The sequence below is a fragment of the Aquibacillus koreensis genome (genome assembly GCF_025154055.1).
Taxonomy (GTDB): domain Bacteria; phylum Bacillota; class Bacilli; order Bacillales; family Amphibacillaceae; genus Aquibacillus_C; species Aquibacillus_C koreensis.
In genome coordinates, this window is sequence record NZ_JAOALK010000049.1 from 1 (window position 1) to 57,671 (window position 57,671).

The window sequence follows — 57,671 nt, forward strand, 5'->3', positions numbered from 1 at the left end:
AAATCTTCACTGGTATATTGTGATCCCAAGTCAGAGTGAAACACTACTCCATCATTGGGTTGTTGTGTGATATAAGCATTGTCCAAAGCCTTTAATACTAATTCTGTTGTCATCGAGCGTGAGAAAGCATAACCAATAATCTTCTTCGTGTGTAAATCCATCACAGAAGCTAAGTAACACCAACCATCTCTTAACGTGTTAATGTACGTAATGTCTCCAACCCACTTTTGATTTATATTTGTGGTGTTAAAGTCTTGTTTTAATATATTGTCTCTTTCAATTACTGTTTCTTTGCTTGGTGTAGGTCTAAATTTCTTAACAATGATAGAACGGATACCAGCCTTTTTCATTAGGCGCTGTACACGCTTGATACTTACGTTATAGCCTTCTTTTTTTAGAGATTCATAGATTTTATGTGCTCCATAACGCTGTTTACTTTCTGCATGAATATCCTTTATACGCTCAGTTATTTCTCTATTTTCACGATCACGATTAGACTCCACATGCTTTTTCGTTTGATAGTACGTGCTTTTGGACACACCTAAAACATCACACATTTGTTTAACAGAGTGATCATCTTTATGAGCATCGATGACAGTGGTTAGTTCAGCAAGTGTTACTTCTTCGCGAATATGGCCATAGCCTTTTTTAAAATGTCATTCTCCTCCTGCAGCTTAAGCATTTGCTTTTTCATCTTAGCAATTTCATCAGCTGTAACAGTGTCACCATCTTCTGTTTTAATCGGAGAGAACTTCTTAATCCATGCATAAATAGTTACTTCAGATACGCCATATTCGCTGCTTAAGTCTTTAGCTGAACTTCCAGAATTATAAAGATCTACTATCATTTTTTTAAAATCTTCATTATATTTTTTGCCTGTATTTTTGTTTCCCATACGGACACAACCTTTCTTCTATATAGTGTAACAAATCTATAGAAACTTAACTAAGGTGTGTCCATGAAACTATACTAGCATCAAATAAACAACTTACTAATGTCAAAGTTGAAGTAAATAATGAAACATTTATTCATAACTACCTCTTTATTTTTAATTAATCCTCTCGAAGAAGTGCCCTTACTAGAAGATATTTATTAATCATTCGTCTTCACTGGAATGAACACTGATTGTCTCTTGGGCTTGTGTCGAACCATCACTTCCAATCGCCTGTACAGTAATATGATCATGAAACACTCTCTCACCAAACTCCCATGTAAAAGACCACCCATCACTCTCATCTATGTCATAACCAATAAGGGTGCGTTCATCCCAAGTCCCTGTCCCTGTTGGGGCTATCCAAAATAGAACAGTTTCAATATTTTTGGCTTCTACAGAAATAGTCATGGTACTCACGTCTTTTGAAACCATCCACCAACCAGCTTCTTTTTCTAAATCTGTATCAACACTTATTATTTGAGATTCTGTATCACTAGCCGAAACGATTGCAAATTCGTCTTTAGGTGTTGTTTCTTCTACATTACTACAAGCGGAAAATAGTAGTATAAACAATAAAAAGTGAGGTACCTTTAAGAGTCTTTGCATATTGATTCCCCTTTGTTCTATGTCCAATTTTTAATAATATTTCAGTGTATGTAGAAATTGCTTATCAACATTTTCAGGTAATGTCAATTATCCTATTCTTGTGTGCTTATTAAAACGATAACGTTTAAAATTTAATTATTATATCTACATAACAATCAAAGAAACAAGTGCCCAAGGTGCAATGCATTAATGATACTAATTTAATCTATCGTTTTTCAGCAATAAAAATGCTTACATTCAATTTTAACATAAAATCCCAAAAAAACCTCTTTAAAAAGAAGCGTTTTGAATATATACTTCTAACGATAAATCATTAACACCACACCTTTTAGTAAATTTAAAATATAAGATGGTTTAACTTCATCACAACTCTATTGAAACATCGATTCGCTCACTAAACTTCTCTATTATATTAAACGACTCACAACCATAAGAGGTCCCAAATTTTTAATGATCATAATAAAAGTTCACAATAGTTACATGTTTTAAAAAATAACCTATCCTCAATAAAGTTATTTGATTCAAAAGTAAAAGGATCGTCAAATGACGATCCTTTTATTCTAATAGGGTGAAGCCTATGAATCACTAATCTTTTCTCATCTCTTAGGAATAATATATATCCAACGGTCATTTATTTTCGTTACATAGAGACTTGCTTCGTAACTTCCACCTGAAAGGTATTCTTGCCACACAGTGTACATATAATAGTCATCTCTTATTTTTTCCTCGTTTAATATTTCATAATCAACGATTCGATCTCCCTCTGTAACAAAGTCCGATAGAATTTCTATTCTTTTCTCTTGTGAATTAACAATTTCGTCAATACTTCTTTTCACAAAATCTTCAATTTTACGATCTATAAGGGAGTTTAATGCTTTTGTAATTGCGTCTTTAGGTGTTGACTCAAATATCATTGATTCTCTAAATTCATCATATTCATCCAGAGGCTTTTCGAAAATTCTCAATACCCAAGATCCTTTGTGCTTAACTGAAAATAACGGGTATTGTGACATACTTCCGGCACTAGATTCGAGGACAACCGTATATTTGTACATATTGTCATCAACTTTTTCTTCATTTATAATTTCATAGTTAATTATCGTAGCACTATATTTTTTGTGGGTTTCTATTGCTTCTTCTTTTGTTTCAAAGCGATCATCAATGATAACATTTATATATTTCTCATAATCACGATTAATTCGCGCTAATAAAGCAGTATCTATAGCGTCTTTTGGTGATGTAATATCATTTTCAGAAAGAGAGAGTGTTTCTGTGCTTGCTATCATGGTAGGTACTATACCTGTTTTTTCCTGTTCCGATACATCTCCCTCGATCAATGTAATGTCTTCTTCCTCCATAAAGATAGGGTGAAAAAGATATGTGTTCATTATATCTTCATCCAGATTTTTAAATTGACCTTGCTTTACAACCCAGTAGGTATAATCACTTCCACTCGGAGTAGTAAATCCTGAATATCCAGAAATTGTATTATGCAGCGATATGGTTGGAGTCAGTTTTACTATTGAAAATAAGTTATCATCGTAATAAAGACCATATGCACTGTATTGATGATTATCATTTCTTACAATTAATACATCATCACCATCTTTTGTTTGTACATATTCGATATCTGATCTTGGATTAGATTTTATGAAATGTTGGATCGCTTCCTCTTTTTCTGGAAAAGTTTCTGCACCTTTGCCCCTTGCCTCCTGCCAATATTGTTCATTAAATTGGACATCGGATTCGTTTGAGAAAAAACGATTAAAATAGTCACCTTGTAATGAAATTATTAATAATACGATTATTGCTGCTGAAACAATATGAGCAGCAATATAAAGAATAGAATGGTTTTTATTTTTATTGTGTTTTATACTATTCATATATTTTCTTTTTAGATCGGAATCAAAAGGGTTATCCTTGAAAGTATTATGGTCTAACTTTCTTTTTAAGTTTGACAAATCCTTATTACTCACTACTTCCACCCTTTCTGTTGTGTTGATTTTTTAATAAATCCCTACCTCTTACTAGTCTAGTTCTTACTGTTGATTGACTAACTTGTAAAAGTTCAGCAATTTCTGGTGTCGGTAGTTCCTTATAATAATAAAGAAAGATAATTTCACGATATTTTATGGGTAAGTCTAGTACCAGTTCTTCAATACTATTTGCCTCTTCTTTATTTATTAATTCGTCTTCAACTTCAACAGGAACTTGAGAACTTTTGAAGAGTTTTTCTATCAAATTAGTAAATAGACGCTTTCTACTTGCTTCTTTTCTTAAGTAGTCTTTACACGTATTTGCACTAATGCTATATAGCCAGGTTTTTGATTGTTGTAGATCCTTCAGATTATGCATTTTTTTGTAAGCTTTAATCAATGTATCTTGTACGAGGTCTTCTGCAGTTCCCCAATCTTTTACATAGGTATAGCAAAAATTAATTAATGATTTAGCATGATCATCTATGAGTTGTTCGATAAAGACTTCTTTATTTTGATATAAATCACTCGCTATATCATGATTTATTTTTGTTTCGTCACTTATCAAGATTTATACCCCACGCTTCCTTTAATTTTGATATCAATAATAAGACGAATCCCTTATCAATAACGTCCCAGATTTTTCAAGTCTTTTCACAAAAAATAGGTCGCCACGAATGACGACATAATATTCACTATATATCCTTTTAACAATTAGTTCCCCCATACTTATCCGCATCAAAATGCAAAGATTGGTTATATGGTGCATCACCATCGCCACCACCGTGACCAAAGTTTCCATTTTCACCTTCTTCATTAAATACTTCAAAAACGTTAAAAAGGTAATTAGCAATAATGCCAGAATAAACATTACGAGTAATTTTTAAAATCTTATTTCGAATATTGGCTTATTCGTAGGATCTCAAAGAAAGTTCGGAATGCCGGATTTATTGTGCAAAAGGGCTCTGACCCGTTCCGTTAGAATTACCGGCTTCCACCACTTGGATAGGTGTGACGAAGGAATGAGAGGGCATTGACCCGTTGAGACATGGAAGCGAAAACCTCCAAGTTAAACCCCCAATAGTTTTAAGCCAAAGCTCCTTTAGTTTAGTATTAATTTCTTTTTTGTTTACAAAGAAAAGTGTATCCCTTGTTGCAGGAATTAGAAGTTTAACAAGGAGAAGAGGAATATTATTTAATTAATTGTTCTATGTACGGTTCTATATAACTTTGTTATTCTTCTGTTAAAGCATCTGGTAATTCATTAAGATTAAAATATTGGAGATCAAAAGATTCTTTTTTATCTATTTCAATATTTCCATTTATATCCTTTGAGACATACACCGCTGTTACAGAATAAAGTTCATCTCCGTTAGATACCTTAACATAGTAATCTTGACCTGAAAAGATGCCTAAAAGTTTTAATTCTCCTATATTAAGTCCTGTTTCTTCTTTCACTTCTCTTCTTGCAGTATCCTATAAGCTTTCACCTTATTTCATAAGACCACCAGGCAATCCCCATCCACCATCAGTTCTATGTTGTAATAACAACTCATTAATCTCATTTAGTAATAAGACCACCGAACCTGTTAATATTAAAGGTCTATTACCAACTAAATTTCTTAAATCCTTAACATAATCCATATTTTCTGGAAAACCCCTTATCATTTGTTATTTGTTCTTCTACATTACTGCTCTTTAACACAAGAAGGGCTGTATCACTTGTTTCAGATAAGCTCCCTTTAATGGAATAAGCAATTTACTCATGGACAAATAACTTTTCAGCAATTTCTTTATCATCATCTGTGTCTTTAACCCAAACTTTTACGTCATCATTTATACTTAATTCATCAAACTTCTCTTTACTTCCTTCTATACTGGTATTTTTATTAATATATATCTCATAAACTGGATAAGAAGCCTCGTCGATAGCATGTGGGGCAATAACGATAATACTTTCCTTTATGTCCACAATAAACATATTACGATAGTCTGGATTTGCTTCTTTTTCCGTTTTTTCTTTTACCATTTTAGTTGGGTTAGAATCAGTCTCAGCATTATCTACTTCCTGACTACTACAACCGAATAAAGATATAAGAGAAAGCATTAAAATTAAAAAAATCTTCATTTATCCACCCTCCTCTTATTACACAAACCTGGCATGTTAGTGCATCAAGCACTACTTCGTTAATGGCATAATTATGTATTTAGATTTTTCGTGAGTATCGATAATGAAAAGCAAACAGTGGTTTCATCATCCTTAATACCATCATACACATTCTTCCATAAAAAATGGAAGTCCTTAACTGGTAAATAGTGTTTCATTTTATCAAGCAAAAATTGAAGTAGCATCTTTTTCAAGCGGTCACACCGTTCATATCAGCTATTGTTATTGTGCTGTTTTTGGTTGCTAATTCAAGTGTTTAGTATACAGTAATAATTGATATAGAAGGAAAAACAACAGACCAAATCACATTGATATGCAGTTTTGTCTCAAAATAGTCGTATATTACGGATGTTTCTCCACAACTTAATATAATTGGCCTGATTTAAGGGCTAATTTCAATATTAATCTTAATAGAACAATTAATGAAAATTGCTATAAACTAAAATTCTCCAAACTCTGATCAACAATATCCTGGTTTATACCAATATATCTAAGCGTAATATCCGGAGATGTATGATTAAATATATCTTGCAATAATGCTACATTCTTGTTAATGGTATAATGCCAAAAACCAAACGTTTTCCTCAAACTGTGTGTGCCAAACTCTGTTATACCAATATTATTCGCTGCTTTATTGAGGATTTTATATGCTTGCACCCTCTGCAAGGGTAAGTCTGTTTTGTGCGATGGGAAAAGGTAATCTTCGTCATCTTTCCCTTCAATATAATCAGCAATGATCTTTCTCAGTTCTGCATTAATTAAAAATCGTTTACTCTTTCTTGTTTTCGTTTCTTTTAGGATGATATGAGTTTTATTCCGAACATCACTCACCTTCAGTGGCAGCAAGTCGCTAATTCGTAACCCTGTGTTAATCCCCATGACAAATAAAAAGTAATTTCGGTATGAGGTCTGCTTTAATTCTTCTTTCATCGCGTGAATTTGATAACGATCTCGTATTGGTTGAACTGTTTGCATTCCTTTACTGATGATTGCGTGATAATCAGATCTTATCATTTCTTTTCTTTTTACATCTCTAACTTTCGAACGGTTTAATTCTTCCATTCTACGTTTAAGTTCATATTCACCATATTTATCTAACAGATACATATATTGCCCTTCTGTTAACCACACATGATCTGAAAACTGTAACTTTTCCAATTCTGTTCACTCCTACTCCTATAGAACAAATTTAGACTTGTCCTATGATTCTATCTCTCGTTCGATTTTCTGTTCCAGTTTATCTAGAAACAATTCCAATATATGTCATGCAGAGAAACGCTCTCAGACGAAATTAAATACTTTTCCCCTAATGGTTATCAATCTAAATTCACCAGAGACGATTTGTATTTCTAAGGCTAAATAGTACACTTTTTACATATTTTTCATGAACGTACACAATCGATATGTATCATCCCTTTATTTTACAACAAACTATGGTTACTGGATACCTTAATATGACGTGTTTTCATATTTTTTCATAATGAAACATAATACATATTTTGTTTCTTTCAAAAAAATGGGTTTTAATTTGCGGATTTTGATTCGAGACTTTTGAGTATGTTAAAAACATAAGAGTTGATAGACGACATATTTTTGTAATAAAAAAAACACATGAAGTAATTTCCAGTAATCCTTCATGTGTTTCTTCTGTATAGTTTTTTTAAAAGACGAAATCTAGTTTACAAGCTTACCTTCCCAATCCATGACTCCACCATCAACACTTACTATTTTTTCGTAGCCTAATTCATTTAGGATTTTTGCAGCTTCCATACTTCGTTTACCACTCCTACAAATAAGAACAAGCTCTTTTTCTGTCGGTAATGCAGCATGGTCATCTTTTAATGCGCTTAGAGGAAAATTAATCATAGCCTCTATGTGACCTGATTCGTATTCGTCCGGTTCACGTACATCAACAAATACCACATCGTTAGAACCTTCACTTTCTTGCATTTTATCAGCTAATTCTGTTGTAGAAATCGTTTTGATACCTTGATTATCATATAGCATGTACCCTACAAATAAAACTATTACTATAAGTACCAATATAGATATTATATTTTTCAAGTTTCGTCCCTACTCTCTTATATTGGACATCAGGCTTGAGAAATCACTAACAGTGAAATGAGAAAGCCTGAGTATCCTACAACTATTTATTTCAATCTTTTTTAGGCAGTTTCCTAGTCCTCCCAATAAAAAATAGCATCCATTACTAAATAAGCTCTAGGATCACGAAAAATTGTTGGGATTTTTGTTTGAAAATTCAAAGATTGATTCAACTTTTCCGTTTCTAATAATTCAATATCAAATTCTATTAGTGCCAGTTTCAATTGCTCGGCAATTCTATGGTACTTTTCGTCCAAGTCTAATAGTCTGTAACGACCAAGTAAAGAACCGTATGCCCCACCAACTACTTCGTTTGATTCGATATGAATAGTTTCATACCTCTCATCTTCCCCCATCATTGCTACAGGGGCTAGACGACATACATCTAGTATAATACCAGTTTTCTTTATCTCTCTATGGCCATATTTTTCTTCAACAACTATTAGATCTTCTTTTCGATAACAAAAGAATTCAACATAGGAGGCGTATCCACTGCCAAAGTGATCCCACTCAGCCTCACATATTAAATTCGGGATACGATTTATACGATGATATAACCGTCGGATGTGTGCTTCAATTTCTCGCTCATCATTTGTATCATAAGGGAACCGACCTCCTATGATTTTACCTTCAATTAATTGTTGTAATTGAACATTTGAAAACACGTATAAACCCTCTCCCTTTTCTTCACTAGCTCCTTTTATTATAGTCTAATCTTGCTATTCGTAGTAAGTCTAAACGCGTTTTAAACCTTTAAATGCACCATTAATGGGCTTTGTCGTTTTCATCCCGGCAAATTGAATATAATAGGTATTCTTCTTCACATCAATCTCTTTTACAATCCCTTCACCGAATACTGGATGTTTTACTTTCGTTCCGATGTCCATTGTCGATTCACTCTCTTTTAACGGTATATCTCCTGTTCCTAACATAAAATTCGACCCCTCCACAAAGCGAACAGATTCTTGATAAAATTCTTCTTCTAGCATTCCAATCCGATTAACGAGGTTTTGTTTAATTTCAAAAATGAAACGTGAAGGATACTTTTTTGACCCTCTTCTCGAAAGGCCCTCCGATTCAGTAATATACATTTCCTTTTCGGCTCTCGTAATTGCGACATAGGTTAATCTTCGTTCTTCCTCTAAAGCTGCCACTTTTCGTTCTTCTAGTGACCTGCTGCTTGGCAGAATTCCGTCTGTCATCCCACATAAGAATACGTACTTAAACTCTAACCCTTTTGCGGTATGAATAGTCATTAACTTTACACTGTCTCTTTTATCTTCTTTGTCTGAATCCGTAAAAAGAGTTATTTGTTGTAAGTATTCATCCAACAATAGTTCTTCTCCAATCGATTGTTCATACGTGACAATAGAATGAAAAAATTCCGATAGGTTATCGATACGGTTTTGATCCCCGTCTTCACGCAGATATTGGTCATATCCTGATTCAAGAAGAAGCTTCTGCAATAGTTCTGATACAGTTAACTTCGCATATTCACGCTTGTACTTTTCAATTAATGCAAGAAATTCAAGCGCCTTTGTTGAGTTGAATAAAGAGTCCCCTGCATACTTCTTTAATGTATCATAGTAGGTTAGGTTTTCTCTGTCCGCTTTTTCTTTAATAAACTGAATGCGTTTCTTACCTATGTTTCGTTTAGGGGTGTTCACTACTCTCAGAAAGGATAAATCATCCCCGGAAATTATTAATCGTAAATAGGCTAATGCATCCTTAATTTCTTTCCGTTGAAAAAATTTCATCCCACCATAAATGGTGTAATCTATATTTTCACGTATTAATCCTTGTTCTATAAATCTAGATAGAAAGCTTGCCCGATAAAGGATTGCGATATCGCTTTTCTTCGCCTGCTTCTCTTCTATTAATTGATTTATTTTTTCCGTGACCCATTTAATCTCATCTTCTTCATGCTTTCCATGATAGTGTATTACTTTTAATCCTTTTTGATTATGGGTAAACATATCCTTTTCGATACGCAATGAATTTTTCTTAATCAGAGAATTACCAACATCTAATATTTCTGGGGTAGAACGATAATTTTGATCTAATACTATGGTTTGGCAGGTTGGATGCGCCTTATCGAAGTTCACAAAATACTCGGGTCTTGCGCCACGCCATTCGTAAATCGTTTGATCCGGATCACCAACGACAAACAGATTTTCATTTGTATCACTGAGCATATTTATTAATTTGAATTGTCTAAGACTACTATCCTGAAATTCGTCCACTTGGATGTAGTGCAGTCGTGTTTGCCATTTATCTAATACTTGTCCGAAATCTTCAAATAGAATAAAAGTAAAGTTAATTAAATCGTCAAAATCCAGGCCAAAGACTTTTTTCTGTTTTAGTAGATACATATTCATGATCTTTTTTTCGAGTTCCATCTCTTCACTTGTGTTAAATTTCGAATTTGGATTAGTAACAACTCTTACATACGCAGGATCCATTTTGTAAGAAGCAATTTTCTTTAGCATATTGTTAAAGGAATTATACCGAATAGTTATTCCCAACTCTTCATATATTTCACGCAAAATCGTCTTCTGGTCTTCTTCATCTAAAATGATAAATTGTTTTGGATAATGAAGATGGAATATATCTTCTCGTAAAACTCGAACGCAAAAACCATGATATGTAGTGATGAGTCCTGTATCACAACCGCTTCCGATCAATGACCTGACGCGTTTCTTCATTTCAGTAGAAGCTTTATTTGTAAATGTTACACATAGTATATTGGAAGGATCTATCCCTAAGTTCTCAACAATATAGGCATACCTATTTGTCAACGCTTTTGTTTTTCCAGAACCCGCCCCAGCTACTACACGTATATATCCTTCCGTTGTCGTAACAGCTAGTTCTTGTTTTTCATTTAGTCCTTCTAACACATATTCAGTCAAAGCTAAACCACTCCCAACAAAATGCTTTTACTAGAGTGTAGCATAATTTCTCATGAATAGGAACAAAAGTTCGCATGGGGTATTTAAAGAAAGATAATATATTTCTCACATAAAACCATGAGATGTAGCCTATAAATATAAATTAAATAAGTGAGTTTTTGTATATAGTATGCTATTTCACTTAAAGGGAACATATGTGCTATAATTGGGTAAGTAGTATATATTCGGGTGGAGCGGTTATTCCTCTGTGGAGAACGGGGGTGACCGTATGTCAGATGTACAGATCATGATTATGACAGGAATATTCATTGTTGCCTTCGTCAACTTAATCATAGTACTGATAGATAAAATGAACAAAAAATAATCCACCTGTTAAGTCTGTGCCGGACTAAGGTGGATTATTTTAATACCTATTCCCACAGCAACCGTAAAGCTACGGATACTACTGAATAGTCGAAGCGTACCAGCGCTTCGGCTTTTTTATTATATGTTATATTATCTCAATTATAAGTTAATGGAATAAACTTTGCAAAGCATACGTAAGTATAATTCCTACGAATCAGAGCCGTTATTCTAGCGCACGTACCAAAGGCCATGTGCGAACTTCAATTTTCTTTGAAAAATAGAGTATCGGATTTTCATCCGCCACTAGAATTCCCTGGTTGTATAACATTGTGTTCTGTTTGAACTCTGCCTCTGCGTTTTGCAGTTGCCACGGTTGGTGTAGGATATCGCACCGAAGTGGTACTCCCTTTTTGTTTGTGGTATATAAGCAATAGCGTTCAGACATCCATTCCTCAAAAGTCCCTTTTTTTGCATAGAACGGCTCGGATGTAGGTCTATAATTGCAAGCGAAGTTGAAATCATTCGTATTTCGTCTTTTACTTTCAAATTCAATAGTAGAATCGTTTTTTACCAAAGTCATATCAGCACGCTTGTAGGGTAAGTGATAGAATGTTTGAGCACTCCACACTGCTAACTTGTTACTAGCTTCGAGGCTAAAGAAGTAAACGCCAGGTTTACCATCCACTGATACGTACGTCCGAACATTAAGTTCTGGAAATTGATCAGTGCCTTTCACGCGTGGTAAACCTCGTAATCGAACGCCTTTCATTTCAAACGGCACTACACCAACCCACCCCATTCCATTGAAAGAATCTAAAGGCAAGACTTCGGGTACCAACCGTCTTAAATCATCAAGTTTAACAGGGTAATGGGCAAACAAAAGGTTATGCCAATTTTGTTTCATTGTCCAAGGCAAGTTTGGTAATGGCCAAGTTCGATGACTGTCGTCCCATAATTCTTTATTCGAATTTTTGTCCGCACTCACTATAAACACTCTCCATTTATTTAGATACGACTTAAAAAATCAACAAAGAACGCAAATTCCAAGATTTCTATTGATCTTTCTCAGCAAAATCTAAAATTTTTAGCATTACCTTTCGTAAATCATACATTTTTTCGTTAGATTTGATAATAGGCTTATGGGGTTCTTCGTATGGCACATAAATAATCTCGCCTATTTCCCCATTATTAATCATTATTTTCTTACCCTTATATTGGTTCATTAAGTATCTAACAAACTTAATTACTATTTCTTCGTTAAATCTGTTATCTTTCGCTTCTTGAAGCAACACACTAATTCCAAAAAAGGGAGATCTTTGTTCATGATAGCTTCGCTCAGTGCAAATAGCATCAAATGTATCAGCGATCGATAAAATTTGTATTAAAAAAGGAATATCGTCTCCTGACTTCCCGATAGGATAGCCAGAGCCATCAAGTCTTTCGTGGTGAAGAAGTGCACCCTCTGCTATTTTCTCACTCGCCATTAACTCTAATAATATTTGATAGCCAAACAACGTGTGTTTTTTTATCTCGTTAAACTCTGCGTTCGTCAATTTCCCTGTCTTATTAAGGATAGTATTATCAATTCTTACCTTACCGATGTCATGAACAATCCCCATATTAATTAACAGACTTAACTCATTTTCAGAAGCATTTAGTATTTTGCCTATTAAACCTGAGAGCAAACTGACATTCACGCTATGTTGATACGTATATCGATCTAAATCTTGAAATCCATAAATAACGTCAATAGCATTATCTAACCCTTCTATCTCGTTATACGTTTCCTTCATTCCTTCAAAAACACCAAAAAAGTCCGGTTTCTCCCCTATTTCGATTTTTTCGATGATTGAACTGTATTGGTCAATGCACTCCGTTATTAATTTTTTTACTTTTATTTGAGTACTTTCCTGTAATCTATTACTAGATTCTACTTTATTTACAGAGTCATATTTCCAATTAAAATGACTTAGCAAAGTTAAATGATTGTCTGTTAGTTGTGTCCCTTTATTAAGCAGAAGAACTCCCTTATTCGTAACAATATTATGTTCTAAGATATCACCGAATGATAAAGAATTGTTTAAGTCCGTCATATCATAAAAACTACCTTTCCCTTTTCCTTGTTTAACATATTATACTAATTTTCAACAATTTTTACCAATTGAAGGTAGTTTTCTACATAATTCAAAATGTACCCAACTTATCTAGATAGGGTAAGTAAAGAAATGGTTTAAACAACTCGGTATGGTATCCTAAGGCTAGTTCTGCCAAGCTTTACTTAATAAGCGAATACCTGATTTGATTTCAATCTCAGATAATCCACCATATCCTACTAGAATCTTAGGAAAACAATTCATTTTACCGTAATAATAGATAGAATAAGGATATACCTTAATACCAACATCCATTGCCTTATTAATTAATTCCTGTTCCTTCATTTTATTCTTTACTTCTAAAATAATATGTAGGCCAGATTTTTCACCTACTACTTGTACTTTTTCTCCTAAATAATGATCGATTGCATTTAACAAGGTTTTATGCTTTTTCCGATATAGTGTTCTCATTTTATTTAAGTGTGTTTGCCAATGTCCTTCCTTCATAAAACGATAAAGTGTTTCTTGGTGAAGTCTTGAAACTGTTTGCTTATAAATCGTGAAGTGATCCTGGTAATTCTTTAAAAGTAATGATGGTAAGACTATGTAGCTTAAACGAATCGATGGTATCAAAGACTTTGAGAATGTTCCTAAATAGATAACACTTTCGTTTGAATCGAGGCCCTGTAAGGAAGGAATTGGTTTGCCTTTATAACGATATTCCCCGTCGTAGTCATCTTCTATAATATAACTATTTGTTTCTTCCGCCCATTTCAACAATTCCATTCTTTTAGAAATCGGCAAAATCATTCCATAAGGGAATTGATGAGATGGAGTAACGTATACGACATTAGCTTTTGTGTTTCTTAATGCCTTCACACTGATCCCTTCTTCATCAAGTGGGATAGAAACCGTTTCTGCTCCTCGATGCTCCAACGTAATACGTGTTCGATGAAATCCAGGGTTTTCAATCCCGTATATCCTATCACTACCTATAATTAAATGAAGTAAGCCAATAAGTACCTGTGTACCTGCACCGATAATGATTTGGTTAGCATTACATCTCACACCACGAGAAGTATAAAGGTGAGAAGCGATTTGTTCACGAAGTAATAGCTCCCCTTGAGGGTCTCCAATATGAAGTAATTCTCCTCGATCCTCGTATAAGGATTGCATGGTTAACTTGCGCCAAATAGTGTACGGGAAGCTATCAAGATCTACCTTTCCGGAGTTAAAATCAATCTTTACTTCTTGGGTTTGGTTTTTGATGGACTCCGTGTAATTTGTAACTACTCTGTTTATATGAATGTCGTCTTCCATTTTTGTAACAAATAAACCTTTCCTAGGTTCGCTTATCACATACCCTTCGGAACTCAATTGGTCATAAGCTGATTGAACCGTATTTAAACTTATGCCTAGATGGTCAGATAACTTTCGTTTAGATGGTAACTTTTCATTTGGTTTCATGCGTCCTGTTAATATTTCTTGTTTTATATAATCTGCTAATTGTATGTATAAAGCTTTGTTACTTTTACTATCTAGTAAAGGTGTTAGTTCTATCAATATGTTCCCCTCATTTCTGGCACTCTTAAAAATAACAAATCTGGTTCTTTTGATTATACCAGAATGTGATTAAATAAAGGTAAGTGAAGAAGGAGATGATGTAATTGGTAAGTGACATATCGATAAGAGAATTAAATACGAAGGAAGAATGGAGAGAAGCCTACCCTGTAATGAAACAATTGAGAACACATTTCGATGAGTGTGAATTTATTCAATTAGTTCAAGAAGCTAGCGAAAAGGAAGAGTATAAGTTAGTCGCACTATATGAGAATGGAAAAATTGTTGCAGTGACAGGATTCATGCCTATGATCACGTTATACAATGGAAGGTCCACCTGGGTTTGTGATTTAATTACTGATTCAAACAATCGTTCAAAAGGATACGGTAAGCTACTTCTAAACTATGTGGAAGAATGGTCCAAAAACCATGACTACGATGTTGTCTCGCTCTCATCAGGATTACAGCGATTAGATGCACATCGATTTTATGAAAGTAAGGTGGATTATGACCGCGTGAGTTATGTATTTTTGAAAAAACTTTAAGTGATACCAAGAAAGGAGTTGTATAAATATAACTCCTTTCTTGGTATCACAAATTATAGGTGAAACGATGGATGCATTTATATGCAAGTTGTGTTGTCAGTTGAAGCATTCATGGCTTTCTTAAGGCTCCTATAGACTTAACCTTTGAATATTCTCATTTCAAATACTTCTTCTCAATGTAGCCTTACCGTGATCTAGATCTACTTTAGGAATAATCCAAAACTTCGATATAAATAGAAACACTAGAAAAATAAAAGTAAATATATAGGTGTTATTAACCGTGAAGAACTTTGTTTCTATGGAGCCAAAGGCAACTATAGTATGGATGACAAAAAAGGAGAAAAACCCAACGTATGTTGATAAACAAATATAATTACTGATTAACAATTTCTTATAATTACGTGAGAAGGGTTTCGTTGACATAATAATACTAATCTCTTTTATTTGACTAATGAATCCGTACAATAACAATAGAAAAATGATTAAAAGCATAAGAATTCCAACTCCTTATAAGGTAAGTACTACGTCCCCTTAATTGATATAGTACATATTTCTCCGTTTCTTCAACTTAAATAATTTCTAGCCTTTAACATATTATACCAATTAAACAAAAGAAAAGGTATTTCTTATAAAAAAAAAGCACTCTGATGAGTACTTTTTTAATCTTTCTAGGCAAACTCCTTTGTTTAATGCAGGTCGCCTTTAGCCTATCATTTAAAAATCTAGCGATATGAAGGCGAAGTAATAAGAAGTTGTAATTTTGTGATTAAAGTGAACCATAAATTACCGAACGCAGTCTCGGCTGATGATAAGCTTCAAAATTAGGAAACATCTGTTGCATATAGACAGCCGATATTTTTTCTTTAGGGTCGATCATTACCCATGTTCCAGCTAGCCCTGACCAACCAAATTCTCCGATCGAACTATTAGATCCACCTTGAGCTGGATTTATCATCGTTCTTACCCCTAGTCCATAACCATAGCCACGAAGATAATCCCAATTAAACTGTTGCATCTGTTCTTCGTTAAGGTGATTCATCGTCATAAGATTAATCGTCTTTTCTCCTAGGATACGTTGACCATTCCATTCACCACCGCTTGCCAACATGTGAGCAAACCGACTAAAGTTATTGAGTGTTGATAAAAGACCAGCTCCTCCTGATTCGTATGAAGATTCAGGTTGGAAATGTTCATCAAATGCAGTATTTCGGCTAAGCTCTCCTTCTTCACTTCTGTTATATAAGCATGCCAAACGATTCACTTTATTTTCAGGAACAATGAAAAATGTGTCATTCATATCAAGGGGTTCAAAGATATTATCTTTTATGAAATCCCCTAAGCTCTTTCCACTTATAACCTCTATAAGTGCACCAAGAACATCATGACTTAAACCGTAACGCCATTCTTTTCCAGGTTCGAATGCAAGCGGAATAGCCGCTAATGCTTTGGATAATTGGCGATTCGATAATTTGTTTTCTTTCTTTAGCTTTTCCATCGCAATACCAGCCTGACGTTCTGTCTCACTTCCATCACCAGGGTAAGTTAGCCCGGAAGTCATCGTGAATAAATCTTTTACTGTAATCGATCTTTGTGAAGCAGTCGTATATATTTCTCCTTGATTATCCTTTTTGTAAACTTGCATGTTCTTAAATTCAGGTAAATATTCCTCCAAAGGATCATGAAGCAAAAACTCACCGCGTTCATACAATATAAGCGCTGCGGTACAAGTTACTACTTTTGTAAGCGAGTGTAACCGAAAAATACTGTCTGGCGAAATAGGTGTGTTTGTCTCCATGTCTGCATAGCCTACATATTGTTCAAAGATGTTTTTTCCTTGATGCATCACTTGCATTGAGCATCCTGTTGGCCCTTTTTCTACAAAACTATTTAAAAGATTGTTTAATTTTGATGATAAAGTCATATATAACACCCTTCCTTTAATCGTACAAGCTATCCTAAATTAAATGTATATTTACTGCCCGTGTCTGTGTGAAATGAAAATAGATTCTCACCAAGTTTCCTTAATTGCACCTTTTGATTTTCTACTAATGCTTTCTGTTGTAAAGGATTTAATCTAATGATACATTCCCCGCCAAGTGTTGATATGATTGACAAATGACTCAATTGTTCATTTTCCCATTTCATTTCTATCTCGAATCCGCCTCTTGCCTTAAGGCCTTTCACGCTTCCATGTGTCCAAGCTTTTGGTAAGGATGGAAGTAAATGAATCTCCTCGGTATGACTTTGGATTAGCATTTCTGCCATTCCAGCAATTCCCCCAAAGTTTCCATCTATTTGAAACGGTGGGTGATTGTCAAACAAGTTTGGCAAGGTAGAGGATTTCAATAAATCTAGTAAATTGTTATAAGCCATTTCAGCCTCTTGCAACCTTGCCCACATATTGATGATCCATGCTCTGCTCCAACCGGTATGTCCACCACCAAATTTCAATCTTCTTTCTAACGTAATCTTTGCCGCTTTTGCTAGGTCGGGAGTTGTTCTTGGTGATATCTCTCTACCTGGGTGAAGAGCAAAAAGATGTGAGATATGGCGATGACCTGGTTCTGCTTCTTCATAATCCTTATACCATTCTTGGATTTGCCCATGTTTACCGATTTTTGGCTGTGGTAACATTTGGATGATTGTTCGTAATTTTCCTCGAAATCTTTCATCAACATTTAATCGTTCACTAGCTTGGATACAATTAGAAAAAAGTGCATATATAATTTGACTATCCATGGACGGGCCCTCACATAAAGTCCCTTTCTCACCATTTGGTAAGATATAGGTATTTTCAGGAGAGACAGATGGTGTTGTTATCCAGTCGCCATTTGGAGTTTCAACTAAATAATCAACAAAAAATAGCGCCGCTTCTTTCATTGTTCCATAGTATTCCTTTAAAAAGGCTAGATCACCTGTAAATGCATAATGATCCCACAAATGTAAACATAGCCAAGCAGCACCTAAAGGCCAAATCGTCGCAGGTATATATAAATCCTGTGGAGCTGTATCTCCCCATATATCTGTATTATGATGTGCAGTAAATCCTCGACAACCATACATCACTTCAGCAGTTTTCCTTCCAGGTCCTCTCATTTTTTCAATATGATCAAATAAAGGCTGATGGCACTCCGTTAAATTGCAAACTTCTGCTGGCCAGTAATTCATCTGTGTGTTTATGTTAATCGTGAATTTAGAACCCCATGGAGGAAGCATGTTATCATTCCAAATTCCTTGTAAATTGGCTGGAAGTGAACCGGGCCTGCTACTTGAGATGAGAAGATAACGACCAAAATGAAAATATGTAGTTAGGAAGTCTTCGTCAGACTCCCCTGTTTTTAATAATTCTAATCGTTTATTCGTTGGTAGTGAACGCTTATTATTCTGATCTCCTAGTTCTAAATCTACTCGATTAAAAAGAGATTGATAATCTTCGATATGATTTTGGAGTAATAAATTATATGACTTCTTAGAAGCTCGTATAAGCGTTTCTATACATTCTTTTTCAGGTTGATCATAACGATAAGACGTTGAAGAAGATAACAGCAACGTAACCGTATCCGCTTCTTTGACAATTAATCTATTTCCGATGGTTGACACTTGACCATTTTCTGCGATTACCTTGATACCACTACGAAAGACAATACCATTTTCTCCGCCAGTTTTTCCTCTCATCATAAGAATATCTGAATCTAATGCTACTAATTCATCTAGGTTGTAGGAATGTCCTCGTTCAAAATACATCTGGAATGAGATGGATTGCTCCATGGAAGCTGTTAACCGAATAGCAATAATTTGATCAGGATAACTAGCGAATATTTCGCGATTGTATCGTACTCCGCTGCAATTGTATTGAATATTCACTAAAGCCTTATCTAATCTTAGCTCTCGCTTATAATTGGTAATAGCTTTTGAGCTGTGTTCAAAATTCAATAATAAATCACCAAGTGGTTCATAATGCCGTTGTGAATCAGGGGTGCCAGCAAGTGCAAGTAATGCTAGTTCTTCAGCCTCTTTAACTTTTCCCATGGAAAGTAATGATCTAACCCTCGGTAAATGACTTAATGCGTCTGGATTGTTTCGGTCTCTTGGTCCCCCATACCAGACTGAATCTTCATTTAATTGAATTCGTTCATTTTCCGCTTGCCCATAGACCATTCCACCTAGCCTGCCATTACCAATAGGTAAGGCTTCATTCCAATTCATAGCATGTTGTTCGTACCAAAGTATTTTATTACTACCCTCCATTTTTGTCACCCCAAAACAGTAGTAAGTTATTTACATAGAGAACTTTAATAAAGACACCCAGAAATTAGCTGCTCCTTTATCAAACTAGTTCAAAGGAAGCCAGACTTGCTCGACCACCACCTGTATAGGTGAAATATAACGCATGTACACCATCTGGCAACTGAATATCAGCAGTATATTCTGTCCAGACATTGGTAAACTCAACTGGTATTTTGGCCAGAGCTTCTCCATTCCATGCTGTTTTCACTTCAAAAGCACCATTACAATACCCTCGAACTTTAATTTTTACAGTCTTAATTCCCTGACAATCAAAGTATTTAAATCCTGCGGTTGCAGAGTCCTGCATATTTTCGATATAACCGATTTCCTCATCGCCATCTTTACAATCTTGCGTGATTTTCGGGAACTGACTATTCATCCATAAATCACCTGTGTACATAGCTTCATCACGATGAAACAAGTTACAAGCCAGATAAGCTGGATACTCTCCTCTTCCCATTAGTGGGCCACCATTTGCACCACAAGATGTCATTTCAACTTGCGGAATCGTTCCATCACTAAGAATTTCGATTTGTTCTATGCAACCTTGTCGACTGAAGTTAGAACCATTGGTATGTCTATGATAAAAAATGTACCATTTATCTTTGATTTCAACGATACTGCCATGGTTATTACCACCATAATACATAGGCTTTTCCGCTGGTTTATAGGTATCAATATGAAGATCGTTGTTGCTTACAATCACACCTTGATATGCAAAGCCTCTTGTCGGTGATTTGCTTGTAGCGTAACAAAGTTCATGAAAAACAACCGAGGAATAGATGAGATAATACGTATCACCTATTTTTCTCATTGAAGGCGCCTCGAAAAATTCGTGACCTACAAAACTACTACCAGCACTATATGGCTCACTTGGCGATACGATAACTGGTTCTTCTAGAATAGTTAGCATATCTGGACCAAGTACTGTTGCCATTGCGCCTTTCCTAGATTTATCTCCAACTGGACAAAATCCCGTATATAAGTAAGTCTTATCTCCTTCTGTAAGTAAGCCAGGATCAAACTGTGGTTGATCTCCCTCTCTCTCTCCTAGACGGGTGCCATCGGAATAATGAACATAACCATAAAACTCATATTTACCAGCAGGTGTATCACAAACAGCAACAGATACAACAGGAACTTTATCAAGTACATAATACAAATAGTATCGTCCATCAGGACCAACCGTTACATCCGGTGCATAAAGGCACATATTTTCGGCATGATTAAGCGGATCATCCGTCTTCTTGTAGATGACACCTTCATAACGCCAGTCTCCGAGATCATCTACTGGCGCTGACCAACAAACGTAATCATTTAAACAATAGACATGTCCATTAAAGCGGTCATGAGAGCCATAAACATAGACTCTATCATTAAAAACATAAGGTTCACCGTCAGGAATATACTCCCATGAAGGAAGGTAAGGATTTAACGCTTGCTTTTTCATTATGTATCTCTCCAATTCTCTTTATAAATTTAATTGAATTATATATTATTATATCATTTTGCTTGTCCCATCTATCTAAGAAGTTGATGTTTATAAGGTGTATCCAAATCCTAAAATGGTAAAGTGCTTATCTACGTCATCTGAAGCCATCTTGATCTCAACGAAATGTTCCTTACATTCTTCTTCTTGATATAAGATCACAGCATGGCAATGCGTCCAATTAATTTCCCGAGGATCGACACACTTCATGAGTTGTCCATCAACGAATATATCCGCTTTTCCAAACGCATCACTTCCTGAATCCTTGTAAATAAGAATGAGGCTTTTACTATTAATCTTCATAGTAAAGCTATTATTTCCAGATGTAGTGGCATGCATCCAATTATTCGGGAATTGAGGTGTTGAAAATAAATTATCGTCCATTTCTACCATTTGTATATCCTCATCCGTTTCAATAAAGCTTCCCATGTCTATCATGGCCATGCTCAGGTAATTTTTCCTGTCAAGTAAACGGATGTTCTTAAACGCATCACCAATTACTGGATCTACACTGATATTTATGTCATCCTTATTGATTTGCGTTTTTTTGGTCTCAGAGAACAGGTAAGCAAGACAATCAGCCATAATTGTATGACCATCATTGGTAGGGTGGTAGATATCAGCGAAAAATTGTCGCTTCGAAATAATATTTCCTTCGTCCCTTGTTAATCGGAATTGATCTACCACAGCATCTTTAATGCTTACCATTGGGAGATCATAATGCTTCCCTACTCGTGAGAGTCTTTCTTGTAAATTCCAGTCATTTACAAACACACTAAACAATAAAACAACCGCAGGATTATTGTTTGCAGATAGTATTTGTAGACAGAGACTCTCATAACAAACTCCCTCTGTCTCGTCATCGGCATCATTTACCGCAAACTCAACAATAACAATATCCGGCTCTACGGTGCCCTCTTTTAAAATATCGCGGTGATAACGGACTACACCTAGTTCAGAGGGAGTCCCTCCTACCCCACCTTTTACAAAATGAATGTTCTCTCCTTCACCTTTTCCAAACATTTGCTTGAATCTCTTATACGTTTGATAGGCATAACAATTCGTATGAATAGGTTCTGCAACAGCTCCTTGCGTAATAGAACCACCTATAAAAGCAATGGTTACATCCTCACCATTTTCTGCTTTTTCAATTACTTCTTTTAACCTTTTATTATTCCCTTTGCTAAGTAAAGATTTCTTTATCATTGCTTTATATTCTTCCGTGTTAAATGCTACGGCTTCATTCGAAATTACTGGCACTTTATATTCCTCATGTAAGTATAATTTGACACTTACACTTGCTTTGGCACCAGGATGCTTACATTCGAATTTTAGCTTCTTAAAAAGATTAAATTGAGACCCGTGATCATCTAAATGGAAAACCTTCTCCGTCCCATCCGTCGGACATGAGAGGCTTAGTACAGTTCCTGAGGCATTCTTTCCATGTAACATAACATTTATGTGATCGTAACTTTCACTATCTATCTTTATTACGATACCTATACTATGAACTAGTTTTTGTAATCCCTTACAATTACCGAGTTGATTTAAAATCTCCTCTTGGGTGACACAGCCAGTTAGTCTTGCTCGATTTACTAAGTTTTCACCTTGCAAATCGATTTCTTGAGAAGGCTTTTCATCGTTAGAAGTAATCATCTCTATTACTTCTTCAAACATAATGAAAAAATGACTCCTTGTTTTATCGGGCTCTCCCGATGCTTCGGGTTTTACATTTCTGGGCCTAAGTGTGACGCTTTTTTCATCTGCCATCTTTTCTAATTTCTCCTTAAATGATCTGATTGCAAAAATAAGATTACCAGATTGATAGACGAAAAAGGCAGTTCTCCTCATCTGCTTGCATTTGGAGCAGTTGCCTCTTTCATTACGTATCAATCTTCTTAATTGTATTACTTACTTATTTTGTAAGGGGGTTTTTATAGACCTAAATATTCAAACCAATCAAAGTAAGCTGTGTTCTCACTGCTTGCGCCATTTGAACTAGCATATAATCCCATTTCGGCACCTACAAATCCGCCGGCAACATCTGTACTTAAAATACGACCATCCACGTTTTCCATTAGAACTTGGTAGTTTGTATTGTTTTCACCGAAATAGAAACTATAATCTTGACCGTGCGCCTCCACCTTTAGATATAATTGGGATGCATCTATTGGCATCTCTTTTAGCACTTCTTCGTTACCATCTGTTCGTTTAACTAACTTTATTACTTTTTGACCCGCTACTTTTGTATAGACAAAGCTGAAATTAAACTGATGATCTTGTTGTAAAACAATGCCAGCTTCTTCATTTTCATTATTGGGTGTGAATTCCATGACTGTAGTAGCAACAAAATCAATATGTTGTTGTCTTCGTCCTACAAAACTCGGGTTATCAAGTTCGGTTATCTTTTGTGGTCTGAGTTTTAAGGCTAAATAGCCTGGACGTTCTGTTAAACTATAGAACGTTTCTTTTGGTGTTCGAATAAAGTTCCATTTATAATCAAGCTCTTCATTTTCAAAATGTTCACAAACAGTGGAAGCTATTGATTTAACTTTTGGCAAGTTTGGCTTTTGATAAGTCATTTCTAATTTACCAGACCCAGGACTCATCACTGGCCATCCGTCTTCCCAAGTCACTGGAATTAAATAAGTTTCTCTACCAAGATTTCGGTAATATCCACCATAAATACGTGATGCTAACCCTACAGCCCACCATTCACCATTTTGGGTTTCGACAAAATCACAATGACCTACATTTACAAGTGGATAATCCCTACCAAGGTGTCTATGTGTTAAGATTGGGTTTCCTGGATTTCCTACATAAGGACCTGTGATGTTTTCACTTTTTGCTACAGAGACAGCATGATGATGGCCTGTACCAGCTTCAGAAATCGCTAAATAATAATTCCCATCTACTTTGTATATATGTGGACCTTCTGGCCATATCACGTCTCTTAATGCGCCACGCCACAAACCAACAGACTCTCCTACAAGTTGGTTCGTTTCGAGATCTAGCTCTTGTAGCCACACTTCCCAGTTTCCGCTATATTTTTCCCCTTCTGGTGCTGGTCTAGTTCCGTGATAATAGACTTTACCATCATCATCAAAAAATAAAGAAGGATCAATACCAGGAGCATTTAGATAATAAGGATCTGACCAAGGACCTGCTGGATCTGTTGCAGTTACAAAGAAATTCCCACCTTGTCCCACATTTGTTGTGATCATGTAAAACACCCCATCGTTATATCGAATGGTTGGTGCAAAGATACCTTGTGACTGCCTTTGACCATCTAATGGAAGTTGGGAAGGTCTGTCTAACACATGTCCGATTTGCTCCCAATTTACTAGATCTTTACTATGGAAAATAGGTACTCCTGGATAATATGCGAAAGAAGATGTAACTAAATAATAGTCTTCACCTACTCTACAAATTGATGGATCTGGATAAAAACCTGGAAGTATTGGATTCTCGAATGTTTTCATAATGAATTACTCCTTTTATGTCTGTTTAATTTAGTGATATCTTTTTTCAAAAACTAGAATATTAATAGTGTTATTATATACCTATTTTATTTTACAACAAACGCTTACATTTTTCTTTGGACTTGTTGCTTAAAACATTGCAAATATTGCTTTTTTTATCCCTGCGTATTAATGTAGAAGTTGAAAACTGAAATCTAGAGGCGGTTAAACATATGAGGCACATACTACAACACATTACGAATACTTTTTCGTTGGATCATACAATCATTGAATCTCCTTTTAATATCGATACACACATACATGACTGCTATGAAATATTTTATTTCATTTCTGGAGACCTCACATATTATATTGAAGGTCAAGCCTATAAATTATCTCCTCATGACATAATCATTACCAATACTAGAGAGTTACATCGGATTGTTTTTGACTCTAGTGCTTGTTATGAAAGGAAGTACATTCAATTCAAACCTGAATTTATTTCCTCGTTTCAAACGGATGATTATAATATGCTTCATTATATGGAGAACCGAAAATTAGGTAAATTTAATAAGATATCTGCAGCTGATGTTCGTGAGGCAGGTATAGATCAGTTGTGGAGCAAAATAGAAGAAAACGCTCTCGTGAAATCACCTGAGAATCAAATCTTGATGAAAACTTATTTTATTCAATTGCTTGTATCGATTAATAAGATATTTTCAAAATATAATAGCCCTGTTGTAGAACGTCCAAAGTACGATGAAAAAATCGTTCACCTGCTAGAATATATAAATAATAACTTAGACAAAAGAATTTCATTAGATTTGTTACAAGACAAATTTTTTGTGAATAAGTTCTACTTATCTCATAGTTTTAAGAAAACTACCGGATTTGCTGTGATGGAATATATAACATACAAAAGAATTATGTGGGCAATTGATTTGATAATGGATGGAACTACAGCTCTTGATGCATCTCATACTGTAGGATTTGGGGATTACTCTACTTTTTACAAAGCATTCAAAAACACAACAGGAATGTCACCCAGACAGTATTGCAAGCAATAATGTTTGGGTGACATTAATTGTTTTTAGTAATAACTCATTTATCACCAATTATGGTGGTCAAAGAGTTAATGGTTCTCCAGTCGCTATACCTGTCAATATGGAACGCCGAACCCAAAGCCCGGATTATGAAAGAATCCAAATTCTGATTATACACAAGTGAATGATTGAATTTGTTGTAAGCTTATTCCAAAATATACCCATCTAAACCCGTTCCAACGGTATCCTGAAACAGAGTTGCGTCCGACAAAAGTTGGATAGAACCAGAATTGTTGAAATCCTCTTAACCATACATACGTAAATCGAAATAGGCATCTACGAATTCCACCTGGATCCACTGCAAATGTTTCAACTTGTTGTGTTTGCAAAGGAACATTAGTTGGTGGAGGTGATGTTGGAGGTCCGGCTTGTGTTCCTTGTCCAGGTGCTGTTGGAGGTGGAGAACTCGGAAAGCCTGGTAGTGTGAAATTCCCTCCTAACCATGGAAACCCAGGTATCAATTGTCTCTCATTTAAAGACACATGAGGATAATTATAAGAATGAACCGGTACGGAATACGTATAAGTATCATATTCGGCCATATTTCCCCAATCTAATTTTTCGTTAGTAAAGTACATATTAATCACTCCCTACATGTTTTCCATACATCCTATTCAATAGTCATATGTCTATAAACTTGTACTGCTATAATTGTGCGTTTACCTATAAAGCCAATCTGTAAGATGAATAGATAGTAATTTAAAGGTCTTTAAATAGAGCCAATGAACAAATAGCAGTCGACGGAGCTTGATTTCCATCTTTCTATATCTAACACATTTTTTAATTTCATTGGTAGACAATAAAAAAAGTCTAACGTCCTAGTTCTAACTAGGAGCCTTAGACTTGCAAAAGATTTACATTTTGAATTCTATAAGACAAAATGTAATAACCTGAGTTATACCCGGGTAAAGAATATTCATAAATGTTCTCTACATCTTACTTTTTTCGATGAGCAACAGCCACTATGTCTTTTCATATGAAAGTAACAGGGATCCTTAGGAAGGCTCTTTTTATGATTATAATGACAGTGATCATACTGTTTTTTTCGATGTTTACTGTGGCGATGATGGTCGTATTTAACATGCTTTCCTTTGCAGTGATGGTGGTCATATTTATCATGTTCTTCTTCGTCATGATGATAGTCGTACTTATTTTGTTTTCCATTCTGATGATCATCCGCAAATAAGTCTTCGTATTTACTTGATTTAAAATAATCAAAAAGTTGACTTTCTTCATACATTCTTTTAAATCGTCCCATGCATTCACCACCTTTTTTAGTAAGGATAATATAGCTTATGTATATTTTCATTTATGGAAAGGTACAAGCAACCTTATTTTCAAAAAACAGGCAAACCTTTTACAACGAGATATCATATAAGAACAAGTTAGTATGGCAAAAGTATTATAAAACCACCAGTTTTTGACGTATATCTTTCGTCATTTTAAGTATCGCAACGCCTCTCTTTTCATCAATTCCAATTAATCATCTATTTTTCACAACTGGACGATCTTTTAGAAGAATATGTATTTGGATTGCGTCACAAAAAAAGTTGCTTTTTGCATATAAACAAAAAGTAACTTTTTTATTTCGTAACACAAACTTTATAGATCATTTTCATTTGAACGATGACTTCTTTCAATTTCTGCTACCGTAACGAAAATTAGCACCCTTTACAATCGTTAGCAGGCTGTAAAAACAGCTATAAACCATGCATTCCTTTTATTATTTTTGTTTTACTCTTAATAACCGTAAACTATTTAAGGTAACGAGTAATGTTGCACCCATATCGGCAAAGATAGCAATCCATAACGTTAACCATCCAGGTATAACAAGTAACAACGCTAGTGCTTTAATGCCTAAAGAAAAGGTAATATTTTGTTTAATTATACTTAGTGCCTTACGACTTAACTTGACTGTATATGGCAACTTGCTTAAGTCATCAGACATTAGTGCGATATCAGCAGTTTCTAGTGCTGTATCTGTCCCAGCACCACCCATAGCTACACCAACAGTAGAAGCTGCTAGCGCCGGTGCATCGTTCACGCCGTCTCCCACCATGGCAACACTATGATGGCTTGCTCGCAATTCTTTAATATAGTTCAGTTTATCTTCTGGCATTAAATCCGCTTGAATGTCTGAAACCCCAGCTTCTCTCCCAATCGCCTTCGCAGTTCTTTCATTATCTCCTGTTAGCATTACTGTCTTTTCAATACCATATTGATGAAGTTTTTGAATCGCTTCTTTGGATGTTTTTCTTATCGTATCGGCTACGGCAATGAGGGATAAAATCTTGCCTTGCGTCCCTAGTACCATGACGGTTTTACCATCCGTTTGCAATTGGCTAATTTCCGCTCTTGTCTCATGGTCCATTGTTAATTCCAGTTCATCAAAAAGAGTAGGACTACCAATATAATAAACGTCCTTGTTCACCGTTGCTTTTATACCTTTACCTGTAATGGATTGGAAATCTTCAACATCAACTAAGTTATAATCTATTTCCATGTCATCAGCTTTTTTCAATATAGCGGAGGCAAGCGGATGTTGTGATCCTTTTTCAATTGCTGCAGTGATCTTAAGAAGCTCTTTTTCGTTTTCACCATATGTGATAAGGTCAGTTACAACTGGAGTACCTTCCGTTAGTGTACCTGTTTTATCAAAAGCGATTACTTTTAAAGCTCCTGTTTCTTCTAGATGAATACCACCTTTTATAAGAACACCATTTCTTGCTGCATTTCCAATCGCCGTGACTACAGCAACAGGTGTAGAAACTACGAGTGCACAAGGACAACCGACTACTAATACAGCCAATCCCTGATACACCCATAACCCCCATTCACCACTTAAGAACAATGGAGGAATGACCGCAATGAGAATTGCGAGGGCAATAATCCCAGGTGTATAATATTTTGCGAATTTATCTACAAATGCCTGAGACGGAGCACGTTCTGCTTGTGCTTCTTCCACTAAGTGGATAATTTTAGATAAAGTTGTATCTTCAACGCGTTTGGTAACCTCTACTTCTAATAGACCTTCTTCATTTAATGTGCCCGCGAATACCTCTTCATCGATTGATTTGGATACAGGAACACTTTCACCAGTTATGGCAGCTTGGTTTAGGTTTGAGGTTCCTTTTACGACAACCCCATCCATTGCCAGTTTTTGACCAGGCTTTACAATCATGATATCCCCAACTTGAATATCATCTACATGAACGATCAATTCTTGCCCATTGCGACGTATGAAAGCTTCTTTTGGAGCGATATCCATGAGAGATTCTATAGAATGCCTTGCTTTATCCATAGAATATTTTTCTAAAGCTTCACTAATTGCGAAAAGAATAACAACTGTAGCCCCTTCTCCCCACTCGCCAATAATGGCTGCACCAATTACGGCAATTGTCATTAGGGTGTTCATGTCGAAAAGTAAACGAGATAGATTCTTTAGACCTTTAATAAATAACGAATAACCACCAATGACAATGGCCAAGCCATAACCTACGGTTGGGATTATAGACTTTGAACCATACTGGTTTCCGAAGAACCAACTTAATAAAAGCAATACGGCAGAAATATATACTTTAAAGGTAGCTTTTTGTTTCCAAAATGGAGGACGTTTTTCGGCTTTTTCGTTTTCGTTACGAATTTTTAAATTTTCAAACGCTCCGGCCTTTTCTAATTCTTCAATGGAGGCATCACCATAGACTGTTATTTTAGAAGCGCCAAAGTTTACTTGAGCATCGGAAACACCATCCAGGTGCTTCACGTTCTTTTCGAACGTTTTCGCACAGCCTGCTCAAGAAAAGCCTTGGACTCTAAATGTTTTTGCTAGTTCTTTAGACATTCATATTCACCTCTTGTCGGTAAGTTAGTCCTGTGAGAATTAATTGTTTAACTTGTTTATCTTTTAAGGAGTAAAAAGCTAGCTTTCCTTCTTTTCGATATTTAACAATCCCTTGTTTATGAAGACTCCTCAAATGATGAGATGCCGTAGCAACAGATGAGCCAATAATGTTTGCAATATCACAAACACATAGTTCTTCATCAACGCACAAGGCATAGCAAGCTTTAGACCGATTTTCGTCAGCAAGAGCTTTAAATAATTTAGTAATCTTAGCTATATCTTCTTTCTGCAATTGAGCTTGTATTCGGTTCACCTTTTCTTCATCATAACAATAAACCTCACAGGTATCTTTCTTAGACAAAACAATCGCCTCTTTCATTCAAATGAGTATTTGATTATATCTTATCCTTTCTTTCTACATTATTCAAATGGTTGCTTGAATGACAATAAAAAAAACTGAAATCTAAGTGAATTTCAGTTTTGGGAAGTAATTTAATTTTGATTACTTTGCGTTCCGTCTCTTAAAAAAGATAATTTCAGGATCTCCTTTATCTAAATTATCGACAAAGCCACTATGTACAAAGCCATTGGACAGAAATACATTTTGCATTGGTTTATTTGATAAATTGGTGGACGAAAAAATTTTATCGGTTGAGGATTTTTGTGTGAAACGATCGATCAATGCCGACGCAATACCTTTTCTTCTTGCTGTAAGAGATACAATAACTAAAGAAATAAAGCTACAGTCAAAAAAAATGTTGATCATGAATTAAAAATCCTTGTATTTCCTGATCGGTTTTAGCAATCAAACATCGACCTTCTTGAACAGCTCTTTCTAAATAATCATTTCTGCTATCTGTGCCAATTACTTGTTTATCGATTTGGACGATAGATTCTACATCATTAGGGTGTGGTGAAACAATAATTATCTTCATCATAATTTTTAACTCGCTTATATAGTATTTTATTTGCATTTGTAAGAATTAGCTCAGTTAATTACATGTTTTATGTATAGATTCATAGTCTTGCTTAAGCTTTTGAGGAGTTATTTTGTTTTCTCTAAAATTTGCTTAAGAACTTTACTTGTTTTTGAATTATCAATGCCTACTCTAACTGCGAGGGAGATAATGATGAAAAGCAAACATAATACAAATAAGAATAAAGCGACCCCAATCATTAAAGGTAAACCTGTAAGAAACTCACTTACTGTCATTCTGTTCATCTCCAAATCTTGGTCTATTTAAAAACATAAATAATAATGTCAGATCCAGGTACCTGCGAAAAGAAAAAGTAATCTTCAACTTTATTGAATCTGATTAGATTTCATTTTCCAATTATACCATAATTTAACACTTTTATTCTGATTTCGTATTGTTGAATAAGTTAGATATTTTGAAAGCAACCTCTTTGGGTTTTACATCCGCACGTACTAATTCTTCTATATCCATCCAAATGGGTATATATGTCCCTCTATCCCGGTCTACGTCTGTGTATTCTTCACCCTGTCCGCTACCGAATGTTCCTCCAATTAGTTCAGCAAGAAAAAAATATTGAACACCACCTCTATAATTAACTTTTGAGATGCAATTGTTAATTTTAACTTCAACTCCTAATTCCTCTAGTACCTCTCTCTTGGATGCAGATTCAGGTGTTTCGCCAGTTTCAATCCCGCCTCCGGGAAAAACGTAATAAGTGGAGTCTTTTCGAATCCGCTTTATTAGTGCTACTTTGTGATTCTTTATCAGAATTACTGAACCTCTATCTCTCAAAGTACTCACTCCAAACCATGAATTATATTAAAAGTGTGTAGTTTAAAATGTACACTTTTATAAAACGTTCCCATACTCCATTAACCAACAATCTTGATATTCCCCTTCATGAAGTTCATGTTTTGGGAGCTTTTTTACTTTTATAAATCCACTTTTCTCATAGCATCTAATCGCTCTTTGATTTCTTATTTGTGGATCCATCACTACTCTTTCTGCACTTTTCTGTTTTATTAGGTATCTTGCCATGGAAGTAACGAGTAATTTTCCAATTCCTTTATTCCAATAGTCTTCTTCGCCAATAAATTGATCTATTCCATAGATTATTTGATCGTTATATCCATATGTAGCTTTTGTTATGTCATCTAGAGTATAGAACTGAATATAACCAATTTCTTTCCCGCCAAATTCAACCATGCACCTACCTTCCCTGTCATTTCCATAAAAAACTTTATTAACCTGTTCCAAATCAAAAGGCTGATCCCTTCCTTCGTAAAATTGCAATACGTTCGGATTAGAAAGCCAGTTGGCTAAGAGCGGTTTATCCTTTTCTTCTAAGTACCTTACTTGGAGGGCGTCTTTTTGAATTAGCATATTAATTCCTACTTTCTTCATGTAAAATGATATGTCTATTTTATCAAACTTTTTACATTTTCTTACGTCTAAATAAATATGTTGTATTGCGAGTCTGACGCAGATACTAATCTATCTCCATAGGGTTTTGTAACGTAAATCATTATCTAACCACTCATGTTTATTGGAAACGCAAGAACCGTCCCCACGTTTCCAGTTTTCTTTTGGATTTTTTTGTGGAATAATGGATGGAGTGTATTTGTGTGTAGGTGGAGGGATTTTTGTTGATGGCAATCTTACATAAGTTAATTAAAAAGTTAACATATAAACAGCTGATTTTATTTACTGCTTTGCTGTTTTGTTTTATTGGTTCAGTTCTATTTGTTTTCCATAATCATTCTTTTTACGAACGTCCTATAGTTGAAGTTACCGAGACAAGTATAATAGATACAACAGAGACTGTGGATAATCATAATAATGAAGATATCCTATATACTCAAATTATCATAGCTGAAATTAAAAATGGAAAAGAACAAGGCCAGAGCATAAAATTGATGAATGAGTATTCTACCTCTCAAGCGTACACGCAAGAATATCAGGTTGGAAATGAACTTTTTATAAAGTTTGATGAGAATGAAAGTAGTAATTCTTCTCTAGTAGGTACCATCCAAGAGGTTAAACGTGATAAGTATATTTTATTGGTGGCATGGCTTTTCGTTTTGATATTACTTATAGTTGGAAAAAGACAAGGTCTATTTTCCATAATCAGTTTAGCGATAAATGTCTTATTGATTTCCTATGCGTTAGATGTATATATTCATACTTCAGGCACAAGTTTATTATGGATTTGCGGAATCAGCGTCGTCTTATTTACAATCATATCTCTGCTACTTGTCAATGGTCGGAATGAAAAAACGTATGCAGCGATTGTTGCGACTTTATTAGGTAGTTTCTTATCATTACTGATTACTTTTCTAGTTATGAAGCTTACTTCCGAAAATGGATTAAGATATGAGGAAATGGGCTTTCTAACCCGGCCCCCTCACGTTGTATTTATGGCAGGTTTATTTATTGGTTCACTAGGGGCCGTCATGGATGTAGCAATAACCATGTCTTCCTCAATCTTTACTTTGTTTGAAAAAAACAACCATATTGCTACAGATGCATTGAAAAAATCAGGAATGGAAATCGGCAAAGACATTATGGGAACGATGACAAATATTCTGTTTTTTGCTTATGTTAGTGGTTCGATACCATCACTAATCTTATATTTGAAAAATGGATCACCACTAAGTTACACCTTTTCTATCAACCTTTCATTGGAATTGACTAGAGCACTTGCGGGTGGAATTGGTATTGTTATAACCATTCCAATTGGATTATATTGTGCATTATTCTTTGTTAATCGAAAGAAGGCTAATTTATGAATACAATCGTTGCGTTAGCTCTCATTTTACTTATACTTATGGTGCTTGTAGGTGGTAGGAAGGGTGCAAAGTCATTTATAGCGATATTTTTAAACTTTGCGGTTCTTATTGTAACGATCTTTATTATGTTGGATCCATCTGCTGATCCCATTATTTTGACGATCTTTGCCAGCACATTAATTAGTTGTATAACTCTCTTTTATATAAATGATGTGAACAGTACTACTAAAACAGCTTTTCTATCTACGGTTATTACCATTGTTATATTGCTCGCTCTTATTACATTTTTAACGGAAACTACAATGATTCAGGGATTTAGTGAAGAAGAAATAGGTGAACTCTATATATTTTCTTTCTATATCGGCATTGATTTCGTGAAAATTGTTGCCGCAATGATTATTATGAGTACAATTGGTGCCATTACGGATATGGCAATTGCTATTGCATCTCCTATGCGAGAAATTCATTACCATCATCCAACCATCAGTAGAAAAGAATTATATCGATCTGGAGTTAGTATTGGCAGAGATATTCTCGGGACGAATACAAACACATTATTCTTTGCCTTCTTTGGAGGGTATCTGGCTTTACTTATTTGGTTTAAAGATCTTTCTTATACTTTTGGGGAAATAATAAATTCAAAAGTGTTTAGTGAAGAAATGATCACCATTATGTGTGCAGGAATCGGTATAGCAATCATTATCCCCATTACTTCAGGGATTACCGCATACGCTTTAGTTAGGTCAGGTGATAATTAATTGATAATAACAAAGGAAGGTGTCAGACATTTGTGTCCGACACCCTTTATCATTAATTGAACAATCCATTTTTATTCCTTTTCTTCCTCTTTTTCCGAGAAAAATTCAAAACAGTTTTTTTCTATCAGACTATACAACAATAGCATTGGGCTTTAATTCGATGAAAGGGAGATTTTTATATATATTTCTCCATAGCAATACGTGTAAAAGAAAAGAAGGTTTTTCTTCGAATTCTTTGGTAATGGCAATAGTCATTTTTCCTGAGTGGTATGGGTTATCATATGATAATCCTTCGCTTCTGTGGTTAACTTCTTTACATATGAGAGGTCGTCTCTGATGTAACCCCCTTTTCAATATCTTCTATTCAAATTAATGATTTTAGTTATAACTATTCGTATAGATACATACATTTTTGTAATATCTATACGAAGGGAAATGATAAGATGACTTCAAAGAACTACGCTCATAATTTTCAAGCACAATTCCCACAAAACAATCCAGCGTATTTACATCCGGTTGTACAGCCTATCCATGTGAATAATCTACCTACCCCCTATACACATATATACCCCACACCATTAGTACCTCAACCTACACGGTATGTAACCCACCTTGATCCGGTTTTCGTTGACCATTTGAGTAGACATCAAAACTTAAATATTACGGTTACGACAACGAATGGAAAAGTAGAAGGAAAGTTAGCTGGTGTAGCAGTAGATCACATCCAAATTAATCTTAGTAAGGAAAAAGCCATCCACATTAGAATTTCTGAAATTGTTTCATTTGAAGGATTGCCAATTTCATATAAATAGATATCGTTTAGTAAACTTTTTAAAATTTAGTCTTCTATTACATAAAAACGAGTTTGGGAAAAAATCCAAGCTCGTTTTTATTTAAATCATTATAAACTGTTGGGTGCTTCTCTTTAGTGTCATGCAGGTTGGCTATTAAACAGACCATTTTATAAGCAGTCCTGCTTGTGCATCCGACTAGTTGCATAGCTTCTTTAAACAATGGCCATTTTTCTTGTAAATAGGTTAGTGGAACAAGAACATCAATGTCTTGGTGGGGATCAAATGTCAATCCAGTTACTTTTTCTAGTCCCAATGAACCAAATAATAGACGTGTAATTTCTAATTGTTCGTTCAAGTTCTTAGCAACTCTAACAAGCTCTTCATATAAATCCATTATTTTATTTCTCCACCAGATTCTTATGTCTAATCCAATCTGGCTCTATTAATGAGAAAATTAAAGCATCATGAGATTGTTGATCTTGATAGAGATAACCCCTTAGTAATCCCTCTTGCACAAAACTTAATCGCTTTAATAGTTGAATTGATGCTTCGTTTTGAGGATATGTCACTGCACCCACTCTATATAACTCTAATTCTTCAAAAGAATATTGTAATACTTCTTTTACAACTTCATTCGTAAACCCTTTCCTCCAAAAGGTAGGATGTAATTCGTAACCGATCTCCGCCTTTTTCTTTGAGGTGTTAAGGTTGTTTAAACCCACTGTTCCAATAAACTCTCCTGATTCTTTTATTACGATCCCCCACCTTATTGCTCTTTGTTCATCATATGCCTTTTGGAAGAAGTCAATGAATTGTCTTGCTTCCTCCTTACTTTTTAAACTGTCCATTCCATAGTATTTTGTCACATCGTTTCTCGACATAATCTCATAATAGGACTGTGTATATTCGTCTTTTATTTGCACCAGGTGAAGTCTGTCTGTTTCTAATTGAGGGAATCCCATCAGTCATTTACTCCTTTTTATATAAATATATTCCTACTAGAATGAATCACGTATTGGTAAGCTTTTAACTTCGAATATAATCGTCTTCATATTCGTTAGGTTTTCTTCCTGTTTGTAATATAAAGGATCTTGGAATACCTATACCACCACAGATAGACTGTTTCTGAACCTTTAGTTAAAGAACTGATTCACTTTATTTTCATTTTCTAACTGTTTTTGTACGTAACGTGTCAACTTTTCTTCATTAGTAAATTCACTTAATTCTTCCCCATACCAATCTTGTAGATTCTCTTTTGTTACTGTATATTCATCTTTTCCAAAATGAAATGTAGCATAGTCCACATTTTGCACTAAAACAAATAAAAATGTAGCATTGTATAATGCTGTATCTATGTAATCTTGTTCTGATCCTAGCAAATCATAATTTATGATTATGCCATATGGCTGTTCTTTTGTATTAAGTTCAAATCCTTCTACATGTTCGCCATTTCGCAATTGATTGGTAAGGTTTACTACTGCACTGTTATCGCCTATAAACGAATCTTTATACTGAAAGATATCTTCATTTGCATGCATTGTGCTGCATCCATTTAAAGAAAGCATGATCAACAGTGAAAAGAACAAACATTTAATTTTCTGCCTCATTTGGAAACCCTCAATTTAACAATATTTAAAAGCTCTTTTAAATTATTGATTTCATAATCGGGTTTAATAATTCCTTTTAATTCTCTGTTGTTTCTATTTACCCATACATTTTTAATCCCAATATTATTAGCACCAGCAATGTCACTAGATAATGAGTCCCCTACGTGAATGACCTCATTTGGATTCAATCCACTAATCATTAAAGCGTGTTCAAACATCTCTGAACCAGGCTTATATGATTTCACGTCCTCACTTGTAATTATGTCCTTAAACAACAACTGATGTAGATGAATAGCTTCTAAAATATCTGAACGGTCAATATTAGAGAGTATATAGACGGGAAGTGTATTTTGCTTTAGAAATTCGACTGCATCTTGAAAAATAGCTGGTGTCATCCAATGTCTAAACATCAGATTAACCAGTTTTGTTTCATCTAAGTTTGATTGAAAATATGACAGTGTTCTTTTTATGGAAGTTTCTTCTAAGGTTCTTTGAGGTATGAAATTTTCACCATGACTTTCATTAAATAGAGTTGAAAGTTCTTTCCACCATACTCCCCCAATTTCTGATACTGTTGCATCCGTTTGCGAGTTTGCCTTTATTTGCTCACATATATTAGTTATAACTTTTTCATCTTCATGTACAACTGTTCCATAAAAGTCCAAAAATATAGCTTTAACAGACATAGGAATCCTCCGACTTCTTTATATTATTTATTAACTAGGAAATAGAATGCACCCATAAAGATAGAATGTCTTAGATTTTCCAATAGGATCAGTTCCGAAGAATGCATATAGTTTATTAAAACCACACTTAAAAACAAGCAAACAAAATAAAAAATATAAATATATTTCCTAGAAACTTCACGAAATCCCCCTATCTTTGGTCATTCCATAATAATTTCGTCTGCTATTAGATGCATATGTTTCAAAGTAATAAACTGCCTACTTTCAAACGAGACTGTCACAAGGTCTCCTTCATCAATAGCTTTCATAGGCAATTTTTCTCCTTCTAAGTTGCTAATAACAGTGTCTTCAGTCCATTCAATCGTACAATAGTAACCTAAACCATCGGAACCACTAAAGCCACTATACTTAATAACGGGACAGTCTAATTGAAATGATTTCTTATTTGAATCTAAACCTACTACTATTCCATCAAGTGTTTTAGTACTTATACCATTAAGAACAAAAATGATAAAAACAACTGTTGCAATCAATATGAACAGTAGTATTTTTTTCATTATTCCCACCCTTTTGTTAAGCATTATTTTAATCCCATTGACTTTAAACCCATACAAATCTCATCTACAATCTCAGAGACTGATAAAGTACCATCCACTATAATGTCAGAGTTTGGTTTAATGGTATTACGCATTTCAATATACCCCCTTCTTCCACGTAAAAGGTAATTGTCCAAATCATTTAATATAGTAGTGTTAGAGCTATTTTTATAATCTCTCATCAATCGACGTGCCATTGCAACATCTAATGGGGTATCTATGAAAATAGTAGCATTAATCCATTTGCTAGTCTTAACATGCTTATCGGCAAACGGATAATCGAGAAGAATAAAAGTATAGCATTTTGAAATGATTTGCTTCAGATCATGTATCAAAGGATCCAAGTTCCACTCATTATAATCTGCCCCTCGATCCACCCAATCAATAATATCAACCGGACCTTCAAAATCATAGTCATCGAAAAATAGGTTTGTAGAATTAGATAATCTATCACTTAATGCTTTGGTTATGGTTGTTTTACCGCCACCTGATACACCTGATATTGCGATGACGAAAGGTGATGTAAAAAAAGTCATAATATTTCTCCTTGTCTATTAAAAATCTACTTTTCTGTGCCTACTATTCATCATAATTAAGTGGTTGAAAATAAGTGTCTTTAAAAAACAGCTTTTGAAACATAAAATCCGGATAAGGCAAAGCTAATTTCGGTTTATTTTCTTCACTAAAGAAACGTAGCTCAACTGATTCACCATCCATAGATTCTAGTCCTCCACTTACTATCTCACAATTGAAAACCAAGATAGTATATTCAACATGGTCACCATTAGGATAGATAAAGCGGAATTCCTCTCCGCCAAGGACACTTAATATTTTTGTAGGGTTAACAAATAGTCCCGTCTCTTCCCATACTTCTCGAACAATTGCTTGAGCAGCTGTTTCACCAGGTTCAATTGCTCCTGCTGGTAAACTCCAATATTGACTATCGCGAGGGTGTTGAAACAATATTTCGTCGTTGCTATTTCTTATAATTGCTGCAACACTTGGTATCAATAATAGCTCTGATCCAATTTTTTCTCGAAGCCCTTTGTAATAATCAGATATCGGCACGTTTTAACTAATCCTCCTTTAAGTGATACTTTCTTTTCCCAACACTTATCTGCCCTCTTTATTGCAAAGATACGTCACGATATGGAGAAAAGCACCAACTATAGTTTAACATTATTTTCCTTTTAATTGAGATAAAATAAAAAACATTCCTTCATTTCATAAACTACACTTAAATCATAGACTTAGGTATGTACACACAATAAGATCCACTTTCGATAATCTCCAGGACAGCTTCTAGAACGAGAACCTCCGCAAACAAACCGATAATCGCAGAAACCACACTTCCCTTTATCTAAGTCTGAATTCCGTGGATTGACTAAGGCTCTTTTATAAATTGTTATTAAATTGCAATATTTCAACACTAAAACAGGTACATGCGTCTATTATAATAAGATAAAGAAGCATTATTACACCTATTTGTGAAATGATTAACAAAAAGGGGAGAATCACTTGAAATTTCCAAATATTTTTAAAAAAGGTGACATCGGCACTGTTAGCTTAAAAAACAGAGTTGTACTGCCAGGTATGGGGACGGGACTTGCAGGTCCTAATGGGGAAATGACCGAAGCACTCATTCATTATTACAAAGAGAGAGCAAAGGGCGGCGTTGGTTTAATTGTCACAGAGTTTACCGCGATTGACTACGATCTTGGAAAAGGAACCTTCAAGCAACTTCGTATTGATGATGATGAATATATCACAGGATTTCAACGCCTAGCGCACGTCATACATACTTATGGTGCGAAACTATTTGTTCAGTTACATCATGCCGGAAGAGAATCCAACTCTGCATTACTTGATGGGAAACAGATCATAGCTCCAAGTGCCATTACTTGTGATGCAATTGGAGAACAACCAAGGCAATTATTGACAAACGAAGTAAAGGAAATCATACAGAAGTTTATATCGGGAGCTATTCGTAGTTGGCGAGCTGGTGCAGATGGGGTTGAACTTCACGGTGCACACGGTTATTTGATCAGTCAGTTTCTAAACCCAACTACGAATATTCGTACAGATCAATATGGCGGTAATTTTAGAAATCGAATGCGATTTGTAGAAGAGATTATACAAGGCATAAAGCAAGCATGTGGCATCGATTTCCCCGTTAGCATCCGCCTAAGCATTGATGAATTTGATGATGGTGGGTTAGATGTGGAACAAAGTAAAAGGATATGCCGCTACTTGGAAAAGGTTGGCGTCGACGCAATTCATGCGAGTGCGGGTAACTACAATTCTATGGACAAAGTCATTGAGTCGCCGTTGTTTGAACAAGGTTGGCGTGTCTATCTAGCCGAATTAATAAGAAAAGAAGTCAACATTCCAGTCATCGCGGTTGGAAATATTAGAGAACCAAAATATGTAGATACCATTATAGCAGACGGTAAAGCTGATTTTGTAGCAATAGGCCGCGGACACCTTGCAGATCCTGCATGGTGTAATAAAGCCTTGCATGGACGTGAAAAAGAAATTAGAATGTGTATTTCCTGTTTGCATTGTGTGTACACAAAAATAGGACATATAGAGTGCTCCGTAAATGTGCGAGCTGGACGAGAATTGGAGTTTGATGATTTCCATGCAATTAAAGAAAAACAACGCATCGTAATTGTTGGGGGCGGTCCTGGAGGTATGGAGGCCGCAAGAGTATTAGCAAATAGAGGCTATGACGTTACCCTTTTTGAGAAAACAAATAAGCTTGGAGGGCAATTACATTTAGTATCCGACCCCACTTATAAACAAAAAATGGATTGGTACATTGATTATCTTTCAAATGAGATGGAACGATTAGATATAGATATGCGATTACAAACGGAAGCAAGTGTAGATAAAATACTAGCGCTAAGTCCGTATGCTATCATTTTGGCAACAGGAGCTACCCCACTTGTTCCAAGTATTAAAGGTAATGATTGTCCACATGTATATACGTACGAAGATGTGAAACTAGATCGTGTAACGTTTAAGCATAATCGCGTCGTTATTTTGGGTAGCGGAATGGTGTGTCAAAGTACGGCGCGTAGACTTGCTGAACAAGCAAATGATGTAACATGGATTGAAATCCCAACTAAATCAAGTAAGAAAATAAGTCCGGAGGTCCGATTACGATTAATCAAACGTTTGAAAGAAATCCATGTGAAGGTAGTTACAAATCACAACGTAAACGAAATTCAAAGTCGTTGTATTACCGTAGAGGATATAGAAACCGGAGAAAAAACAAAGATAGATACAGAATATGTAGTTGTTGCCATGGGAGTAAAAGCCTATAATCCATTAGAACAACAATTGCGTCAAAGAGTGGATCAAGTGTATGTTATTGGAGATGCTGCTGGTCATGCCTCTCTTGCTGATGCTACGCATGAAGGATTTTGTATTGCATATAATTTAGGGATAAAGCATAAAGAAAAACAAAATACAATCTCAATATAGTAAAAATAAACCGTAGATTCTATATTAGAATTTACGGTTTTTAACTTCTGATTTAATAAAATTTTCAAGAATATGATTGAATGCTTGCCACTTTTTTGTTGGAATCTGATGAAACTCATTTTTTATAAAAGCAAGTTTGCTTTGTTTACATTGCTTATAAAAAATTTTGTGCTTGTGAATCCAATAAGCATTTTTTCCATAAACTGATAGTACAGGCATCTGTAGCTGCATTAATTTTTCAGAGCAATCATATTGATATGTTTCTTCATAGAACCTTATCCAATGATTGACATTCGTAAGCTTCATTGCCTCGTACAATATCTCTCTATACCCTTGATCCCTAGCATGACTTTTGGCTAATATTTTTGCAAGTAAGTCTGGAGATGCTTTTAACACTCTAACTCCTATATTGTACATCATCCGTAAACCAACAGTGTCTACCTTTGGGTATCCCCCAGATAATATAAGTGCTTCCGTGTTTAACGGATACCGCAGTGCGTACTCTTGCGCAATCATTCCCCCTGCTGAGTATCCGCATATAATTACCTTTTCTAAATTATTGACCCTAAGTATAGCATTAATCTCTTTTATATATTGATTAAAGATGGAATCGTTTAAAAACGATTTTGACCAGCCATGACCAGAGAAATCTGGAAGGATTATTTGATATTTGCTTGATAAAACCCTTTGATAATCGAACACTCTTCTACCAAGACCAGGAGGATGAATGAAAAGGATCGGTGTACCTTCTCCTATCTTTTCGTAGTAGACGATACCATTCTCAAGTGTCACACTTCTCAAAAAATCACTCCTCCCTTTCATCTATTTCTGTTTGTATCGTTTTAATGGTTGTTGTGCAGGTCCTTCCAATACTTCACCAGTAATTGAAAACCTAGAGCCATGACATGGACAATCCCATGATCGCTCACCATCATTCCAATTTACTTCACACCCCATATGTGTACAAGTTGTATCAACAACATGAACTTCCCCACTTTTTTCTCGATATACTCCAGCCCTCTTACCGTTTATACGTATCACTTTAGCTTCATCTTCCTTCACATCATCTATACTGGCTGACGTAAATTCTAATTTGCCTTGGACCATATGTTTTGCCACGTCAGCATTTATTTCCATGAATTTTTTTAAATCAGGATCCGCATGAAATCGCGACGGAGCATATAGTTCTGCATATTTATTTTCTTTATTACTAATTAGATCAGTTATTAGTTTTGCAGCTACTGTACTACTTGTCATTCCCCATTTATTAAATCCAGTTGCGATAAGTACTTCTGGTTGATCTTCGGTTACTTTGCCAATATAGGGTACTTTGTCTAGTGTCGTAAGGTCTTGAGCAGACCAACGGTAAACGTACTCTTTAATTCCAAATGTTTGGTCTGCAAAGGTTTCGAGTGCATCATAATGCTCCGTTGTTGGCTTACCTTGCCCCGTTTTATGATGTTCTCCACCTATTAACCATAACTCTTCCCCATCCGTGGTTGTAGAACGAATAGATCTTGTTGGTTTCTCAGCATTGATATACATGCCACCAGGATACTTTTTATCCGTTTTGACAGCTACAATATAAGAACGATGCGGATACATGCGAGAAAAATAAAAACCTTGACCACCATAGAAAGGAAAATGGGATGCTGCTACAACATAATTACAAGTTACTCTATGACCATCTAACGTTAATATATTAGGATGATCTCCATTCTCTACATCTGTTGCCGTTGTATTCTCATAAATCCGACCGCCGTTTTCTTTTATGAACTGTACAAGTGAGACTAAGTATTTAAGTGGATGAAACTGTGCTTGATCTTTCATGATAATAGCTGATTTAATCGGTATATCAAATGGTATCTCATCCACGATTTCCCCATTAATTCCCAATTTTTCGTATGCTTTTAATTCATTAGAGATTTTACTTACATACTTATCATCATTCGTGTAAACATAAGCATCCTCAACGGAAAAATCACAATCTATATTATGCTCATCTATCGTATTCTGAATAAACTGTTTTGCTTCTTCGTTTGCGTCATAGTAAAGCTTTGCTTTATCTTCCCCAAGGTGTTGAATCAACTCGTCATAAATTAATCCATGCTGGGCTGAAATTTTTGCGGTTGTGTGGCCAGTTGTTCCGTTAAATAATTTCCCAGCTTCTAGTAGAGCAACCTTATAACCTTGTTTCGTTAATAAATAAGCTGTAGTGATCCCAGCAATTCCACCGCCTACAATCCCAATATCTATATGAATGCTTTTATCTAGTTTAGGAAACGTAGGAAATTTTACAGATTCTCTCCAATAGGGTTCTGGGAATTGTGGCACTTGATAATGTTTAGACATGATCTTCCTCCTGCGAAAATGTTAGTCATTTTTCCTATGTTTCGCAGAATATCTAAATTCATGTATGAACAAAGATATTTACATAAATAATCAATAAACTATCATCCAATAACATTCAGTACTAGAAAAATCCCCTTTACTAGTTAAAGTAAAGAGGACTTATTATTATTTGCTTTTTCTCATCATATCGTAGTATCGTACTGGTTGGTCTACTTTTACCTTTGTGATCATCATTGGATGTTTTGCTATATCCATTTTTTCTCCGTGTTCATTCCAAATTTCTTTAATCGTTTGTTTAAAATGATAAAAGTTTGGTCCGAAAAATTCTATCTCATCTCCTACTTTAAACGAGTTTCGTTGTTGAATCGTAGCAATTTGTGTTGCTTCATCATATTCAAGAACAAGACCCGCAAAATCATATTTCGTAATACGATCAGGTTTCCCGAATAACTGATCTTTTTCTGTAGGTTCGTTATAATAAAATGCAGTAGTCAACGAGCGTTGTGCTGCTTTCCAAATCTCATCTACCCACTCGGGATCTAACTGATAGTTAGCAGGATCTTCGAAATAAGTATCAATGATCTTTCTATACACATTCACGACTGTTGCTACATAATGAATACTTTTCATTCTACCTTCGATTTTCAAACTATCTACACCTGCATGAATTAAATCAGGCAAGTGCTCAACCATGCTTAAATCTTTGGAACTCATAGTGTAGGCTTCATCTGCTCTATCTGATATACTTACAGATCCATCTGTCCCATCTTCAAATAAATCATAATTCCATCTGCATGACTGTGCACAGCCACCGCGATTTGCATCTCGCGCAGTCATATGATTGGAAAGCACACATCTTCCAGAATAAGAAATACACATTGCGCCATGAACAAATGCTTCAATTTCAATGTCTACTTTTTCTTTCATTTCTTTAATCTCTTCTAGGGATACTTCTCTTGCTAACACAACTCGAGGAATCCCTTGGTTTTTCCAAAACTGAACAGTTCTCCAGTTCGCAATCGATGCTTGTGTACTTATATGAACTTCCAAATTAGGAGCAGATTCCCTACATGCTGAGATTAAGGCAGGATCTGCCACAATAACTGCGGCAATCCCAATGTCATATAGCTTCTTAAAATATTCATGTGCGCCTTCTAAGTTTTCGTTGTGTGCAATAATGTTTGCAGCAACATAGACTTTGGCACCGTATTTATTAGCGAATGCTACCCCTTCTTCCATATCTTCAAAGGAGAAATTACCTGCCTTCGCTCGTAATCCAAACTGTTTTCCACCGATATAAACGGCATCTGCACCATAGTGTATTGCAAATTTTAATTTTTCTAGGTTTCCTGCCGGTGCTAATAATTCTGGCTTCTTTCCAATAGTCATTCCCATCGTAACACCTCTATTTAGTAGATCTGTTCTTTAAAATAAAAACCTGTTCCAAGTTTACGTTCTTCACTCTTAATTGCACCTAAGCTTTCTCTCACTCTATTTAAGAACTGGAAACTTTTATATTGATATAAATCGCTCATACATAAATCAATCGCTTCTCGATACAGTTTAACAATTGCTTCATTGTAGCTTCTTGACTGAAGTATTCCGTTTATTCGCAAACTATCAATCCGCTTATCAATAAGTGGTTCTAGGTGCTCAATCATACATAAGTCTTCGTTACTCATAATATGAGTGCCATTAAAATCTTCAAACACCGGGTAATTTGTATCTTCTTTTTTCGGTTCCTTCAAATGAAGTTTCTTATCTCGATCATACTTTTCTTGGTTGTTTACATCCTCAATATGATGATAATAATTCGATACGAGCTTTCGTTTTGATTGAAAAATACAAGTCATACCATGAATTTGTATCTCTATTGGTAGCTCTAATTCTTGCTTTATTTCAAAAATGGCATCTAAAGCTAACTCGTTCGACAGAATCGCTCTTTGAATACCTTGCTTTTGCCAAAACTTTAATGTCTCAAAATTCGTAGATAATGTTTCTGGATTCCAAAAAACAGGAATGAACTTCCCCATTTCATCTAGGATTGGAAATACAGATGGGTCTCCACAAACAATTCCATCTACTTTCAGTTCTACTAACCTTTCAAAGTAATGCGGCAAATCGATTAAATCCTGATTATGAAAAATTGCATTTGTTACTACATAGATCTTTTTATTTAAACCATGTAAAAAAAGAACAGCTTGTTCGATATCTTCTAACCCAAAGTCACCTGTAACTCTTAGGCCATATTTCTGATGACCGACAAGAATCGCATCAGCACCTGCTTCTGCTAGCACTTTAACTTCCTTTAAATCTCTTGCTGTTGCCACTAATTCTGGACGATAAGATGTATTCATATTTTCACCTCAATATTTAGACAGTCTACACCTCATTATGACGATTTTTTTGAAAATATCTGTGATTTACATCACAAGCATAGACACTTTTGTAAAATGTTCAATAAAAAAATCCGGAAAATCCCGGATCTTTACAATTACGTGTTATCTACAAAAGCCATATGAATAGGAATACAATAGCAAAGCCAATGAAAATAGGTTTGTATGTAGCTTGGATATTTGTCTCGTGCTTAATCCCGTGAATGCTTGCATATCCTAAAGTCGCGATAGAAGTCCCCATTAGAATCGCCTTCATTTTAGTTGGAGCATCTATGTACATATAACCTATAATAATAGATGTAAATAATAATAGGGATAAGCACACAGATACGAGAATAAAGGGTGATAGAGAATCCGACCGATTTAATAGCAATAGAAACAAAGCGAGTCCTTCAGGGATTTGATGTATAATAAATGTACCAATTAATGCACTAGAGGTCCATTCCATCTCCCCTAATTCTGAACCTATTGTCATACCAGTGGGCATGTTATGAATTGCCATGCCAATGACAAGTAACAGAGTGGCGATAGATGTTTTGGGTGCGTATTTGTTTTTATGTAATTCCATGATAATGCCCTCAACAAGGAACATTAAAATAATACCCGAAAGGCATCCAATGATTAGTCCTAACCAGTTATATTGTTGTAATGTTTCGGGGGCTAGATGAAAGAATATCATACCAAGTATGATGCCACATCCGAATAAATACAGGACAGATGTATGGTTTTTAAAAAATATAGACATGATCCAACCGATGCCCCCACCGATTATAAGACCAATTAACAGTAATATAGAAATGAATAAGATCTGTCCAATCACATTCGCTCCTCCCCCACTAATTCATCATATACCTGGGGTGAAACTAATATGACCAATGACATAGTATTTTGTTTAAAAGTCCATCTTTACATTTGGACAACGTTTTTTTAATTCAGAGATAAATCGTTGTTCCTTTTTAGGTGAAATCTTCACACTTCCTAGAATCGCTGTTTTATAGAAGATTTCAAGGCCATTTCTAGCTGTTAATAATCGATAACCTGAATACATGTCTTTCGTACGTGAAATTCTTGTAATGGTAGCATAGCGAATCCTACTACGGAATGGGCCACCTTTTACAAGTAAATATTCATCTAACAGTACATATTCAATAGTAAAAGTAATCCATAAGATGAAAGTCGTTAGGACGATAAAGAGTCCTATCATAATGAATTGAGCAAGTAAGGGTGCATCTTGATCTAAAATTATAGGTAGTATCGTCGCTAAACCAAGGATAAGAATGGAAATTGTTATAAATATAATATAAAATCGATCTATTTTTGCCTTAAAGTGCACTGGTTACATCGCCTTTCCATACGTTGTTATAAAAATACTATCTACTTCTATATACGAATGTGTAAAAGAATGGTTTCAGGATTATTTGTGTTAGAATAAACGTACGGAGGGATCTTGATGAACAAAATAATACTATTTGATGGCGAGTGTAATTTTTGTGACCGTAGTGTCCAGTTTATTATTAAACGAGATCGTACTGCTACCTTTAAATTCGCCTCTCTCCAAAGTGATATCGGAGAAAAACTAAGGGAAAAGTATCAAATTCCAAAGCATTTGGATAGCATAATTCTGATCGATGAATCAAATTGGTATTCCAAATCTACTGCTGCTCTCAAGATATGCAAAAATCTTAATGGCTTATGGAAAGTACTCTATCCATTGTTGATTGTACCTAAGCCACTTAGAGATATCTTCTATAATGTTATCGCAAGAAATAGATATAAATGGTTTGGGAAAAAAGAAAGTTGTGAACTTCCGTCTCCTGATATTAGAAAACGTTTTTTGTAAATGCAGCTCTGTTATGAAACATGAGCTGTTTTTTAAATGTCAATGACCAAAAGTGAACTAATCAAAATAGTCATGAAAAAAATTATCGATAGTATCCTACCTACTTTTGCTCCCCAATCATCTCTATATTTATATCCCAAAAATAATGCAGGTAAGAAGAAAATTAGTGAATAAAATGCAGTATAATGCAATCCATGATCGCCTTTTGACCATGGTTTTAATCCAATAGATTGTATTATACTGTCCCCTAACGCTGCTTGATCACCAAATGAAAAGGAAAATAAAAATCCTAGTGAAAACAATAATAGTGAAAATGATCCTATTCCGATCTTTGTCTTCTCATATTTCAATATACTGTAACACCTCCAATAAGGAACTAATTAAGGTGAATAATTTTAGGAGAACCGTCCTTGCAAATAGAAGATTCCCTATTCTCATCAATCAAAAATGCCTTTTAAGGATGTTTTATTAATTGAGTTCTACATGAATCTTTTGATCTGGGAATGTGGTTTTCTGATAGCCATGTACTCTTATTCCAATAGGTTTAACGATATCCTCATTACCAGACTCAATAATTAGCTCTTCTTTAATTATGTAGTGTCTAATTTTTTCCATTTCTCTCGTGTATGTGGTCATTTCTTCTAGATTAACTTCATTCCCACTATAATCAACATATATGCCTTCATAATTATTATAGCTCATTCCATGGACCCCTGAGTCAGTAAAAACATCGTAAATAAGCCTTTCAAATACTCTGTCCTCCGTATAGGGAAAATTCATAGTTAAGCTAGAGGGTGTCCCTAACTTGATGTCATCAATAGTCACATCCGTGTTTGCTACCGTAATAGTTTGCGGTTCAGTTGAATCTGGATTAATAGTAAAATTTTCGTCTATAGGAACTGTTTCATTTAGGAAAGAAATCGATAAGTCAATCGAGTCTGGTGTGTAATAATACATAGGATCAAAGGCTGCGAAATCGAGTCGCCAATTTGCATCAGAACGCATGTCATCAATTGGTATAATTGACATATCTTCTCGAAGGAAAGTGTCTTCATTACTATCTAATCTGTCAAATTGAAGATAAGGCAAACCATATCCAGTAGAATCCTGCTCTTGTTTGAATTGATACTCAAAAAGTGTAGTTGTAGGAGCAATAGTTACTTTGTTTATTTTTATCTTATATCCTGCAATATCAGTTTCTAGATTAACTACTTTTTCAAGCATCTCCTCTTTTTTAATCGGAATATCAAATTTCCATTCCCCGTCTGTTAATTCGCCTGATTCAGTATGCATCATATACGAATATTTATTTAATTCATTCACTTCTTGTAAGCTACTAATTACTAATTCTATTTCACCTTCATCTTCTGAAATAGGAGGCATTCCAATCCTACCTCTGTAAACGGTGTCACTGGTCATTTGATCAGGTAGATCCATCATACTATGTACAGGATCAATGAACCGTTGATTAAAATCAAATACCCCTTCTTCCGTTAATACTCTAGGATGATTTGAAATTCTTAATAACCTGCCTTTATCTAAATCCTCAACCTCATAATAAACAAACGTTTGAATATCATCAGCCAGAACATGTGTGATCGTAACCTTAACGCCATTATCCTCTACAGAAAGATCTAAATTATTATCTAATCCAAATCGTTTTATTTCTTCAAAATTGCCTTGATCAATACTTTGATCGCCCCACCAGCTTGCAAGCTTGTCCATTGCACCAGTAGTGAATGTGATAAAAACAATAAATAGAATAGATACCGTTAAAATTCCCCATGTTTTCGGAGAAAGTCGGTGTATTAATCCACTAGTGGTTTTAATATATGTTCTGTTACATCTAGAACAGTTTCTTATGTGTTCTTCTATTAAAACTATCTCTTCATGTGTATATTTTGTAAGATCTTTATTTTTAATATATTTTCTACATTTTTTGCATTTCATTTTGTGCACCTCGATTTACCTAATCTTATGTCGATGTCCTCTATATTTCTTTTCGACTAAAACAGAGAAATTCCTCTATCTTTGTGTACTTTGTTGTTTAAGATTGCATAAAAATAAAGAAATGCTTTTTCTTAAACATGATTTCTTTCAATGAAACATAAAATGCAAAGATGGCGACATTAAAGCAATGTTGGAGGGCAAATCATGAGTTTATACTTCATTTTTATTTCTGCACTTTGTACAAGCTTAGGTGCTTTACCTATATTTTTAATTAAGAATGTATCCCATAAAGGAAAGGATACATTACTTGCCTTTACAGCTGGGGTTATGGTTGCAGCTTCTACTTATGGCCTAATTCCGTCAGCGTTAAAGCTTTCAAATGTCGGGATCCTGATTGTAGGCATATTAATTGGAACTTTAGTGTTAACGATGTTGGAAAGTTTAATCCCTCATGTCGATTTAGATCATACTCCAAATTCTTCTCCTCATGCGAGTGTTATTTTATTTTTAGTTGCAATGTCCCTACATAACATTCCAGAAGGATTGTCGGTTGGCATAAGTAATGTAAGTAATAGTGAAGAGTTAGGACCAGTCGTGTCTTTTGCGATTGGCATACAGAATATACCAGATGGTTTTTTGGTAGGACTGTTTTTAATCACGTTACATGTTAGTCGACTAAAAGCCTTTTTATTGGCTAGTATGACTGGATTCATTGAGCTAATTGCGAGCCTAGTAGGTGTAGCGTTCGGAGAGTTTTTTGAACCAATTATTCCATATGGACTAGCATTTGCAGCGGGTTCCATGTTGTTTGTTGTGTATAAAGAACTGATTCCCGAAAGTCACGGGGACGGGAATGAAAGAGTTTCTACGATTTCTTTTATCTTGGGTTTTTTAATAATGATCTTACTTACGGAATGGTATAGGTAACATCATTTTGATGTTTAACTCTCTTTATTTTAGAGAATAGAATTAAAAAACCATCTAAAGAGGTGCATTTCTTATTAATGCCTTAATCTATATTGCCATTTTTATTGGAGCAGCAATTGTTTCTGCGTTAGCAGCAATTCAATTATCTATACATGCAAATAAGATTAGTAAACATTCAAACATGAGTGGATTTGTTACAGGGACACTTTTACTTGCTGTAGCAACGTCTTTACCTGAATTAACAGTGACCATTTCCGCTAGTATTATAAACAATCCTGATATAGCTATAGGCAATGGGTTAGGCAGCATTTTATTTAACTTTTTTGTATTATTTGCGTTTGATATACATTTTCGTGGTAAACGTTTATTTCTCCATGTATCGGATCATCATGTTTACTCAGGAATTATTTCTCTTATTTTAGGATTAATTACTGCGATTGGGCTTGTCTTACATAGCTCTATCGCTATCATGCATATTAGCTTTATTAGCGTTTTGATTATAACCGTTTACATTGTAGGGATAAAAATCATATCAAAAGCTAAATCTGATCAAAACACTACAACCAAAACAGAGAAAGAACCTTTAACTCAGTCTAACAAGTTAAAATATTCTGTAACGAAATTTATACTATTTAGTGTAATTATCTTTGTTTCTGGAAGTGCTCTTTCACTTTCTGGAGATGCAATGGCTCGAAGTACAGGAATTAGTTCCACCGCTATCGGGGGAATTTTAGTTGCAATGGCCTCTTCTATACCAGATGCAATGAGTGTGTACACTGCTTTAAGATTAGCTAACGTAAACTTAGCAATAGGGACGATCTTAGGTAGTAATATGTTCAATATTCTAGCACTTACAATCGCAGATGTTTTTTATTCTAAAGGAAGTATATGGTTAGATACGGATAATCAACTAGTTTATATGTCTTTGATTGGTTGTTTCTTAACATTAATGGTAATGTTAATCATTAAAAGAGATCATACAAAAAATACATTTACCTACATCCTACCCTCTTTGATTGCCGTTGTTAGTTATTTTGTTATTGTGTTTTTCGTTATGTAGTATTTGATATCTAAGGAGATGTCTACCAACACTTTTAATCTTGAAAGGCTTTTACTTTTAGGGATCTTCTTTCCTTTTCGGTTCATCCAGCTACCTGTTACCTTCTTTGTCAATAGTTCGTTATTTTCTTTTAGTCAATATTATCACGAGTTATAAAAACTTTTGAATACAAAACAAAAACAATTCGCATATTAGGATTAAAAGGAGCGTAGTGAACATGAAAAGAAACGATCACTTAGAAAATGAAGTGCTTTATCTTACTAATCAAGCATACGATCAATTTCACCATCAGAATAAGGCTACACAACATAAAAATGAAGAGTTTATTAATAAGAAGCCAAAAAAAAGATAATCAATAAAACACAAGCTATTCTGTAGCTTGTGTTTTAAGTTATCATAGTATGTTTAAGGTAAATACGTTACTTGATTATATCTTTAATTGTCTTCTCTAGAGTTGGAAAACTAAATTGGAATCCCTCACGCTCTAGTCGTTCAGGAATTACCCACCTACTTTTTAGTACTAGCTCCGTTTCCGTTCTAATAAAAATAGCTCCCATTTCTAGCATCAATCGAGGTGCTGGTAGACCAAAGGAAACTCCCATTGCACGTCTGATCGTTGTCATAAGTTCTTTATTACTAACAGGGTTTGGAGCAGAAACATTGAAAATACCTGTTAGATCGTGTCTATCTCTTAAAAAGAGTATGATTTGTAATAAATCCTCTACGTGAATCCAGCTGAATTTTTGCTTACCGGAACCTTGCACGCCACCCATTCCGAATCTAACTAGATTCTTATACGGTGTCATCACGCCTCCTCCTTTACCTAATACAATGGCAATTCTTAAAGCAATTTGCCTTGTATTTGGCAAATCAAATGACAAGAGTGTTTCTTCCCATGCTTTTGCTACATCAACGGAAAATCCTTCACCTAATTCCCCGCCTTCTTCCGTCATTGGTCGATCCTCCGCATGACGATAGATCGTTGCTGTACTTGAATTCATCCATATTTTTGGAGGATTTTCACAGGATAGGATAGCATTCCCTAAAATAGTTGTAGTTTCTGTTCTAGAATCCATAATTGCTTTCTTGTTCTTTTCGTTATAACGACAATTGACAGATTTTCCAGCCAGGTTAATCAAAAGCTCGGCGCCTTCTAATGCTTGGACAATAGATGCCTGATCTTTCCAGGATATATGAGGAGTTTGTCTTGAAATGATAGAAACTTTATAACCTTGTTCTTGAAACTTGTGCTGAAGATAACTTCCAATAAAACCTGTTCCACCTGCAATTACGACATGTTTTTTCATTATTCTATCCCCCATCCACTTAATGATTAACTCCATATTAACATACCATCTAAAGTAACGATGTTCATCAAGCAATAAGTTGTACATTTTTAAAAAAATCCCTGCTAATCTGAGATGTATTTCCTCAAAAAAGCAGGGATGCATTTAAAATATAATATGTGCAACTAGTGCAATAATAGGTAGTGTGATCATCGTTCTTAATAAGAAGATTATTACTAAATCAATAAAACGAACAGGAATTTTTGAAGCAAGTAGAATTCCACCGACCTCAGACATGTATATTAATTGTGTAACAGAAACGCAAGCGATAACAAACCTAGTGAATTCACTTTCTATGCCACTACCAAGTAAAGCTGGTAGAAACATATCAGCAAAACCAATAACCATTGTTTGAGCTGCCTCAGTTGCTTCAGGCACCTGCAATAATTGAAGAATTGGGACAAATGGAGTACCAATCAATGCAAACACAGGCGTAGTTTCAGCAATAATGACAGCAATTGTTCCGATTGCCATGACAACAGGGATCACACCAAACCACATGTCCAGGACATTTTTCAGGCCACTTTTTAATGTATCCTGAAATCCTTCATTTCTTTTTGCCTGAGCTAAAGCTTTACTTAAAGCAAAACGGAATTCTGTTCTTCTTTTCACAGGTAATTCTTGCTTTTTCTCCGTTTGCTCAACCACGTACGTATTTGGTTTACGAGATAAAGGCGGAATTCTTGGAAGTATTAATGCTGCAACAAATCCAGCCAGTACAATTGTAAAATAATAAGGAACAAATAACGCCTGTAATTTTAGCTGAGAAAGAATAACGATACTAAATGTAATAGAAACAACGGAAAAAGTAGTACTTATTACGGCTGCTTCTCGTTTTGTATAATGACCTTGTTCATATTGATTATTTGTTAATACAACACCAATCGTTCCATCACCCATCCATGAAGCTAAACAATCAACAGAAGAACGACCAGGTAAAGTAAATAGCGGCTTCATTACTTTATCTAATAAGGTTCCAAAAAGTTCTACCAATCCAAAGTTAAGAAGTAATGGTAGAAAGATACCAGCAAATAAGAATATAGTAAACAATAAAGGAATTAGTTCAAATAACAGTAGCCCTCCAGTTGCGTCAGACCATACCCATTCAGGACCCAACTCTAAAAGAGTCATAATAGCTAATATGGCCCCCACAATTCTAACAATTACCCATGCAGGATGAACAACAAATATAGTAGTAAGAAAATGATGTGCTGTTATCCATCGCGGTTTTAAAATAGTTGCCCAAAACGTTACGAACGCAACGATCACCAATATAATTGTCATTGTCTCAGGGATGATTGGCGATATGAAGCCTTCCAGCTTATTTGCCATCCAAGCAACAGGTATCGTTATCTCTCCATTAGAAGAAATTGGAATCATGAATAATAAAATACCAACAAGAGATGGTAAAATAAAAAGAAGATAATCCCCCACTCCATATTGGCTAAGATCGTCATGTGATCTTACATTTGTTTCTCTTTCATCTGACAAAACTCCATCACTCCTTGTCTAGAATTCTTTTTATTGATGGGAGTTACTATTTACTTACTTAATATGTGTTGAAACGAATCATAGTATTTCTTCTTTACTATATTTCTTAAACCAATTAACCAAATAATCATGAGTGTAGACATCGTTTGGGTATTCGATAAACGCTGTATCTTCTTCCTCATACAGAAATTGAAGGAATTCGTTTAATGCTCCAATATATTCGTTGTATAGAAATTCAAAACTGATCGTCTCTTTTGGCATCAGGTTTTGTTCACATACTTTTGGATTTGTATAGTTCACATAAGTTCGGCAAGGAATTGGTCGTATTTCATATGCCATACATTGGTTTGTTTCTGTGTTTAACATAACACAAGGTACATTTGCTTTTTTGTACGATAACTTAAAATTAGGATCTGCATTAAAATCTATTGCTGTTAGTTCCTTTAATTTATCTCCATATTTTTTATAATAATGAGAAAAATGGTCTCTAAGTTCTGTTTTTCTGTCTTCTGGAAATCCCTGAATGGCTTTGCACATTAATTTTGCTTCCATTTCATTTATCACAATTGGAAAATAACAACAAAACGCGCAACCTAGTTGACAAGTAGGCTTCATGTTAACCATCTGCTCTATACCTGCCATTTCATTATTAACAACCTGGAGCAATTCCGTGAAACTAGCTAGTAGTTTGTTTTCCGTTGTTGTGTCTGCTTCTGCCCATTTTTCTACTATACGGTAAAAATTCTCTTCATCTACTTGATATATTTGGTTGATCTTTTCACATTTCAACTGAATTTCCTCGTAGGTTAAGAAGTTATCCATAGTGGTTTCCCCTCTACTTATCAATTACTTTTATATTTTAGGTCTAGGCACTCAATTTCCTATAATATCATATTTTGATTTGATTCATAACAAAAATTTCTAGGTAACTTTACGAACTATCATTTTATCTTCACAAAAAAATAAAGAGAAGAACAAAAATGTTCTCCTCGTACTATGTCGATTCTATAGGTGTTGGGGGAAACTCTCACAGATAAAGGTTCTCAAGAAGTACTTCTATTTTTTGCTTGTTCCCAATCTGAAAAGTAATATAGAGCATTTTTCATCAATTGAGGATGTGACTTCTTGATTTTCTTTTTGTTTAAATTTTTCTCCAACTTTTCCAACCTTCTAATACCTTCCATTACTTCCTCTAAGCTCATATCTACTTCCACTTCAAAACCCCCTTTCCATAATTTACTTTTAGATTCACCAATGGTTGGATATTTATTCAAATTTATTTAAACATTTTTACAATTCTATAATTAAAAAAGCACTCCAAAGAGGAGTGCTTTTTTTGACTTGTTTCTATTCTTTTATGAGTCCTGATTTATGTGTTCGATTTTTTCTCCAAACGTATAATAATAAGCCGATCATTAAAACACTTTGACTAAAAAATATGATTGCATCCCAAAAAGATGCCTGGTTACTAGGGTCAAATAATGCGGGTATAATGCTTGAATAAACAAAAATCATTTGTGGTACAAAATAGAAAGCAAATAGTCCTATTGTGAAAACCACACCACAAATATAGAAGATACTATAATATTTGACTACCTTTTCTTCTCCTTCAAAAGTTTCCGTAGATGGATCTGGTTTGATTAATGGGATCCATTTGTGAAGAAATTTCTTGCCATTTTCCATCAGGTTATAGCAACCTGTCATATTCTCACAAAGATAATACAAATCTGTTTTCATATAAAAACAACATTGATAGACCGTCTTAATAAATATATCAAGCACGATAATTGATAATACACCTATGAATACAGGGTGACTACCTTGAAAAATCAACAATAAGCTAAAAGCAGAAAGCAACATCACTTGATCAAAACAAATTCCTGCCGTATATAAGATATTTCGTTGTTGTGGTCTTAATTTCCACGCTCCAGTTAAATCAGTTTCAAACACGACAAATAATAATCGATGACCGATATCTAGTTTAGCTGGTAGGCCGTAGGAACGAACTGCTAATATGTGTCCAAATTCATGGATCATGATAAGGATCAAGGTTATCAACATATAGGTTACTATGTTAAACATCATAGAATCAAAAATAAATAAGTCCGTGTAATTAGGTAATAAATGCGGATGTATGAAAACCATTATTATATTTATAAGTATTATGCCTGCAAAAATCTTTGTAGAAATTTTATTGAAGAAGAATTTGCCAACTACAGGTGAAAGCCATTTAAAACCATTGGGTGTATGATTTTGTTTCACCTTATTGTTAATTAACTTACCATCGATTGTCTCAATAAGATCAAGTTCTAATAGTTGATTTGCAAAAGAAAGTAATTCTACTTCATCTTCTGGGTAGTTAAGCAAAAGCCTTTCCTCTATTTCACAAAGTGTTTCGCCTTTTCTTATCATGTTAATTGCTTCTATACAAATCTTAGGCATCTCATAAAATTCACCAGACATGTTGTCTTCAACAATAAAGTGCTTGTTATCATCGCGAATAGTTAAAGGGTATAGGGTTAGTTTGGAATCTTTACTCAATTGCATCATGCTTCCCCCAAATTTATATAAAAATAAATAGGATGCTAACTTTATAGCATCCTGTAAATAGTCAAAAAATAATTACTAATCTCTAAGATTTAAATAAGAAGCACCACCAACAAGTTACTTTTAATTTACTTAATTTTCTTACTTTCATAGTCTTGCACCTCCTTTTGGTTGTTCTCCATAGTTTCTATTTCTATTATGTAGCTTTCATAAAATTCAACCCAGGATTGATATGTCTCTTGGAATAAATCCACTAAATCCGGATCAAATTGTGTACCCTTACCATCAATAATACGTTTATAAGCTTCCTCTAAAGGTAAAGCTGCTCTATAAGATCGTGATGATGTCATAGCATCAAATGCATCGGCAATTGCTGTGACTCGAGCTAGATATGGAATCTCTTCTCCCTTCAACATTTTAGGGTATCCAGTTCCATCCCATCTCTCATGATGATAATAAATAACATCTATGTAATCTGCAATTCCTTCCACTTGCTGAACTGCTTTTGCACCAACAGTAGGATGCGTTTTTATTATTTCATATTCTTCTATTGTTAACTTAGATGGTTTTATTAATATTGAATCTGGAATATGAATTTTACCTATGTCATGTAATAAACAAGTATAATAAAAAGAATTTAATTCGTC

Annotated in this window: 59 protein-coding genes and 2 pseudogenes (1 of these 61 running past the window's edge); 11 read left to right on the forward strand and 50 right to left on the reverse strand. The window is 34.8% G+C overall.

Going from position 1 to position 57,671, the window contains the following annotated elements; genetic code table 11:
* From NYQ66_RS13980 to NYQ66_RS14025, 11 genes and pseudogenes are all read right to left on the reverse strand, one after another.
* A pseudogene (locus tag NYQ66_RS13980) lies at positions 1–895 on the reverse strand (IS3 family transposase); the annotation flags it as partial.
* Positions 896–1,096: 201 nt separating this feature from the next.
* Complete coding sequence (locus NYQ66_RS13985; protein WP_259870308.1) at positions 1,097–1,540, reverse strand: hypothetical protein; 444 nt, start codon at positions 1,538–1,540, stop codon at positions 1,097–1,099.
* 596 nt (positions 1,541–2,136) lie between these two features.
* On the reverse strand, positions 2,137–3,516 hold the full coding sequence (locus NYQ66_RS13990; protein WP_259870309.1) for a hypothetical protein: 1,380 nt from the start codon (positions 3,514–3,516) through the stop codon (positions 2,137–2,139).
* Complete coding sequence (locus NYQ66_RS13995) at positions 3,509–4,084, reverse strand: sigma-70 family RNA polymerase sigma factor (RefSeq protein ID WP_259870310.1); 576 nt, start codon at positions 4,082–4,084, stop codon at positions 3,509–3,511. Before NYQ66_RS13995 ends, NYQ66_RS13990 begins: the two co-directional genes overlap by 8 nt.
* 665 nt (positions 4,085–4,749) lie before the next feature.
* Positions 4,750–4,980: pseudogene (locus tag NYQ66_RS21555) on the reverse strand (NUDIX domain-containing protein); the annotation flags it as partial.
* 27 nt (positions 4,981–5,007) lie between these two features.
* Positions 5,008–5,184: an NUDIX hydrolase gene (locus NYQ66_RS21560; protein WP_407652092.1), complete on the reverse strand. Its 177-nt coding sequence runs from the start codon at positions 5,182–5,184 to the stop codon at positions 5,008–5,010.
* A 91-nt stretch (positions 5,185–5,275) separates the two neighbouring features.
* Positions 5,276–5,644, reverse strand: coding sequence for a hypothetical protein (locus NYQ66_RS14005; RefSeq protein ID WP_259870311.1), 369 nt, complete (start codon positions 5,642–5,644; stop codon positions 5,276–5,278).
* Between the two features lie 471 nt (positions 5,645–6,115).
* Positions 6,116–6,658 (reverse strand): site-specific integrase, encoded by a 543-nt coding sequence (locus NYQ66_RS14010; protein ID WP_259870435.1) that lies wholly within the window; start codon positions 6,656–6,658, stop codon positions 6,116–6,118.
* Between the two features lie 699 nt (positions 6,659–7,357).
* Positions 7,358–7,747, reverse strand: coding sequence for a rhodanese-like domain-containing protein (locus NYQ66_RS14015; protein WP_259870312.1), 390 nt, complete (start codon positions 7,745–7,747; stop codon positions 7,358–7,360).
* Between the two features lie 113 nt (positions 7,748–7,860).
* Positions 7,861–8,451 (reverse strand): hypothetical protein, encoded by a 591-nt coding sequence (locus tag NYQ66_RS14020; protein WP_259870315.1) that lies wholly within the window; start codon positions 8,449–8,451, stop codon positions 7,861–7,863.
* A 69-nt stretch (positions 8,452–8,520) separates the two neighbouring features.
* Positions 8,521–10,695: an ATP-dependent helicase gene (locus NYQ66_RS14025; RefSeq protein ID WP_259870318.1), complete on the reverse strand. Its 2,175-nt coding sequence runs from the start codon at positions 10,693–10,695 to the stop codon at positions 8,521–8,523.
* A 268-nt stretch (positions 10,696–10,963) separates the two neighbouring features.
* Here NYQ66_RS14025 and NYQ66_RS14030 point away from each other — a divergent pair, with 268 nt between their 5' ends.
* Positions 10,964–11,059 carry a putative holin-like toxin gene (locus NYQ66_RS14030; RefSeq protein WP_259870319.1) on the forward strand — a complete coding sequence of 32 codons (96 nt, stop codon included), beginning with the start codon at positions 10,964–10,966 and terminating at the stop codon, positions 11,057–11,059.
* A 204-nt stretch (positions 11,060–11,263) separates the two neighbouring features.
* Here NYQ66_RS14030 and NYQ66_RS14035 read toward each other — a convergent pair whose 3' ends face one another.
* The 3 genes from NYQ66_RS14035 to pdxR all read right to left on the reverse strand — a co-directional run bounded on the left by NYQ66_RS14035 (position 11,264) and on the right by pdxR (position 14,696).
* Positions 11,264–12,025, reverse strand: coding sequence for a YqjF family protein (locus tag NYQ66_RS14035; protein WP_259870320.1), 762 nt, complete (start codon positions 12,023–12,025; stop codon positions 11,264–11,266).
* Positions 12,026–12,092: 67 nt separating this feature from the next.
* Positions 12,093–13,133, reverse strand: coding sequence for an HD-GYP domain-containing protein (locus NYQ66_RS14040; protein ID WP_259870322.1), 1,041 nt, complete (start codon positions 13,131–13,133; stop codon positions 12,093–12,095).
* Between the two features lie 165 nt (positions 13,134–13,298).
* Positions 13,299–14,696, reverse strand: a complete 1,398-nt coding sequence (gene pdxR / locus NYQ66_RS14045) for a MocR-like pyridoxine biosynthesis transcription factor PdxR (RefSeq protein WP_259870324.1) — start codon at positions 14,694–14,696, stop codon at positions 13,299–13,301.
* Between the two features lie 104 nt (positions 14,697–14,800).
* On the opposite strand from pdxR, the gene NYQ66_RS14050 reads away from it, so the two are divergent.
* Positions 14,801–15,238, forward strand: coding sequence for a GNAT family N-acetyltransferase (locus NYQ66_RS14050; protein WP_334313816.1), 438 nt, complete (start codon positions 14,801–14,803; stop codon positions 15,236–15,238).
* Between the two features lie 159 nt (positions 15,239–15,397).
* Here the strand turns inward: NYQ66_RS14050 and NYQ66_RS14055 are convergent, their stop codons facing one another.
* The 6 genes from NYQ66_RS14055 to NYQ66_RS14080 form a co-directional block, all read right to left on the reverse strand.
* Positions 15,398–15,730, reverse strand: coding sequence for a hypothetical protein (locus NYQ66_RS14055; protein WP_259870325.1), 333 nt, complete (start codon positions 15,728–15,730; stop codon positions 15,398–15,400).
* Between the two features lie 274 nt (positions 15,731–16,004).
* A complete protein-coding gene (locus tag NYQ66_RS14060; protein ID WP_259870326.1) occupies positions 16,005–17,159 on the reverse strand; it encodes a serine hydrolase domain-containing protein in 1,155 nt (384 codons plus the stop codon).
* Positions 17,160–17,188: 29 nt separating this feature from the next.
* On the reverse strand, positions 17,189–19,486 hold the full coding sequence (locus NYQ66_RS14065; protein WP_259870327.1) for a glycoside hydrolase family 95 protein: 2,298 nt from the start codon (positions 19,484–19,486) through the stop codon (positions 17,189–17,191).
* A 79-nt stretch (positions 19,487–19,565) separates the two neighbouring features.
* Positions 19,566–20,975, reverse strand: coding sequence for a family 43 glycosylhydrolase (locus NYQ66_RS14070; RefSeq protein WP_259870328.1), 1,410 nt, complete (start codon positions 20,973–20,975; stop codon positions 19,566–19,568).
* Between the two features lie 90 nt (positions 20,976–21,065).
* Positions 21,066–22,691, reverse strand: a complete 1,626-nt coding sequence (locus NYQ66_RS14075; RefSeq protein ID WP_259870329.1) for an SGNH/GDSL hydrolase family protein — start codon at positions 22,689–22,691, stop codon at positions 21,066–21,068.
* A gap of 257 nt (positions 22,692–22,948) precedes the next feature.
* Positions 22,949–24,496, reverse strand: coding sequence for a glycoside hydrolase family 43 protein (locus NYQ66_RS14080; protein WP_259870330.1), 1,548 nt, complete (start codon positions 24,494–24,496; stop codon positions 22,949–22,951).
* A 212-nt stretch (positions 24,497–24,708) separates the two neighbouring features.
* On the opposite strand from NYQ66_RS14080, the gene NYQ66_RS14085 reads away from it, so the two are divergent.
* Positions 24,709–25,542, forward strand: coding sequence for an AraC family transcriptional regulator (locus tag NYQ66_RS14085; RefSeq protein ID WP_259870331.1), 834 nt, complete (start codon positions 24,709–24,711; stop codon positions 25,540–25,542).
* A 146-nt stretch (positions 25,543–25,688) separates the two neighbouring features.
* On the opposite strand, the gene NYQ66_RS14090 is transcribed toward NYQ66_RS14085, so the two are convergent.
* From NYQ66_RS14090 to NYQ66_RS14125, 9 genes are all read right to left on the reverse strand, one after another.
* Positions 25,689–26,156: a hypothetical protein gene (locus tag NYQ66_RS14090; RefSeq protein ID WP_259870333.1), complete on the reverse strand. Its 468-nt coding sequence runs from the start codon at positions 26,154–26,156 to the stop codon at positions 25,689–25,691.
* 338 nt (positions 26,157–26,494) lie between these two features.
* A complete protein-coding gene (locus tag NYQ66_RS14095; RefSeq protein WP_259870335.1) occupies positions 26,495–26,836 on the reverse strand; it encodes a hypothetical protein in 342 nt (113 codons plus the stop codon).
* A 465-nt stretch (positions 26,837–27,301) separates the two neighbouring features.
* On the reverse strand, positions 27,302–29,419 hold the full coding sequence (locus NYQ66_RS14100; protein ID WP_259870336.1) for a heavy metal translocating P-type ATPase: 2,118 nt from the start codon (positions 29,417–29,419) through the stop codon (positions 27,302–27,304).
* Positions 29,412–29,780, reverse strand: coding sequence for an ArsR/SmtB family transcription factor (locus NYQ66_RS14105; protein ID WP_259870338.1), 369 nt, complete (start codon positions 29,778–29,780; stop codon positions 29,412–29,414). Before NYQ66_RS14105 ends, NYQ66_RS14100 begins: the two co-directional genes overlap by 8 nt.
* Before the next feature lie 141 nt (positions 29,781–29,921).
* A complete protein-coding gene (locus tag NYQ66_RS21565; RefSeq protein WP_407652093.1) occupies positions 29,922–30,185 on the reverse strand; it encodes an N-acetyltransferase in 264 nt (87 codons plus the stop codon).
* A complete protein-coding gene (locus tag NYQ66_RS21570) occupies positions 30,166–30,357 on the reverse strand; it encodes a hypothetical protein (RefSeq protein ID WP_407652094.1) in 192 nt (63 codons plus the stop codon). The genes NYQ66_RS21565 and NYQ66_RS21570 overlap by 20 nt, the downstream gene beginning before the upstream one ends.
* 107 nt (positions 30,358–30,464) lie before the next feature.
* Positions 30,465–30,632, reverse strand: a complete 168-nt coding sequence (locus NYQ66_RS14115; protein ID WP_259870340.1) for a hypothetical protein — start codon at positions 30,630–30,632, stop codon at positions 30,465–30,467.
* Between the two features lie 142 nt (positions 30,633–30,774).
* The gene (locus NYQ66_RS14120) at positions 30,775–31,188 is read right to left on the reverse strand and encodes an NUDIX hydrolase (protein ID WP_259870341.1); all 414 of its coding nucleotides are present in this window, start codon (positions 31,186–31,188) and stop codon (positions 30,775–30,777) included.
* A 57-nt stretch (positions 31,189–31,245) separates the two neighbouring features.
* Positions 31,246–31,779 (reverse strand): acetyltransferase, encoded by a 534-nt coding sequence (locus NYQ66_RS14125; RefSeq protein WP_259870342.1) that lies wholly within the window; start codon positions 31,777–31,779, stop codon positions 31,246–31,248.
* A 266-nt stretch (positions 31,780–32,045) separates the two neighbouring features.
* Between NYQ66_RS14125 and NYQ66_RS14130 the strand changes: the two genes are divergently transcribed.
* The 3 genes from NYQ66_RS14130 (at position 32,046) to NYQ66_RS14140 (ending at position 34,755) form a co-directional block, all read left to right on the forward strand.
* Positions 32,046–33,185: a YibE/F family protein gene (locus NYQ66_RS14130; protein ID WP_259870438.1), complete on the forward strand. Its 1,140-nt coding sequence runs from the start codon at positions 32,046–32,048 to the stop codon at positions 33,183–33,185.
* Positions 33,182–33,943 (forward strand): YibE/F family protein, encoded by a 762-nt coding sequence (locus tag NYQ66_RS14135; RefSeq protein WP_259870344.1) that lies wholly within the window; start codon positions 33,182–33,184, stop codon positions 33,941–33,943. Before NYQ66_RS14130 ends, NYQ66_RS14135 begins: the two co-directional genes overlap by 4 nt.
* A gap of 443 nt (positions 33,944–34,386) precedes the next feature.
* Positions 34,387–34,755, forward strand: a complete 369-nt coding sequence (locus NYQ66_RS14140; protein ID WP_259870346.1) for a YuzF family protein — start codon at positions 34,387–34,389, stop codon at positions 34,753–34,755.
* A gap of 37 nt (positions 34,756–34,792) precedes the next feature.
* Here NYQ66_RS14140 and NYQ66_RS14145 read toward each other — a convergent pair whose 3' ends face one another.
* From NYQ66_RS14145 to NYQ66_RS14175, 7 genes are all read right to left on the reverse strand, one after another.
* The gene (locus tag NYQ66_RS14145; protein WP_259870347.1) at positions 34,793–35,131 is read right to left on the reverse strand and encodes a hypothetical protein; all 339 of its coding nucleotides are present in this window, start codon (positions 35,129–35,131) and stop codon (positions 34,793–34,795) included.
* A 4-nt stretch (positions 35,132–35,135) separates the two neighbouring features.
* Complete coding sequence (locus NYQ66_RS14150) at positions 35,136–35,699, reverse strand: GNAT family N-acetyltransferase (protein ID WP_259870349.1); 564 nt, start codon at positions 35,697–35,699, stop codon at positions 35,136–35,138.
* A 171-nt stretch (positions 35,700–35,870) separates the two neighbouring features.
* Complete coding sequence (locus NYQ66_RS14155) at positions 35,871–36,275, reverse strand: DUF4825 domain-containing protein (protein WP_259870350.1); 405 nt, start codon at positions 36,273–36,275, stop codon at positions 35,871–35,873.
* 65 nt (positions 36,276–36,340) lie between these two features.
* Positions 36,341–37,030, reverse strand: a complete 690-nt coding sequence (locus NYQ66_RS14160; RefSeq protein WP_259870352.1) for an HAD family hydrolase — start codon at positions 37,028–37,030, stop codon at positions 36,341–36,343.
* A 200-nt stretch (positions 37,031–37,230) separates the two neighbouring features.
* Positions 37,231–37,587: a hypothetical protein gene (locus tag NYQ66_RS14165; RefSeq protein ID WP_259870354.1), complete on the reverse strand. Its 357-nt coding sequence runs from the start codon at positions 37,585–37,587 to the stop codon at positions 37,231–37,233.
* A 23-nt stretch (positions 37,588–37,610) separates the two neighbouring features.
* Positions 37,611–38,162 (reverse strand): AAA family ATPase, encoded by a 552-nt coding sequence (locus NYQ66_RS14170; RefSeq protein ID WP_259870356.1) that lies wholly within the window; start codon positions 38,160–38,162, stop codon positions 37,611–37,613.
* Positions 38,163–38,205: 43 nt separating this feature from the next.
* The gene (locus NYQ66_RS14175; RefSeq protein WP_259870358.1) at positions 38,206–38,694 is read right to left on the reverse strand and encodes an NUDIX domain-containing protein; all 489 of its coding nucleotides are present in this window, start codon (positions 38,692–38,694) and stop codon (positions 38,206–38,208) included.
* 450 nt (positions 38,695–39,144) lie between these two features.
* Here NYQ66_RS14175 and NYQ66_RS14185 point away from each other — a divergent pair, with 450 nt between their 5' ends.
* Complete coding sequence (locus NYQ66_RS14185; RefSeq protein WP_259870359.1) at positions 39,145–41,115, forward strand: NAD(P)/FAD-dependent oxidoreductase; 1,971 nt, start codon at positions 39,145–39,147, stop codon at positions 41,113–41,115.
* A 24-nt stretch (positions 41,116–41,139) separates the two neighbouring features.
* Here NYQ66_RS14185 and NYQ66_RS14190 read toward each other — a convergent pair whose 3' ends face one another.
* The 6 genes from NYQ66_RS14190 to NYQ66_RS14215 form a co-directional block, all read right to left on the reverse strand.
* A complete protein-coding gene (locus NYQ66_RS14190) occupies positions 41,140–41,907 on the reverse strand; it encodes an alpha/beta fold hydrolase (RefSeq protein ID WP_259870439.1) in 768 nt (255 codons plus the stop codon).
* Positions 41,908–41,937: 30 nt separating this feature from the next.
* Positions 41,938–43,467 (reverse strand): FAD-dependent oxidoreductase, encoded by a 1,530-nt coding sequence (locus NYQ66_RS14195; protein ID WP_259870360.1) that lies wholly within the window; start codon positions 43,465–43,467, stop codon positions 41,938–41,940.
* A 165-nt stretch (positions 43,468–43,632) separates the two neighbouring features.
* Positions 43,633–44,856, reverse strand: a complete 1,224-nt coding sequence (locus NYQ66_RS14200; protein ID WP_259870440.1) for a peptidase U32 family protein — start codon at positions 44,854–44,856, stop codon at positions 43,633–43,635.
* Positions 44,857–44,876: 20 nt separating this feature from the next.
* Complete coding sequence (locus NYQ66_RS14205) at positions 44,877–45,824, reverse strand: peptidase U32 family protein (protein WP_259870361.1); 948 nt, start codon at positions 45,822–45,824, stop codon at positions 44,877–44,879.
* A gap of 148 nt (positions 45,825–45,972) precedes the next feature.
* Entirely contained in the window at positions 45,973–46,683 is a 711-nt protein-coding gene (locus tag NYQ66_RS14210; RefSeq protein ID WP_259870362.1) for a ZIP family metal transporter, read from the reverse strand.
* Between the two features lie 72 nt (positions 46,684–46,755).
* Positions 46,756–47,196, reverse strand: coding sequence for a PH domain-containing protein (locus NYQ66_RS14215; RefSeq protein ID WP_259870363.1), 441 nt, complete (start codon positions 47,194–47,196; stop codon positions 46,756–46,758).
* 117 nt (positions 47,197–47,313) lie between these two features.
* Here NYQ66_RS14215 and NYQ66_RS14220 point away from each other — a divergent pair, with 117 nt between their 5' ends.
* Complete coding sequence (locus tag NYQ66_RS14220; RefSeq protein ID WP_259870365.1) at positions 47,314–47,703, forward strand: thiol-disulfide oxidoreductase DCC family protein; 390 nt, start codon at positions 47,314–47,316, stop codon at positions 47,701–47,703.
* 32 nt (positions 47,704–47,735) lie between these two features.
* On the opposite strand, the gene NYQ66_RS14225 is transcribed toward NYQ66_RS14220, so the two are convergent.
* Together NYQ66_RS14225 and NYQ66_RS14230 are read right to left on the reverse strand one after the other, a co-directional pair.
* Positions 47,736–48,053: a hypothetical protein gene (locus tag NYQ66_RS14225; protein WP_259870367.1), complete on the reverse strand. Its 318-nt coding sequence runs from the start codon at positions 48,051–48,053 to the stop codon at positions 47,736–47,738.
* Between the two features lie 118 nt (positions 48,054–48,171).
* Entirely contained in the window at positions 48,172–49,653 is a 1,482-nt protein-coding gene (locus tag NYQ66_RS14230; RefSeq protein WP_259870368.1) for a DUF4179 domain-containing protein, read from the reverse strand.
* A 204-nt stretch (positions 49,654–49,857) separates the two neighbouring features.
* Between NYQ66_RS14230 and NYQ66_RS14235 the strand changes: the two genes are divergently transcribed.
* The 3 genes from NYQ66_RS14235 to NYQ66_RS14245 all read left to right on the forward strand — a co-directional run bounded on the left by NYQ66_RS14235 (position 49,858) and on the right by NYQ66_RS14245 (position 51,992).
* Positions 49,858–50,580, forward strand: coding sequence for a ZIP family metal transporter (locus NYQ66_RS14235; protein WP_259870369.1), 723 nt, complete (start codon positions 49,858–49,860; stop codon positions 50,578–50,580).
* 97 nt (positions 50,581–50,677) lie between these two features.
* On the forward strand, positions 50,678–51,640 hold the full coding sequence (locus tag NYQ66_RS14240) for a sodium:calcium antiporter (protein WP_259870441.1): 963 nt from the start codon (positions 50,678–50,680) through the stop codon (positions 51,638–51,640).
* A gap of 217 nt (positions 51,641–51,857) precedes the next feature.
* Positions 51,858–51,992, forward strand: coding sequence for a hypothetical protein (locus NYQ66_RS14245; protein WP_259870370.1), 135 nt, complete (start codon positions 51,858–51,860; stop codon positions 51,990–51,992).
* Between the two features lie 67 nt (positions 51,993–52,059).
* Here NYQ66_RS14245 and NYQ66_RS14250 read toward each other — a convergent pair whose 3' ends face one another.
* From NYQ66_RS14250 to NYQ66_RS14275, 6 genes are all read right to left on the reverse strand, one after another.
* Positions 52,060–52,947, reverse strand: a complete 888-nt coding sequence (locus tag NYQ66_RS14250; protein WP_259870372.1) for a TIGR01777 family oxidoreductase — start codon at positions 52,945–52,947, stop codon at positions 52,060–52,062.
* A gap of 144 nt (positions 52,948–53,091) precedes the next feature.
* On the reverse strand, positions 53,092–54,366 hold the full coding sequence (locus tag NYQ66_RS14255) for a YjiH family protein (protein ID WP_259870442.1): 1,275 nt from the start codon (positions 54,364–54,366) through the stop codon (positions 53,092–53,094).
* A 189-nt stretch (positions 54,367–54,555) separates the two neighbouring features.
* Complete coding sequence (locus NYQ66_RS14260; RefSeq protein ID WP_259870374.1) at positions 54,556–55,299, reverse strand: YkgJ family cysteine cluster protein; 744 nt, start codon at positions 55,297–55,299, stop codon at positions 54,556–54,558.
* 221 nt (positions 55,300–55,520) lie between these two features.
* A complete protein-coding gene (locus tag NYQ66_RS14265; RefSeq protein ID WP_259870376.1) occupies positions 55,521–55,691 on the reverse strand; it encodes a hypothetical protein in 171 nt (56 codons plus the stop codon).
* A 133-nt stretch (positions 55,692–55,824) separates the two neighbouring features.
* Positions 55,825–57,024, reverse strand: a complete 1,200-nt coding sequence (locus tag NYQ66_RS14270; protein ID WP_259870377.1) for a peptidase — start codon at positions 57,022–57,024, stop codon at positions 55,825–55,827.
* A gap of 128 nt (positions 57,025–57,152) precedes the next feature.
* On the reverse strand, positions 57,153–57,671 hold the final stretch of the coding sequence (locus NYQ66_RS14275) for an HD-GYP domain-containing protein (RefSeq protein ID WP_259870378.1). It continues 702 nt past the right edge of the window; the window shows 519 of its 1,221 coding nt (coding positions 703–1,221); the start codon falls outside the window, past its right edge; its stop codon occupies positions 57,153–57,155.

Excerpts from the sequence above, each read along its gene's own strand:
- NYQ66_RS14155 (WP_259870350.1), bottom strand. The coding sequence starts at position 36,275 with ATGCATGCAAATGAAGATATCTTTCAGTATAAAGATTCGTTTATAGGC.
- NYQ66_RS14060 (WP_259870326.1), bottom strand. The coding sequence starts at position 17,159 with ATGACTTTATCATCAAAATTAAACAATCTTTTAAATAGTTTTGTAGAA.
- NYQ66_RS14200 (WP_259870440.1), bottom strand. The coding sequence starts at position 44,856 with ATGACTATTGGAAAGAAGCCAGAATTATTAGCACCGGCAGGAAACCTA.
- NYQ66_RS14270 (WP_259870377.1), bottom strand. The coding sequence starts at position 57,024 with ATGCAATTGAGTAAAGATTCCAAACTAACCCTATACCCTTTAACTATT.
- NYQ66_RS14130 (WP_259870438.1), top strand. The coding sequence starts at position 32,046 with ATGGCAATCTTACATAAGTTAATTAAAAAGTTAACATATAAACAGCTG.
- NYQ66_RS14090 (WP_259870333.1), bottom strand. The coding sequence starts at position 26,156 with ATGTACTTTACTAACGAAAAATTAGATTGGGGAAATATGGCCGAATAT.
- NYQ66_RS14205 (WP_259870361.1), bottom strand. The coding sequence starts at position 45,824 with ATGAATACATCTTATCGTCCAGAATTAGTGGCAACAGCAAGAGATTTA.
- NYQ66_RS14145 (WP_259870347.1), bottom strand. The coding sequence starts at position 35,131 with ATGGATTTATATGAAGAGCTTGTTAGAGTTGCTAAGAACTTGAACGAA.
- NYQ66_RS14255 (WP_259870442.1), bottom strand. The coding sequence starts at position 54,366 with ATGATTCCAATTTCTTCTAATGGAGAGATAACGATACCTGTTGCTTGG.
- NYQ66_RS14235 (WP_259870369.1), top strand. The coding sequence starts at position 49,858 with ATGAGTTTATACTTCATTTTTATTTCTGCACTTTGTACAAGCTTAGGT.
- NYQ66_RS21570 (WP_407652094.1), bottom strand. The coding sequence starts at position 30,357 with ATGATGAAGATAATTATTGTTTCACCACACCCTAATGATGTAGAATCT.
- NYQ66_RS14165 (WP_259870354.1), bottom strand. The coding sequence starts at position 37,587 with ATGAAAAAAATACTACTGTTCATATTGATTGCAACAGTTGTTTTTATC.
- NYQ66_RS14135 (WP_259870344.1), top strand. The coding sequence starts at position 33,182 with ATGAATACAATCGTTGCGTTAGCTCTCATTTTACTTATACTTATGGTG.
- NYQ66_RS14230 (WP_259870368.1), bottom strand. The coding sequence starts at position 49,653 with ATGAAATGCAAAAAATGTAGAAAATATATTAAAAATAAAGATCTTACA.
- NYQ66_RS14080 (WP_259870330.1), bottom strand. The coding sequence starts at position 24,496 with ATGAAAACATTCGAGAATCCAATACTTCCAGGTTTTTATCCAGATCCA.
- NYQ66_RS14140 (WP_259870346.1), top strand. The coding sequence starts at position 34,387 with ATGACTTCAAAGAACTACGCTCATAATTTTCAAGCACAATTCCCACAA.
- NYQ66_RS14220 (WP_259870365.1), top strand. The coding sequence starts at position 47,314 with ATGAACAAAATAATACTATTTGATGGCGAGTGTAATTTTTGTGACCGT.
- NYQ66_RS21565 (WP_407652093.1), bottom strand. The coding sequence starts at position 30,185 with ATGATCAACATTTTTTTTGACTGTAGCTTTATTTCTTTAGTTATTGTA.
- NYQ66_RS14030 (WP_259870319.1), top strand. The coding sequence starts at position 10,964 with ATGTCAGATGTACAGATCATGATTATGACAGGAATATTCATTGTTGCC.
- NYQ66_RS14125 (WP_259870342.1), bottom strand. The coding sequence starts at position 31,779 with ATGCTAATTCAAAAAGACGCCCTCCAAGTAAGGTACTTAGAAGAAAAG.
- NYQ66_RS14150 (WP_259870349.1), bottom strand. The coding sequence starts at position 35,699 with ATGGGATTCCCTCAATTAGAAACAGACAGACTTCACCTGGTGCAAATA.
- NYQ66_RS14170 (WP_259870356.1), bottom strand. The coding sequence starts at position 38,162 with ATGACTTTTTTTACATCACCTTTCGTCATCGCAATATCAGGTGTATCA.
- NYQ66_RS14260 (WP_259870374.1), bottom strand. The coding sequence starts at position 55,299 with ATGGATAACTTCTTAACCTACGAGGAAATTCAGTTGAAATGTGAAAAG.
- NYQ66_RS14115 (WP_259870340.1), bottom strand. The coding sequence starts at position 30,632 with ATGACAGTAAGTGAGTTTCTTACAGGTTTACCTTTAATGATTGGGGTC.
- NYQ66_RS14085 (WP_259870331.1), top strand. The coding sequence starts at position 24,709 with ATGAGGCACATACTACAACACATTACGAATACTTTTTCGTTGGATCAT.
- NYQ66_RS14160 (WP_259870352.1), bottom strand. The coding sequence starts at position 37,030 with ATGTCTGTTAAAGCTATATTTTTGGACTTTTATGGAACAGTTGTACAT.
- NYQ66_RS14245 (WP_259870370.1), top strand. The coding sequence starts at position 51,858 with ATGAAAAGAAACGATCACTTAGAAAATGAAGTGCTTTATCTTACTAAT.
- NYQ66_RS14065 (WP_259870327.1), bottom strand. The coding sequence starts at position 19,486 with ATGGAGGGTAGTAATAAAATACTTTGGTACGAACAACATGCTATGAAT.
- NYQ66_RS14250 (WP_259870372.1), bottom strand. The coding sequence starts at position 52,947 with ATGAAAAAACATGTCGTAATTGCAGGTGGAACAGGTTTTATTGGAAGT.
- NYQ66_RS14095 (WP_259870335.1), bottom strand. The coding sequence starts at position 26,836 with ATGGGACGATTTAAAAGAATGTATGAAGAAAGTCAACTTTTTGATTAT.
- NYQ66_RS13985 (WP_259870308.1), bottom strand. The coding sequence starts at position 1,540 with ATGCAAAGACTCTTAAAGGTACCTCACTTTTTATTGTTTATACTACTA.
- NYQ66_RS21560 (WP_407652092.1), bottom strand. The coding sequence starts at position 5,184 with ATGATAAGGGGTTTTCCAGAAAATATGGATTATGTTAAGGATTTAAGA.
- NYQ66_RS14040 (WP_259870322.1), bottom strand. The coding sequence starts at position 13,133 with ATGACGGACTTAAACAATTCTTTATCATTCGGTGATATCTTAGAACAT.
- NYQ66_RS14195 (WP_259870360.1), bottom strand. The coding sequence starts at position 43,467 with ATGTCTAAACATTATCAAGTGCCACAATTCCCAGAACCCTATTGGAGA.
- NYQ66_RS14075 (WP_259870329.1), bottom strand. The coding sequence starts at position 22,691 with ATGTTTGAAGAAGTAATAGAGATGATTACTTCTAACGATGAAAAGCCT.
- NYQ66_RS14055 (WP_259870325.1), bottom strand. The coding sequence starts at position 15,730 with ATGCTTTTAATCATTTTTCTATTGTTATTGTACGGATTCATTAGTCAA.
- NYQ66_RS14005 (WP_259870311.1), bottom strand. The coding sequence starts at position 5,644 with ATGAAGATTTTTTTAATTTTAATGCTTTCTCTTATATCTTTATTCGGT.
- NYQ66_RS14010 (WP_259870435.1), bottom strand. The coding sequence starts at position 6,658 with ATGCAAACAGTTCAACCAATACGAGATCGTTATCAAATTCACGCGATG.
- NYQ66_RS14070 (WP_259870328.1), bottom strand. The coding sequence starts at position 20,975 with ATGAAAAAGCAAGCGTTAAATCCTTACCTTCCTTCATGGGAGTATATT.